The sequence below is a fragment of the Comamonas fluminis genome (assembly GCF_019186805.1).
In the GTDB taxonomy this organism is placed as follows: Bacteria; Pseudomonadota; Gammaproteobacteria; order Burkholderiales; family Burkholderiaceae_C; genus Comamonas; species Comamonas fluminis.
Map to the genome: position 1 here is coordinate 3,787,743 of NZ_CP066783.1, position 54,828 is coordinate 3,842,570.

The 54,828-nt window shown below is 61.5% G+C and carries 59 protein-coding genes (2 of these 59 running past the window's edge); 33 read left to right on the forward strand and 26 right to left on the reverse strand.

The window, feature by feature from the left end; translation table 11 throughout:
• The 3 genes from JDW18_RS17460 to JDW18_RS17470 all read right to left on the reverse strand — a co-directional run.
• A protein-coding gene (locus JDW18_RS17460; RefSeq protein WP_218243966.1) for a bifunctional 2',3'-cyclic-nucleotide 2'-phosphodiesterase/3'-nucleotidase crosses the window boundary here: on the reverse strand, positions 1–767 show its 5' portion. It extends 1,309 nt beyond the left edge of the window; 767 of the gene's 2,076 nt are visible here — the first part of the coding sequence; the start codon lies at positions 765–767; the stop codon falls past the left edge of the window.
• A 135-nt stretch (positions 768–902) separates the two neighbouring features.
• Positions 903–1,307, reverse strand: a complete 405-nt coding sequence (locus JDW18_RS17465; protein ID WP_218240730.1) for a group II truncated hemoglobin — start codon at positions 1,305–1,307, stop codon at positions 903–905.
• Positions 1,308–1,457: 150 nt separating this feature from the next.
• The gene (locus JDW18_RS17470) at positions 1,458–3,995 is read right to left on the reverse strand and encodes an ABC transporter permease (protein WP_218240732.1); all 2,538 of its coding nucleotides are present in this window, start codon (positions 3,993–3,995) and stop codon (positions 1,458–1,460) included.
• A gap of 89 nt (positions 3,996–4,084) precedes the next feature.
• On the opposite strand from JDW18_RS17470, the gene JDW18_RS17475 reads away from it, so the two are divergent.
• The 4 genes from JDW18_RS17475 to JDW18_RS17490 all read left to right on the forward strand — a co-directional run bounded on the left by JDW18_RS17475 (position 4,085) and on the right by JDW18_RS17490 (position 6,436).
• Entirely contained in the window at positions 4,085–5,158 is a 1,074-nt protein-coding gene (locus tag JDW18_RS17475) for an adenosine deaminase family protein (protein ID WP_218240734.1), read from the forward strand.
• A gap of 63 nt (positions 5,159–5,221) precedes the next feature.
• Positions 5,222–5,626 (forward strand): hypothetical protein, encoded by a 405-nt coding sequence (locus JDW18_RS17480; protein ID WP_218240736.1) that lies wholly within the window; start codon positions 5,222–5,224, stop codon positions 5,624–5,626.
• Positions 5,623–6,114 (forward strand): low molecular weight protein-tyrosine-phosphatase, encoded by a 492-nt coding sequence (locus JDW18_RS17485; protein WP_218240738.1) that lies wholly within the window; start codon positions 5,623–5,625, stop codon positions 6,112–6,114. The genes JDW18_RS17480 and JDW18_RS17485 overlap by 4 nt, the downstream gene beginning before the upstream one ends.
• 13 nt (positions 6,115–6,127) lie before the next feature.
• On the forward strand, positions 6,128–6,436 hold the full coding sequence (locus JDW18_RS17490; RefSeq protein WP_218240739.1) for a hypothetical protein: 309 nt from the start codon (positions 6,128–6,130) through the stop codon (positions 6,434–6,436).
• Between the two features lie 9 nt (positions 6,437–6,445).
• Here JDW18_RS17490 and JDW18_RS17495 read toward each other — a convergent pair whose 3' ends face one another.
• The 6 genes from JDW18_RS17495 to apbC all read right to left on the reverse strand — a co-directional run bounded on the left by JDW18_RS17495 (position 6,446) and on the right by apbC (position 14,933).
• Complete coding sequence (locus tag JDW18_RS17495) at positions 6,446–7,375, reverse strand: DMT family transporter (RefSeq protein WP_218240740.1); 930 nt, start codon at positions 7,373–7,375, stop codon at positions 6,446–6,448.
• A 68-nt stretch (positions 7,376–7,443) separates the two neighbouring features.
• Positions 7,444–7,683, reverse strand: a complete 240-nt coding sequence (locus JDW18_RS17500; RefSeq protein ID WP_218240741.1) for a formate dehydrogenase subunit delta — start codon at positions 7,681–7,683, stop codon at positions 7,444–7,446.
• Entirely contained in the window at positions 7,683–10,595 is a 2,913-nt protein-coding gene (gene fdhF, locus JDW18_RS17505) for a formate dehydrogenase subunit alpha (RefSeq protein WP_218240743.1), read from the reverse strand. Before fdhF ends, JDW18_RS17500 begins: the two co-directional genes overlap by 1 nt.
• 10 nt (positions 10,596–10,605) lie before the next feature.
• Complete coding sequence (locus JDW18_RS17510) at positions 10,606–12,753, reverse strand: formate dehydrogenase subunit gamma (protein ID WP_218240745.1); 2,148 nt, start codon at positions 12,751–12,753, stop codon at positions 10,606–10,608.
• Between the two features lie 114 nt (positions 12,754–12,867).
• Entirely contained in the window at positions 12,868–13,842 is a 975-nt protein-coding gene (locus tag JDW18_RS17515) for a LysR family transcriptional regulator (protein WP_218240747.1), read from the reverse strand.
• Positions 13,842–14,933, reverse strand: coding sequence for an iron-sulfur cluster carrier protein ApbC (apbC, locus tag JDW18_RS17520; protein ID WP_218240748.1), 1,092 nt, complete (start codon positions 14,931–14,933; stop codon positions 13,842–13,844). Before apbC ends, JDW18_RS17515 begins: the two co-directional genes overlap by 1 nt.
• Before the next feature lie 125 nt (positions 14,934–15,058).
• Between apbC and JDW18_RS17525 the strand changes: the two genes are divergently transcribed.
• The 11 genes from JDW18_RS17525 (at position 15,059) to soxZ (ending at position 27,380) form a co-directional block, all read left to right on the forward strand.
• Positions 15,059–15,628, forward strand: a complete 570-nt coding sequence (locus JDW18_RS17525) for a restriction endonuclease (RefSeq protein ID WP_218240750.1) — start codon at positions 15,059–15,061, stop codon at positions 15,626–15,628.
• A gap of 91 nt (positions 15,629–15,719) precedes the next feature.
• Complete coding sequence (locus JDW18_RS17530; RefSeq protein WP_218240753.1) at positions 15,720–16,991, forward strand: patatin-like phospholipase family protein; 1,272 nt, start codon at positions 15,720–15,722, stop codon at positions 16,989–16,991.
• Positions 16,992–17,040: 49 nt separating this feature from the next.
• The gene (locus JDW18_RS17535; RefSeq protein ID WP_246610039.1) at positions 17,041–18,804 is read left to right on the forward strand and encodes a diguanylate cyclase domain-containing protein; all 1,764 of its coding nucleotides are present in this window, start codon (positions 17,041–17,043) and stop codon (positions 18,802–18,804) included.
• Positions 18,805–19,042: 238 nt separating this feature from the next.
• Positions 19,043–21,190 (forward strand): methionine--tRNA ligase, encoded by a 2,148-nt coding sequence (gene metG, locus JDW18_RS17540; protein WP_218240755.1) that lies wholly within the window; start codon positions 19,043–19,045, stop codon positions 21,188–21,190.
• 149 nt (positions 21,191–21,339) lie between these two features.
• Positions 21,340–21,639 (forward strand): hypothetical protein, encoded by a 300-nt coding sequence (locus tag JDW18_RS17545; protein WP_246610041.1) that lies wholly within the window; start codon positions 21,340–21,342, stop codon positions 21,637–21,639.
• A gap of 329 nt (positions 21,640–21,968) precedes the next feature.
• The gene (locus JDW18_RS17550) at positions 21,969–22,322 is read left to right on the forward strand and encodes a c-type cytochrome (RefSeq protein ID WP_218240757.1); all 354 of its coding nucleotides are present in this window, start codon (positions 21,969–21,971) and stop codon (positions 22,320–22,322) included.
• Complete coding sequence (locus JDW18_RS17555; RefSeq protein WP_218240759.1) at positions 22,323–23,600, forward strand: NAD(P)/FAD-dependent oxidoreductase; 1,278 nt, start codon at positions 22,323–22,325, stop codon at positions 23,598–23,600. It abuts the gene before it with no gap.
• A 182-nt stretch (positions 23,601–23,782) separates the two neighbouring features.
• Complete coding sequence (locus tag JDW18_RS17560; RefSeq protein ID WP_218240761.1) at positions 23,783–24,823, forward strand: YeeE/YedE thiosulfate transporter family protein; 1,041 nt, start codon at positions 23,783–23,785, stop codon at positions 24,821–24,823.
• 205 nt (positions 24,824–25,028) lie between these two features.
• Positions 25,029–26,366, forward strand: a complete 1,338-nt coding sequence (locus tag JDW18_RS17565) for an FAD-dependent oxidoreductase (RefSeq protein WP_218240762.1) — start codon at positions 25,029–25,031, stop codon at positions 26,364–26,366.
• A 172-nt stretch (positions 26,367–26,538) separates the two neighbouring features.
• On the forward strand, positions 26,539–27,039 hold the full coding sequence (locus tag JDW18_RS17570; RefSeq protein ID WP_218240764.1) for a thiosulfate oxidation carrier protein SoxY: 501 nt from the start codon (positions 26,539–26,541) through the stop codon (positions 27,037–27,039).
• 11 nt (positions 27,040–27,050) lie between these two features.
• Entirely contained in the window at positions 27,051–27,380 is a 330-nt protein-coding gene (gene soxZ, locus JDW18_RS17575; protein ID WP_218240766.1) for a thiosulfate oxidation carrier complex protein SoxZ, read from the forward strand.
• A gap of 77 nt (positions 27,381–27,457) precedes the next feature.
• On the opposite strand, the gene JDW18_RS17580 is transcribed toward soxZ, so the two are convergent.
• Both JDW18_RS17580 and JDW18_RS17585 read right to left on the reverse strand, forming a co-directional pair.
• A complete protein-coding gene (locus tag JDW18_RS17580) occupies positions 27,458–28,126 on the reverse strand; it encodes a YitT family protein (RefSeq protein WP_218240768.1) in 669 nt (222 codons plus the stop codon).
• A 315-nt stretch (positions 28,127–28,441) separates the two neighbouring features.
• Entirely contained in the window at positions 28,442–28,948 is a 507-nt protein-coding gene (locus tag JDW18_RS17585; protein ID WP_218240770.1) for an outer membrane protein assembly factor BamE, read from the reverse strand.
• A gap of 210 nt (positions 28,949–29,158) precedes the next feature.
• Here JDW18_RS17585 and JDW18_RS17590 point away from each other — a divergent pair, with 210 nt between their 5' ends.
• The 4 genes from JDW18_RS17590 to JDW18_RS17605 all read left to right on the forward strand — a co-directional run bounded on the left by JDW18_RS17590 (position 29,159) and on the right by JDW18_RS17605 (position 31,562).
• A complete protein-coding gene (locus JDW18_RS17590) occupies positions 29,159–29,365 on the forward strand; it encodes a DUF3460 family protein (protein ID WP_218240772.1) in 207 nt (68 codons plus the stop codon).
• Positions 29,366–29,436: 71 nt separating this feature from the next.
• The gene (locus tag JDW18_RS17595; RefSeq protein WP_218240774.1) at positions 29,437–30,294 is read left to right on the forward strand and encodes a segregation and condensation protein A; all 858 of its coding nucleotides are present in this window, start codon (positions 29,437–29,439) and stop codon (positions 30,292–30,294) included.
• A gap of 125 nt (positions 30,295–30,419) precedes the next feature.
• Complete coding sequence (queE, locus tag JDW18_RS17600) at positions 30,420–31,058, forward strand: 7-carboxy-7-deazaguanine synthase (RefSeq protein WP_218240776.1); 639 nt, start codon at positions 30,420–30,422, stop codon at positions 31,056–31,058.
• A gap of 138 nt (positions 31,059–31,196) precedes the next feature.
• Entirely contained in the window at positions 31,197–31,562 is a 366-nt protein-coding gene (locus JDW18_RS17605; protein WP_218240778.1) for a 6-pyruvoyl trahydropterin synthase family protein, read from the forward strand.
• A 131-nt stretch (positions 31,563–31,693) separates the two neighbouring features.
• Here the strand turns inward: JDW18_RS17605 and JDW18_RS17610 are convergent, their stop codons facing one another.
• The gene (locus JDW18_RS17610) at positions 31,694–32,725 is read right to left on the reverse strand and encodes a porin (protein WP_218240780.1); all 1,032 of its coding nucleotides are present in this window, start codon (positions 32,723–32,725) and stop codon (positions 31,694–31,696) included.
• Between the two features lie 382 nt (positions 32,726–33,107).
• Here JDW18_RS17610 and panD point away from each other — a divergent pair, with 382 nt between their 5' ends.
• The 4 genes from panD to JDW18_RS17630 all read left to right on the forward strand — a co-directional run bounded on the left by panD (position 33,108) and on the right by JDW18_RS17630 (position 35,943).
• The gene (panD, locus tag JDW18_RS17615) at positions 33,108–33,488 is read left to right on the forward strand and encodes an aspartate 1-decarboxylase (RefSeq protein ID WP_218240782.1); all 381 of its coding nucleotides are present in this window, start codon (positions 33,108–33,110) and stop codon (positions 33,486–33,488) included.
• Positions 33,489–33,520: 32 nt separating this feature from the next.
• Positions 33,521–33,886 (forward strand): 5-carboxymethyl-2-hydroxymuconate Delta-isomerase, encoded by a 366-nt coding sequence (locus JDW18_RS17620; protein ID WP_218240784.1) that lies wholly within the window; start codon positions 33,521–33,523, stop codon positions 33,884–33,886.
• Between the two features lie 104 nt (positions 33,887–33,990).
• Entirely contained in the window at positions 33,991–35,199 is a 1,209-nt protein-coding gene (locus JDW18_RS17625; protein WP_246610043.1) for a CynX/NimT family MFS transporter, read from the forward strand.
• 66 nt (positions 35,200–35,265) lie between these two features.
• Positions 35,266–35,943, forward strand: coding sequence for a tRNA-uridine aminocarboxypropyltransferase (locus JDW18_RS17630; protein WP_218243970.1), 678 nt, complete (start codon positions 35,266–35,268; stop codon positions 35,941–35,943).
• Positions 35,944–36,012: 69 nt separating this feature from the next.
• On the opposite strand, the gene yiaA is transcribed toward JDW18_RS17630, so the two are convergent.
• From yiaA to JDW18_RS17660, 7 genes are all read right to left on the reverse strand, one after another.
• Entirely contained in the window at positions 36,013–36,522 is a 510-nt protein-coding gene (gene yiaA, locus JDW18_RS17635) for an inner membrane protein YiaA (RefSeq protein WP_218240787.1), read from the reverse strand.
• A gap of 106 nt (positions 36,523–36,628) precedes the next feature.
• Entirely contained in the window at positions 36,629–37,009 is a 381-nt protein-coding gene (locus tag JDW18_RS17640) for a hypothetical protein (protein ID WP_218240788.1), read from the reverse strand.
• A 5-nt stretch (positions 37,010–37,014) separates the two neighbouring features.
• Positions 37,015–37,587, reverse strand: a complete 573-nt coding sequence (locus JDW18_RS17645; RefSeq protein WP_218240790.1) for a DUF4274 domain-containing protein — start codon at positions 37,585–37,587, stop codon at positions 37,015–37,017.
• Positions 37,588–37,613: 26 nt separating this feature from the next.
• Complete coding sequence (locus tag JDW18_RS22695; protein WP_246610045.1) at positions 37,614–38,243, reverse strand: aminotransferase class IV; 630 nt, start codon at positions 38,241–38,243, stop codon at positions 37,614–37,616.
• A gap of 6 nt (positions 38,244–38,249) precedes the next feature.
• Positions 38,250–39,419: an aminodeoxychorismate synthase component I gene (pabB, locus tag JDW18_RS22700; RefSeq protein ID WP_246610047.1), complete on the reverse strand. Its 1,170-nt coding sequence runs from the start codon at positions 39,417–39,419 to the stop codon at positions 38,250–38,252.
• A 156-nt stretch (positions 39,420–39,575) separates the two neighbouring features.
• Positions 39,576–39,887: a DUF4148 domain-containing protein gene (locus JDW18_RS17655; RefSeq protein WP_218240792.1), complete on the reverse strand. Its 312-nt coding sequence runs from the start codon at positions 39,885–39,887 to the stop codon at positions 39,576–39,578.
• A 132-nt stretch (positions 39,888–40,019) separates the two neighbouring features.
• Positions 40,020–40,754, reverse strand: coding sequence for a Crp/Fnr family transcriptional regulator (locus JDW18_RS17660; RefSeq protein WP_246610049.1), 735 nt, complete (start codon positions 40,752–40,754; stop codon positions 40,020–40,022).
• A gap of 192 nt (positions 40,755–40,946) precedes the next feature.
• On the opposite strand from JDW18_RS17660, the gene panB reads away from it, so the two are divergent.
• From panB to panC, 3 genes are read left to right on the forward strand one after another with little or no spacing between them, the layout of a single operon-like run.
• Complete coding sequence (gene panB, locus JDW18_RS17665; protein WP_218240794.1) at positions 40,947–41,816, forward strand: 3-methyl-2-oxobutanoate hydroxymethyltransferase; 870 nt, start codon at positions 40,947–40,949, stop codon at positions 41,814–41,816.
• A 37-nt stretch (positions 41,817–41,853) separates the two neighbouring features.
• Positions 41,854–42,378 (forward strand): DUF2004 domain-containing protein, encoded by a 525-nt coding sequence (locus JDW18_RS17670; protein WP_218240796.1) that lies wholly within the window; start codon positions 41,854–41,856, stop codon positions 42,376–42,378.
• 11 nt (positions 42,379–42,389) lie between these two features.
• The gene (panC, locus tag JDW18_RS17675; RefSeq protein WP_218240799.1) at positions 42,390–43,238 is read left to right on the forward strand and encodes a pantoate--beta-alanine ligase; all 849 of its coding nucleotides are present in this window, start codon (positions 42,390–42,392) and stop codon (positions 43,236–43,238) included.
• Positions 43,239–43,264: 26 nt separating this feature from the next.
• Here panC and JDW18_RS17680 read toward each other — a convergent pair whose 3' ends face one another.
• Positions 43,265–43,756: a cupin domain-containing protein gene (locus tag JDW18_RS17680; protein ID WP_218240800.1), complete on the reverse strand. Its 492-nt coding sequence runs from the start codon at positions 43,754–43,756 to the stop codon at positions 43,265–43,267.
• Between the two features lie 210 nt (positions 43,757–43,966).
• The gene (locus tag JDW18_RS17685) at positions 43,967–44,347 is read right to left on the reverse strand and encodes a hypothetical protein (RefSeq protein ID WP_218240802.1); all 381 of its coding nucleotides are present in this window, start codon (positions 44,345–44,347) and stop codon (positions 43,967–43,969) included.
• A 184-nt stretch (positions 44,348–44,531) separates the two neighbouring features.
• On the opposite strand from JDW18_RS17685, the gene JDW18_RS17690 reads away from it, so the two are divergent.
• The 4 genes from JDW18_RS17690 to JDW18_RS17705 all read left to right on the forward strand — a co-directional run bounded on the left by JDW18_RS17690 (position 44,532) and on the right by JDW18_RS17705 (position 47,394).
• Positions 44,532–45,356 (forward strand): ABC transporter substrate-binding protein, encoded by an 825-nt coding sequence (locus JDW18_RS17690; RefSeq protein ID WP_218240803.1) that lies wholly within the window; start codon positions 44,532–44,534, stop codon positions 45,354–45,356.
• Between the two features lie 71 nt (positions 45,357–45,427).
• A complete protein-coding gene (locus JDW18_RS17695; protein ID WP_218240805.1) occupies positions 45,428–46,183 on the forward strand; it encodes an amino acid ABC transporter permease in 756 nt (251 codons plus the stop codon).
• Entirely contained in the window at positions 46,180–46,866 is a 687-nt protein-coding gene (locus JDW18_RS17700) for an amino acid ABC transporter permease (RefSeq protein ID WP_218240806.1), read from the forward strand. Before JDW18_RS17695 ends, JDW18_RS17700 begins: the two co-directional genes overlap by 4 nt.
• Positions 46,867–46,941: 75 nt before the next feature.
• Positions 46,942–47,394 carry a MaoC family dehydratase gene (locus tag JDW18_RS17705; protein WP_218240808.1) on the forward strand — a complete coding sequence of 151 codons (453 nt, stop codon included), beginning with the start codon at positions 46,942–46,944 and terminating at the stop codon, positions 47,392–47,394.
• Between the two features lie 33 nt (positions 47,395–47,427).
• Here JDW18_RS17705 and JDW18_RS17710 read toward each other — a convergent pair whose 3' ends face one another.
• A complete protein-coding gene (locus JDW18_RS17710; RefSeq protein WP_218240810.1) occupies positions 47,428–47,700 on the reverse strand; it encodes a WG repeat-containing protein in 273 nt (90 codons plus the stop codon).
• A 169-nt stretch (positions 47,701–47,869) separates the two neighbouring features.
• Here JDW18_RS17710 and JDW18_RS17715 point away from each other — a divergent pair, with 169 nt between their 5' ends.
• Positions 47,870–49,351 carry a SulP family inorganic anion transporter gene (locus JDW18_RS17715; protein WP_218240812.1) on the forward strand — a complete coding sequence of 494 codons (1,482 nt, stop codon included), beginning with the start codon at positions 47,870–47,872 and terminating at the stop codon, positions 49,349–49,351.
• Here JDW18_RS17715 and JDW18_RS17720 read toward each other — a convergent pair.
• Together JDW18_RS17720 and JDW18_RS17725 are read right to left on the reverse strand one after the other, a co-directional pair.
• Positions 49,341–49,745 carry a polyhydroxyalkanoate granule-associated phasin gene (locus tag JDW18_RS17720; protein WP_218240814.1) on the reverse strand — a complete coding sequence of 135 codons (405 nt, stop codon included), beginning with the start codon at positions 49,743–49,745 and terminating at the stop codon, positions 49,341–49,343. The genes JDW18_RS17715 and JDW18_RS17720 overlap by 11 nt on opposite strands.
• An 85-nt stretch (positions 49,746–49,830) precedes the next feature.
• On the reverse strand, positions 49,831–50,748 hold the full coding sequence (locus JDW18_RS17725) for a LysR family transcriptional regulator (RefSeq protein ID WP_218240816.1): 918 nt from the start codon (positions 50,746–50,748) through the stop codon (positions 49,831–49,833).
• Between the two features lie 147 nt (positions 50,749–50,895).
• Between JDW18_RS17725 and lysA the strand changes: the two genes are divergently transcribed.
• Positions 50,896–52,143, forward strand: coding sequence for a diaminopimelate decarboxylase (gene lysA, locus JDW18_RS17730; RefSeq protein ID WP_218240818.1), 1,248 nt, complete (start codon positions 50,896–50,898; stop codon positions 52,141–52,143).
• A gap of 265 nt (positions 52,144–52,408) precedes the next feature.
• The gene (locus tag JDW18_RS17735) at positions 52,409–53,299 is read left to right on the forward strand and encodes a DMT family transporter (protein WP_218240820.1); all 891 of its coding nucleotides are present in this window, start codon (positions 52,409–52,411) and stop codon (positions 53,297–53,299) included.
• A 114-nt stretch (positions 53,300–53,413) separates the two neighbouring features.
• Here the strand turns inward: JDW18_RS17735 and JDW18_RS17740 are convergent, their stop codons facing one another.
• Both JDW18_RS17740 and secB read right to left on the reverse strand, forming a co-directional pair.
• Positions 53,414–54,424, reverse strand: a complete 1,011-nt coding sequence (locus tag JDW18_RS17740) for an NAD(P)H-dependent glycerol-3-phosphate dehydrogenase (protein ID WP_218240822.1) — start codon at positions 54,422–54,424, stop codon at positions 53,414–53,416.
• A 123-nt stretch (positions 54,425–54,547) separates the two neighbouring features.
• Positions 54,548–54,828, reverse strand: partial view of a protein-export chaperone SecB gene (gene secB / locus JDW18_RS17745; protein ID WP_003066740.1) — the 3' portion only. It continues 181 nt past the right edge of the window; 281 of the gene's 462 nt are visible here — the last part of the coding sequence; its start codon lies beyond the right edge, outside the window; the stop codon is at positions 54,548–54,550.

Sequence of the window (54,828 nt, forward strand, 5' to 3'; positions counted from 1 at the left end):
CCGGCGGATTCCACCGAACCTTCGGTATAGACCTTGCCGTCAAGGTAGCGCTTGTCCCAGTTCATGATGCCCGGCGTGGTAAAGCCAATCACGCCAATCTTGATGGGCAGCTTGACCTCTTTGCCGTCGCTGCCCTTGGCCACCATGGTGCGCTCCAGCAGCACATAGGGCTGCACCAGCGGCTTCTTGGTCTTGCTGCTGTAGACGTTGGCCAGCACAGCGGGAAAGCCGTTGCCTGCGCATTTCTGGCTGGCGTCCACACCCTCCACATCCAGACCACCGCCCAGCACCTGATTGAGAAACGGCAGGCCGTAATTGAATTCGTGATTGCCCAGCGTTCCCGCATCAAAGCTCAGCGCGCCCATGGCCTTGTACATGGATAGCTGCTGCGTGCAGGGAATGGGCTTGACTTCGGCCTCGTAGTCGGCCAGCGCCGTGCCCTGAATGGTGTCACCGTTGTCCACCAGCAGCGTGTTGGCGAATTCCTTGCGCGCCTGGCGAATCAGCGTGGCTGTGCGCTCAAAGCCATAGGTCTTGTCTTCCGCCAGCTTGAAATAGTCAAAGCTGCGCACATTGAAGTGCAGGTCCGTCGTCTCCAGCACGGCCAGTGTGGCGGTTGCGGGCTGGCTGCTGGCCGTTGGAGGCGTGGGCGCTGACGTGCTGTCGTCACTGCCACCACAAGCGGCCAGCAAAGTGGCGCAACCCAGTGCGGTCAGCCAATATCGGCGTGCTTTGAAGGTGGAGCGGAAGTCGCCCGCGCGCAGCATTGCGGCGGGCACGGAATAGTCCTGCATGAGGAAATCCTGCTTGTTGAAGTGCAAGCAGTTTCCGCACAGTGATTGACAGAGCCATGAAGGAAATTTGACAGATCCAAGGCACGGCAGGTTCTGTCATGCGCCCTGTCACACACCCCGGTTGCGCATCCAGTCTGCCGTGTTCATGAAGCTGGCTTTGAGGCGGGTGCGCAAGGCCTCTGGCACGCCGGTTTCGCCCATGGCCTGATCCATGCAGGCCACCCACTGGTCACGCTCCTGAATGCCAATCGAAAACGGCATATGGCGCATGCGCAGGCGCGGGTGACCAAAGCGCTCCTGATAGTAGTCAGGGCCGCCCAGCCAGCCGCACAGAAACCAGAACAGCTTCTGGCGCGCATCTTCCAGCGTGCTGCCGTGGGCGGCGCGCAGTTCCTTGTAGCCTGGCTCCAGGTCCATCAGGTCATAAAAGCGCGCAACCAGTTGCTGAACTTTTTCTTCCCCGCCAATCCATTCGTAGGGCGTGTCAAACGGTGGCTTTTCTTCTATCTGCATGGTGCTTTGGGTTACGGATTGGGTTGCGGCGTAATGCGTGCATTGTCCTTGCCAGCGCTTCCCCTGCGCTGACGCAAGGCAATTTATGTATAAAAGCAGACCATAGCGCAAAGACATCCAGCGCTTACAGCTATGAATTTTGATTAGCCATCACTCCTGCGCCTGCCTCAGCGTCTGCATCACGGGTCGCCTCACCACCTCGCGCAGCGCCCACCATCCGGCCAGCCAGGCCAGCGCAGCGCCCGCCAGTGCGCCCACCAGCGGAGCCCACCACAGCACGCTCCACTCAAAATCAAACACCCAGCGCGCCAGTGCCCATCCCACGGCCAGGGCCACACAACTGGCCAGAAAGCCTGCCATCAGGCCCACGCCCGCCAGCTCGGCGCTTTGCACCTGCTGCAACAGGCCTGATCTTGCGCCCACGGCACGCATGATGGCGTACTCACGCGCCCGCTCCTCGCGCGTGCCGGTGACCGATGCGAACAACACCACCAGCCCCGCCACCAGCGTGAAGCCAAAGAGAAACTCCACCGCACGAATGACCTGATCCATCACCCGCTGCACCTGGGCCAGTGTGCTGCTCAGATCGACATTGGTAATGTTCGGAAACTGGTTGACCAGCGCATTGTCAAAGCCCGCTGTGCCCGGCGCGCGATAGGCGGCCAGATAGGTCACGGCCACGTTCTCCAGGTGCTTGACCGGGTAGATAACAAAGAAGTTGGCCCGCATCGAACTCCAGTCCACCTTGCGCAAGCTGGTAATACGTGCCTCGCTTTCCTGCCCGCCCACATCAAAGCGCACCCTGTCGCCCAGCTTCAGGCCCAGCGTCTTGGCAATGCCTTCTTCCATGCTGATGGCGCCTTCCTCGCCCGCTGTCCAGTGGCCACCCACAATCTGGTTGTGCTCGGGCATGGTCTCGGATGTGGAGATATTGAACTCTCTGTCCACCAGCCGCTTGGCACGGTCTTCGGCATAGTCATCGGGTGTGACATCTTTGCCATTGATGGCAATCAGGCGGCCACGAATCATGGGAAACCAGTCATAGCTTTGCACGCCCGCTTTCTTCAAGGCCGCCTGAAAGTCCTGCGCCTGATCGGGCTGAACGTTGATGACAAAGCGATCCGGCGCATTGGCAGGCGTGGCCTTGCGCCAGCTGGCAATCAAGTCGGTGCGCAGCAACACCAGCAGCACCAGCGCCAGCAGCCCCACGGCCAGCGAGCTGACCTGCACCACCGCATACACAGGCTTGGCCGACACCTGGCGCGTAGCCATCACCAGCCAGCGCGGGGCCGTTGCCTCATTCACCACCCGGCGCAGCAGCTTGACGGCCAGCCAGGCCAGGCCCGCAAACAGCAGCACCGCCACGGCAAAGCCACCCACGGCAATCAAGCCCAGCTTCACATCGCGGCTGGCCGCCATCAGCAAGGCCGCAAAGCCGGCCACACCCACGCCCAGCACCAGCCAGGAAGCGGGTCTGATAGTCCCCAGGTCGCGCCGCATCACGCGCAGCGGTGGCACTTGCGCCAGTTGCAGCACGGGCGGCAGGCCAAAGGCCAGCAGCAAAGTCATGCCCATGCCCACGCCAAACACCGCAGGCCAGATGCTGGCAGCAGGCAGCGCCGCATCCACCAGCCCGGCCAGCAGCCAGACAAAGACATGGTGCACACCCCAGCCCAGCAACACACCAGCCACACTGGCCGCCAGGCCGATACAGGCAAACTCCACCACATAGCTCATGGCAATGCGGCGCTGGCTTTGGCCCAGCACGCGCAGCATGGCCGATGCATCCAGGTGGCTGTTGGCAAACGCCCGCGCAGCCAGCGCCACGGCCACGGCAGATAGCAGTGCGGACAGCAGCGCCACCAGACTCAGAAATTTCTCGGCCCGGTCCAGCGTCTGGCGCATCTCGGGGCGGCCGCTTTCCAGCGACTCAATACGCACACCATGCAGGCTCTTGGCCTGCTCTTGTGCCCAGCTCAGATAGGCTTTGGCCGCCTGCTCGCCCGCACGCCCCATCTCAGCCACGGAAGCCACAGCCAGCCGATAGGTGATACGGCTCGCAGGCTGCACCAGCCGCGTTGCCGCCAGGTCATCGCTGTTGATCATCACGCGCGGCGCAAAGCTCATGAAGCCTGCGCCCCGGTCCGGCTCAATGGCGATGATGTGAGAGATATGAAAGCTGGCATCGCCCAGCAGCAGCCGGTCGCCCAGCTTCAGGCCCAGCGCCTCCAGCAGCGGCGCATCGACCCAGACATACCCGCTTTCTGGCGTGGCCCGCACTTCCAGATCAGGCTGACCTGGCCCCTGATTCAGATGCAGCACGCCGCGCAGCGGGTAACCCACCGCCACGCTTTTGAGGGCCACCAGACGGCTGGCACCGCCCTGCGCCTGATCGGCCCGCGCCATGGTCGGAAAGCTGGCCGTTGCCAAGGTCTGCAACTTCTGCGCGTGGGCATGCTCCGTAAAGATCGCTGGCGCGGGGTTGTCGCTGACCACCACCACATCACCGCCCAGCAGCTGGCGCGCATCGCGCTGCAGACCGCCCTGCAGACGGTCGGCAAAAAAGCCCACCGAGGTGAGGGCTGCCACGGCCAGCAGCACGGCCACAATAATCAGGCGCAGCTCTCCCGCGCGCAGGTCGCGCCACAGGTTGCGCAGTCCCAAAGTCCAGACAGATGATGCTTGCATGGCGTGAACGATAGCGCAGCCGCACAAGCCCACGTAGAACGCTGCCCACAGGAACACTGGGATGATGGCAAATCACTACCATCAGCGCCATGAATGCTGCGCCGACTGCCCCCACCCCTGAATTGACCGCCTTTGCCCACGCCATCCCCAAGATGGAGCTGCACTGCCACCTGCTGGGTACGGTACGCAAGAACACGTTTATCGAGCTGGCCGAACGATCCACGGCCGCACTGACGCGAGAAGAGATCGAAGCCTTCTACACACGCGGCGAAAAGCCTGTGGGTGTGCTGCGTGTGCTGCGCGCACTGGATCAATGGTTGCTGCAAACCCCGGCAGACCTGGAACGCATCACCTACGAATACCTGCAGGATGCCGCCGCCCACAACGTGCGCTATGCCGAATTTTTCTGGAACCCCACAGGCACGGTGCAATGCTCGGGCATGAGCTACGCGCAGGCCCAGCAGGCGATTCTTTCCGGTTCCGCCGCCGCGCAGAAGGACTGCGGCATACGCGGGCGACTGGTGCCATCGATTGACCGCGAAGCCCCGCCCGAAGCGGCTGTGCAGATGGTGCAATGGATGCTGGACAACCGCCATGAAGACGTGCCCGGCATCGGCATCGACTACCGCGAAAACGATCGCCCGCCCGAGCTGTTTCTGGAAGCCTATGCACTGGCGCGCAAAAACGGCCTCAAGACCACGGCCCACGCCAGCGAATTCGGCCTGCCCTGGAACAATCTGCAAACCGCCATCGAGCTGCTCAAGGTGGACCGTGTGGACCACGGCTACACCGTCATCGACAACCCCGAACTGGCCCAGCGCTGTGCTGATCTGGGCATGGTGTTCACCGTGGTGCCTACCAACTCTTACTATCTGCGCACGCTGGCCCCTGAGCGCTGGGCGCTGGACCACCCCATTCGCCAAATGCCCTCCATGGGCCTGCGCGTGCACCCCAATACCGACGACCCCACGCTGCACCATGTCAACCCCACGGGAGCCTGGACCAAGATGGTCAGCGACTTTGGTTTTTCCATGGATGACCTCAAAGGCTTCATGCTCAACGGCATAGATGCCGCCTGGATTGACGACAGTGAAAAGCGCAGCCTGCGCCCGCAGTGGAGCGCGGAATTTGATGCGCTTCGCACAGCACACCATTTCGATTAAATCTGCCTGAAGCGCTTATTCAATCAGCGCTATCAGCTATCAAATTTGAAGAATCCAACTTCCATGCAAGAACCGTCCTCCTCCCCCGCAAGCACTTTGCAAGAGCTGCAAACGTCCCTCGAAAAGCTCAAAGAAACCGGCATCAAACTGGAAGCCACGCGCCAGCAATACGAGCAGAAAATGCAACGCTCCAGAAAATGGAACCTGTTTGCCGTAGTGCTTTCCGCAATGGTCTGCATCGTCGCCTGGGTCAACCACGCTTCGCCCTGGCTGCGCTGGGGCGTACTGCCCGTGGTGCTGTTTCTGGTGCTGTTCTTTGAAGCCATGCGCCGCCTGCTGGGCGTGACCATGCAAAGCAGCATTCGCCAGTTGAAGCTGCAAATCAGCGGGCTGGAAGCCAAGGTTGCCGAGGCACAAAACGCACCCACACCAGCCGCACCCGCACAAACACAGGAACCACAGCTATGAAACAGACGCAACCCTTTCGCGTGCTCATGGTCTGCACCGGCAATATCTGCCGCAGCCCCACCGCGCACGGCGTGCTGGAAAAGATGGTGGCTGATGCGGGGCTTGAGCATCGGGTGCAAGTGGACTCGGCCGGCACACACAGCTACCACGTGGGCGACCCACCTGACGCCCGCAGCCAGCAGCACGCGCTGCGCCGTGGCTACGATCTGAGCGCTCAGCGCGCACGCCAGCTGACGCGCCAGGACTTTGACGATTTCGATCTGATTCTGGTCATGGACAGCGCCAATGAAATCGCTGCACGCCGCATTGCCACTGCCGCCCAGCAGCAGCGCATGAAGCGCCTGACCGACTACTGCCAGCGCTTTGAAGACCGCGAAGTGCCAGACCCCTACTATGGCGGCGAGCGCGGGTTTGAACATGTGCTGGATCTGGTCGAAGACGCTTGCCAGAATCTGCTGCAAGCCCTTGCGCAAAATCATCAGACCTGAACGGAGCGACGCTATGCAGGTGGAGTGCAGCCATCACATCGACGCGGGCGAGCTGGATGCCGATGGCTACTACGATTACTACTACGAGTACGACATCTACCGCTTCACGCTGGGCGGCCTGAGCTTAGTCGTGCGCAGCTACAGCGACACCAGCACTCAGGCCAGCATACTGGGGCTAGAAGAGGCAGGAAAATCACGCGCGCTGCAGTTCAAGGACTTGCAGCGCCCCCTGGTGCAGCAGGCCAAGGCCCATCTGCAAGAACTGGGCAAGCAGGATGTACGCTGGTTCAATCCACGATATGCGCGCTATGACCCAGCCTGAGCCGCTCGCTCACGCCACTGCGCGACGGCCCCAGTTCATGACTGCCGTGCCCAGCACCGCCATTGCACCGCCAATCAGCATGGAGCTTTCAATGCTCTCGCCCAGCAGCAGTGCCGAAAGAATCACCCCAATCACCGGCACCAGCGTGATATAGCCGGAAGCGGCACCAACACCCAGCGCCTTCACACCGGCGAAGTACCAGGCGTAAGCCAGCGCCGTTGCACCCCAGGCCAGGAACAGCAATGCCCCCCAGGCCTTGGCAGAGCTGTGAAATGCTTGCGCAAAGCCCTGCGTTCCCTCCACACACAGGCTGCTAACCAGCAGCATCAGCGCGCCCAGTGTGGAGGTCACCGCGGTGGCAGACAGTGCATCCACACCATCCATCACCCAGCGCCCCAGCAAGGTGTAGCTGACCCAGCAGGCCACGCAGCCCAGAATCAACCATTCACCCACGCCCAGAGCGCCGTTAAAAACCTGCAGCGGATTGCCGTGCGAGATCACCACCACCGCGCCCATGGCGGCTACCGCCATGCCCAGCCCAATCACGCCGTTGATGCGCTCCTTGAAAATCCAGACGGCCAGCAGCAGGGTAAGAACAGGATTGAGCGTAATCAGCAGCGCAGCCTTGCCAGCCGGAATGTGCTGCAGCCCCATCAAGAACATGGCGGCATAGCCAAATACGCCTGTAGCACCCGCCAGCGCCATACCCATCCAGCGCTGGGCGCTCCACTTTTTGAGTGGACTAAAGCCCACGGTGCCATACATCCACGGCAGCAGCACTATGGCGGCCAGCAAAAAACGCAGGCTGGCGGCGGCCAGTGGCGGCATGTTCTGGGCAATCACTTTGCCTGCGGGCCAGGAAGCACCCCAGAGCAAAGCCATGCCAATCAGGCGCAGATGCGGCCCCAGCTGGGCAGCAGAAAATCGGGAAACTGTCATACAAAAACCAGAGACGCAAAGCGTGCGAAAAACCTGTCAAGCCTTGAACTATGACAGCTGCAAGCCTCTCATGCCACCACGCTGGCCAGCATTTTTTCATGGCGCAGCAACGCCTCTCGCACAATGGGCGAGAGGTGCTGAGCCTCCTCGGCCTGCGCCAGAGCAGTCAGCAAGTGCCCACGCATGCGCGGATCCCAGAACTTCTGAATATGCTCTGCAATGCCGTGCAGGGCCTCGTCACGGTCAGGCATGGCTTCAAAAAATTCGCCAATACGGTTGGCCATGCGGATCAGATTGCTCACGTCCATCACAGCTCTCCCGCCTCCAGCTGCGCCGCAGCCAGATGGCCGAGCTGCTGATCGTTGAAACGCCTGTAGCCTTGCTGCCAGCTTGAAGGCTGGGCCACCGGCATCACCTGCACAGCGGTCACCTTGTACTCGGGGCAGTTGGTGGCCCAGTCAGAACTGTCGGTGGTAATCACGTTCGCACCCGACTCCGGGAAATGGAAGGTGGTATAGACCACGCCGGGCTGAATGCGCTCAGTCACCATGGCGCGCAACACCGTGTGACCGGCGCGGCTTTCAATACCCACCCAGTCGCCATCACGCACGCCACGGTCTTCGGCATCCAGCGGGTGAATTTCCAGCCGGTCTTCACTGTGCCACTGGCTATTGGGCGTGCGGCGGGTCTGCGCACCCACGTTGTACTGCGAAAGAATGCGCCCCGTGGTCAGCAACAGCGGAAAACGCTGGGTGACTTTTTCATCGGTCGCCACATATTGCGTGATGATGAAGCGACCCTTGCCACGCACGAATTTTTCCTTGTGCATGATGCTGGTTCCGGCCTCGTCCGTGCTGTCATTGCAAGGCCATTGCACGCTGCCCAGGCGTTCGATCTTCTCGTAGCTCACGCCTGCAAAGCTTGGGGTCAGCGAAGCAATCTCGGCCATGATCTGCTCGGGGTGGGTGTAGTTCATGGGGTAACCCAGCGCATTGCTCAGCAGCTGCGTCACTTCCCAGTCGGCATAACCAGCCTGCGGCTGCATCAGCTGGGTGACACGCGAGATACGGCGCTCGGCGTTGGTGAAGGTGCCGTCCTTTTCCATGAAGGACGAACCCGGCAGAAACACATGGGCGAACTTGGCAGTTTCGTTAAGGAAGATGTCCTGCACCACCACGCACTGCATGGCCGACAGCGCGGCAGTCACATGCTGGGTGTTGGGGTCAGACTGCACAATGTCCTCGCCCTCGCAGTACAGACCCAGAAAGCTGCCGCCCAGCGCTGCTTCAAACATATTGGGAATGCGCAGACCCGGCTCTGGGCTGAGCCGCACGCCCCATGCGCCTTCAAACTCGGCACGCGTAATGCTGTCCGAGATATGGCGGTAGCCCGGCAGCTCATGCGGAAAGCTGCCCATGTCGCAGCTGCCCTGCACATTGTTCTGGCCGCGCAGCGGGTTCACGCCCACGCCTTCGCGGCCCACATTGCCCGTGGCCATGGCCAGATTGGCAATGCCCATGACCATGGTTGAGCCTTGCGCATGCTCGGTCACGCCGAGGCCATAGTAGATCGCGCCATTGACCTGGCGGCCCTGCATGCTGGCATCGCCCCGCGCATACAAACGCGCTGCGCCACGCACCAGCTCCGGCGCAACGCCCGTCACTTCAGCCGTCGCTTCTGGCGAGTTTTCGGGTCTGGCCGCAAACACCTTCCATTGCTCGAAAGACTTGGCATCACAGCGCTCATCAATGTACGCATCGGCCAGCAAGCCTTCGGTGACGATCACATGGGCCAGTGCCGTAATCATGGCCACATTGGTGCCGGGCTTGAGCTGCAGGTGATAGTCGGCCTTGATGTGCGGTGAGCTGACCAGATCAATCTCGCGCGGGTCAATCACTATCAGCCGGGCGCCGCCGCGCTTGGCACCCGCGCGCAGGCGCTTTTTCATGCGCGAGCCGAACACCGGGTGCGCTGCCGTGGGGTTGGCGCCTATCACCATGATCACATCGGACTGCTCCACCGACTTGAAAGTCTGGGTACCCGCCGAAGTGCCATAGGTCTGACCCAGGCCATAGCCCGTAGGCGAATGGCAAACACGCGCGCAGGTATCGACGTTGTTGTTGCCAAACGCTGCGCGAATCAGCTTTTGCACCAGATAGGTTTCTTCGTTGGTGCAGCGCGAGGACGTGATGCCACCAATAGCATCCTTGCCATGCTGGGCCTGAATGCGGCGGAACTCGCTGGCCGCATGACCAATGGCTTCCTCCCAGCTGACTTCACGCCAGGGATCAGTAATCTTGGCGCGGATCATGGGCTTGGTGATGCGATCCTTGTGCGTGGCATAGCCCCAGGCAAAGCGGCCCTTGACGCAGGCATGGCCTTCGTTGGCCTTGCCATCCTTCCACGGCACCATGCGCACAACCTGCTCGCCCTTCATCTCGGCCTTGAAGCCGCAGCCCACGCCGCAGTAGGCACAAGTGGTGATCTCGCTGTGCTCGCTCTGGCCCAGCTCGACCACGGCTTTTTCCTGCAAGGTGGCCGTGGGGCAGGCCTGCACGCAGGCACCACAGCTGACGCAATCGCTGGCCATGAAGTCATCGCCCTGCCCGGCCGTGATGCGCGACTCAAAGCCGCGGCCCGAAATCGTCAAGGCAAACGTGCCCTGAGTTTCCTCGCAGGCACGCACGCATCGGTTGCAGACAATGCACTTGCTGGGGTCGTAGTTGAAATAGGGGTTGGAGGTATCCACCTCGACCTTGGCCTCACCCTTGAAGTGATTGGCACCATCCATGCCGTAACGCACTTCGCGCAGACCGACCACACCAGCCATGTCCTGCAGCTCGCAGTCACCGTTGGATGAGCAGGTCAGGCAGTCCAGCGGGTGGTCGGAGATGTACAGTTCCATCACGCCTTTGCGCAATTCCTGCAGTTGCGGGCTCTGGGTCTTGACCTTCATGCCCGCTTCGGCAGGCGTGGTGCAGGACGCAGGAAAACCTTTGCGCCCTTCGATCTGCACCAGACACAGGCGGCAGGAGCCAAACGGCTCTAGCGAATCAGTGGCGCACAGCTTGGGCACTTTGATGCCGCCATCCACCGCTGCGCGCATCAGCGATGTGCCCTTGGGCACGGTGACTTCGCGGCCATCAATCTGCAGAGTGACCAGTTCTTCGGACAGGCTCAAAGGCGTGCCGTAATCCGTGTTTTTCAGATGTTCCAGCATGGCTCTCTCCTCAGACGGGGTTCACAGCCTGCACAGGCTCAATACCAAAATCAGCCGGATAGTGCTGCAGCGCCGAGCGCACGGGATATGGCGTCATGCCGCCCATGGCGCACAGGCTGCCATGCTGCATGGTGTCGCACAGGCTCTCCAGCAAGGCCACATTGGCGGCATGGGCCGCGCCTGTGTTGTGGGTGATGCGGTCAATGACTTCCACGCCGCGCGTGGAGCCTATGCGGCAAGGCGTGCACTTGCCGCAGGATTCGATGGCGCAGAACTCCATGGCGTAGCGCGCCAGCTGCGCCATATCGGCGCTGTCGTCATGCACCACCAGCCCGCCGTGGCCGACCACATTGCCTTTGGTTGCATAGGTTTCATAGTCCAGCGGATCATCCCAGTCAGCAGGTGCCACATAGCTGCCCAGCGGGCCACCGACCTGAATCGCCTTGACCGGGCGCCCGGTGATGGTGCCGCCGCCAAAGTCCTCGACCAGCTCACGCAGCGTCAGGCCGAAGGCTTTTTCGACCAGGCCACCGCGGGCGATGTTGCCTGCGATCTGGAACGGCAAAGTGCCCCGTGAGCGGCCCATGCCAAAGCCCTGATAGAAAGCAGCGCCCCTGGCCATGATGATGGGCACCGTGGCCAGCGTGATGACGTTGTTGATCACCGTGGGCTTGCCAAACAGGCCTTCAATCGCTGGCAGCGGCGGCTTGGCGCGCACAATGCCGCGCTTGCCTTCGATGCTCTCCAGCATGGCCGTTTCTTCACCGCAGACATAGCTGCCCGCGCCCTTGCGCACCTGCAGGTGGAAGGGCTTGCCCGACCCCGCCACATTGGCCCCCAGCCAGCCCGCAGCACTGGCGCGGGCAATGGCCTCGTTCAGCGTGGCAATGGCGTGCGGATACTCGCTGCGCACATAGATATAGCCCTGCGTGGCACCCACAGCCAGCGCGGCAATGGCCATGCCTTCGATCAGGCAGTACGGGTCGCCCTCCATCAGCAGGCGGTCGGCAAACGTGCCCGAATCACCTTCATCGGCGTTGCAGGCAATGTATTTTTGCGGGCACGGTCCCGTACCTTTCGCAGCAGCCACGGTCTTCCATTTGATGCCTGCAGGGAAAGCGGCACCACCGCGCCCGCGCAGGCCAGAGTCCAGCACCTGCTGCACCACAACCTCAGGCGCCAGGGCAGCGGCGACCTTCAAGCCTTGCCAGCCGCCATGGGCTTCGTAGTCCTGCAAGCTCAGTGGGTCAATCACGCCCACCCGCGCAAAGGTCAGGCGCTCTTGCTTGGCCAAATAAGGAATCTGCTCCGTCAGCCCATGACACAGCGCATGGGGCAGGCCTTGAAGCAGCCCCGCATCCAGCAGGCCAGCAACGTCTGCAGCATTGACCGGGCCATAGGCCACACGCCCCTGTGCTGTATCCACCTCCACCAGCGTTTCCAGCCACAGCAGGCCACGCGAGCCATTGCGCACGAGCTCGATCTTCAAGCCCCGCGCCGCCGCCTCCGCCTGCAACGCTGTTGCCACCGCATCCGCGCCCACTGCCAGCGCCGCGGCATCACGCGGAACATAGATGCGCACCGCTGCATTCGCTTTCATTTCAGTAGCTGAAAGCGCTTTATTTACCTTAACTCCAGACTGATTTGATTGCACATTTTTCAGCAACACATCCAGCTTGGATGGTGTCATCTGCGCATGAACTTCGCGCTCGTTCACCATGACTGCGGGGGACTGGGCACACAGGCCCAGACAGTAAACCGGCTCCAGCGTCACGCAGCCATCTGCCGTGGTTTGATGAGATTTGCAGCCCAGTGCCACTTCGGCATGGGCCAGCAACGCCTCGCTGCCACGCGACTGGCAGGACTCGGCGCGGCAGATCTGAATCAGGGTCTGGCCAATCGGCTGCTCACGAAAATGGGGGTAATGGCTGATGACGCCATGCACCTCCGCACGCGAGAGGTTCAGCGCCTGCGCAATCACAGGCACCGCCGCACGCGGGATAAAGCCCAGCGCGTGCTGCAAGTCATGCAATAACGGCAGCAGGCCGCCGGGTTCAAGGGCGAAGCGCTCCAGACAATGCTTGAGCGCATCCGTCTGGGCAGCAGTGAGTAAGGGCAGCGCCGCTTCGCGGCTCTGTGCAGATGGGGCGTGGGGCATGGGCGGCCTTTTCTTATTCGGGCGCAGGAACGCCCTTTGTCTCATGCCGCATTTCAGCCCTCAGCGCTTACCGGGTCAAATTCTTTCCATCAATGTGCTGATTCAATTTAAAAATCAACGCACGGCCCCGGCAAAGCGCGTGCATTGATCGCGCCATTCATCAGACTGCATCAGTTCTATGGCCGCCTGCTGCGCCCGCGTGCCCGCCTCCTGAGGCGGCGCCATAAAGGCAATGGAGGTCTGGGCCTGCGGTGAACGCAGCGGCCGCACAGACAAGCGGGCAGACTCTGACAAGGTCGCAACCAGCGCCCCCGGCAGCACGCTGTGCAAGCCTCCATCACTCACCGCCTGCATCAGACTGAGGACCGAATTGGTCTCCATGGCCGCCGTTACCGCGCAACCAGCCGCCGCAAAGCTCTCGTCCACAATCTGGCGGTTATGCATATCGGGGGTCAGCAAACACAGCGGCAGCCTGGCCGCCTGCGCCCAGGTCACGGGTTTATGGCTGGCAGAGGTTCCCGCCGGGCTGAGCAAAAAGTAATGCTCCTGATACTGGGGCCAGACCATGACACGCGTGGCACGGGCCGGGGTCATGTGTTCAGCACGTTCCGTGCGACATGTGCGCGCCGTCAGGGCCATGCGGTCGCCGTAACCCAGCGCCAGATCCAGCGAGAGATCTTCCAGCCCGCTTTCAATCTCCAGCGAACTCATGGACAGCACCATGGGCGTGATACCCGGATGCCGCGCCCGCAGCAGCGCAGCAAACCTTGTGAGCATGGGCATGGCCGTGGGTACGGCGGCCATGCGCAGCTTGCCGGTGAGTTTGCCTGCGCCCACGCTCAGGTCCTGGCGCAGCGCTTCTTCAGCCTTGAGCATGGACAGTGCCGTGGCCAGCACCTGCTCGCCCTCGGGTGTCAGACCTTCAAACACGCGGCCACGGCGCACGATGACCGCACCGAACTCATCCTCCAGCGCCTTGATCGCATTGGACAGTGCAGGCTGCGTGATATGGCAGGCCTGCGCCGCCCGTGCGAAATGGCGGTGCTCATTGAGCGCCACCAGATAACGCATGGAGGACAGCAGGTTCATCAGGTATTGCTGCTCACCGTAATCGTGGGGAACTTGCTGGAGAAGTCCTTGGCCTTGAGGGCCACCTTCACGGCCAGGTCGCGTGCCACCTTTTTGTAGACCTGCGCGGCTTCGCTCTCAGGCTCGGCCACCACAGTGGGCTTGCCGCTGTCGGCCTGCAGACGAATCTGCAGCGACAGGGGCAGTGCACCCAGATAGTCGATGTTTTGCTCGCCCGCCATCTTCTTGCCGCCATCGGCGCCAAAGATATGTTCCACATGGCCGCAGTTGGTGCAGACATGGGCGGCCATGTTTTCGACCAGACCCAGGATGGGCACGCCCACCTTTTCGAACATCTGAATGCCCTTTTTGGCGTCGATCAGAGCGATGTCCTGCGGCGTGGTCACCACCACGGCACCCGTCATGGGCACGCGCTGGGCCAGAGTCAGCTGAATGTCACCGGTTCCGGGGGGCATATCGACAAACAGATAGTCCAGATCCTTCCAGTTGGTCTGGCGCAGCATCTGCTCCAGCGCCTGCGTGGCCATGGGGCCGCGCCAGATCATGGCCTGGTCGTTGTTGACCAGCAGGCCAATGGACATAACTTGCACGCCATAGTTTTCCAGCGGCTCCATGGTCTTGCCGTCGTGGCTTTCGGGCTTGCCCGAAACACCCATCATCATGGGCTGGCTGGGGCCGTAGATATCGGCGTCCAGAATGCCGACGCGGGCACCTTCGGCAGCCAGCGCCAGCGCCAGATTGGCGGTGGTTGTGCTCTTGCCCACGCCGCCCTTGCCGGACGAGATGGCGATGATGTTCTTCACGCCGGGCAGCAGCTGCACGCCGCGCTGCACCGCATGCGAGGCCACCTTGGTGGTGATGTTGACCGAGACATTGCTCACACCTGCCACGCTCTTGGCGGCAGCAATGAACTGGCTGCGCAGGGCCGGGATCAGGCTTTGAGCGGGGTAGCCCATTTCCACGTCAAACGAGACGTCATCACCCGTGATCTGCAGATTGCGCAGAGCGCGAGTGCTCACAAAGTCCTTGCCAGTGTGGGGGTCCAGCACGCCGGACAGCGCGTTCAGCAGCGCTTGTTCTGTAACAGCCATTGGATTCAGTTTTCCAGAGGTTTCTTCGATGGCGGATAGTCTATCGAAGCCGTCCAACCCCTGTGCACAGGTGACAATGCGGCCCTTATTTCGAGATTTTTGAGAGACAGCCCGTGAAATTCAAGATGGCAGAAAACTCCCTGTTCGCAATCCTGATGCGCTCGCGCTGGTGGATCAGCTTTGCGATCTGTGCCGCCGTGGTGGCCATATCGCTGGCCGTATTCCCCAAGGACATTTCACCCTTTGCCGCTCTGGGCGCATTCCCCTTCTTCATTGTGGGCTGCATGGCTTTCTACAGGCAGATGCGCGCCCCAAGCCCTGCCAAACTGCAGGCGCTGCAGGAGCAGGCCAGCCAGCAAAGCTGGACAGATTTCAGCGCTCAGCTGCAAGCCGCCTGGCAGGCCGAAGGCTACGAGGTGCAGCGCCTGAACCAGAATGGCGCCGATCTGAAGCTGGCGCGCAACGGCCAAAGCTGCATCGTCAGCGCCCGCCGCTGGAAGGCCGCCGCCCATGGCCAGGAACCGCTGCGTGAGTTGCTGGCCGCCCGCGCCAAGCAGCAGGCCGATCAGGCCATTTACGTGGCCATGCAGCCCCTGAGCGAATCCACCGCCGCCTGGGCCCGGCAAAACGAGATCATCGTGCTGGACGCCAAAGGCATTGCCCTGCTGCTGAGCAAGGCCGCCAAACAAGCCTGAGAGGCTGCCAAACAGCTGCCTAACAGTTGCCAGACGGCTGCCATGCGCAGTGCCACAGCAATAACCTGCTGATACGGCACACTAGGCAGCCATGGCGGCCGAGCAATTTTCCCCCACCCTTCCCCCCAGCCTCACGGATATGGCCCAGCGCGATATCGTGGGGCCGGCATCCAGCATTGCACAGACCGGGCTGCTGCTCAGCGGCGGCGGCGCCAGGGCGGCCTACCAGATTGGCGTGCTGGAGGCGATTGCCGAGATTCGCCGCAGCTGCGGCCTTCAATCAGCGCCAAACCCCTTCCCTATCCTTACGGGCACTTCGGCAGGTGCTATCAATGCTGCAGCACTTGCCTGCCATTGCGATGATTTTGACCACGCGGTTCACCGCATGGCCCATGTCTGGCGCAATATGCGCACCGAGCAAATTTACAAGGCCGACTCACTGAGCATGCTGCGCAGCGGCACGCGCTGGGTCACGCTGCTCTCGCTGGGCTGGGCCATGGCCCGCTGGAGCCGCATGCGCCCCCGCTCGCTGCTGGACAACAGTCCGCTGGCCGCGCTGTTGAATGGCGAGCTGATGCCGTTCGAGCGCATTCCCGACCTCATCAAACGTGGCCACCTGCAGGCGCTGGCCATCACTGCGTCCAGCTACAGCAGCGGCCAGCACATCACTTTCTTTCAGAACCACGAAACCCTCAGCCCCTGGGTACGCGACCAGCGCAGGGCCGTGCAAACCACGCTGACGCATGAGCATCTGCTGGCCTCATCAGCCCTGCCCTTTATCTTTCCTGCCACGCCGCTGCCCATGGATGGGCATATCGAATACTTCGGTGACGGCTCCATGCGCCAGACCGCCCCGCTGGCCCCGCCCATTCATCTGGGGGCCAGCAAACTGCTGGTAGTGGGTGCAGGCAGGCGCCATGAGCCACCGCCCAGCCAGCCCCTGCCGGACGCCAGCTACCCCTCTCTGGCCCAGGTGGCGGGCCACGCCCTATCCAGCATCTTTCTGGACACGCTGGCGGTGGACATAGAACGCGCCGAGCGCATCAACCACACGCTGTCGCTGATCTCACCTGCCGAGCGGCTGCGCAGCCATCTGCGTCCGCTGGAGCTGCTGACCATCACCCCGTCGGAGCGCATTGACGACATCGCCACCCGCCACCTCGACCAGCTGCCGCGCTCGGTGCGCGTGCTGCTGGGCACGCTGGGCGTGCGCATGAACCAGGGCAAGGCCCAGGGCGATGGCGCGCTGGCCAGCTATCTGCTGTTCGAGCAAAGCTACACCCGCGAGCTGATGGCCCTGGGCCGCAAAGATGCACTGGCCCGCAGGGACGAGCTGTGCCGCTTTCTGGGCTGGCCGGTTTAGAACAAGGCGCAAATGGGGTATGGAGTGGAAGGCCGAGACATGAGACACTTTGTTTCAATTCAACCCTCTGCCCTCGACCACCGTGACACCTGCGCCTGCCACTGCCCGAGGCTCGAGCTCGCTCAAGCTCTCTCTCATTCTTCCCTTTGTAGCCCTCATTGCCTTGCTGACCTCGGCGCTGGGCATGCTCTGGTACTGGACGGGCAGCAAGACAGTCTCCTCCCTGTCCGAGCAGGTCATGGAAGAAAAGGCGCAGCGCATTGCGCAGATGGTGGAGCGGCATATTGAAAGCTCCAGCGCCGTGCTGGAGGCAGCTTTCCCCACCGGCATGCCCGTGGACAGCGATATTCAGGCCCATCTGCCCCAGCTAACTGCCAGGCTGTGGATGGCCACATCGCTGCACACCCAGCCCAATGACTACGTCTATTACGGCAATGTGGCCGGGCAAGGCATAGGGCTCAAGCGCCTGGAGCCGCAACGCGCCGAGCTGCGCCTGAAAACCCATGCCGACGACCGGCGCAGCTACTACAAGCTGACAGGCATACAAGCCAGGCCAGAGCTGGAATTCACCGAGAAAAACCTGTTCGACCCGCGCCAGCGCCCGTGGTTTCAACAAGCTAGGCAGGCCGAAAACTCGGTATGGACGCCGGTCTATATCGACTTCAACGCCGCAGACCTGGTGCTCACCCGCGCACGCCGCGTACTCTCGCCCACCGGAGAGTTCGCGGGCGTGGTGGCCACCGATGTCTCCCTCAAGGCCCTGAACGATTTTGTGGCCCGAATGCCCCTCAGCACCCATAGCCGCGCTTTCATCATCGAAGCCGACGGATCGCTGGTTGCCGCCACTGGCTTGCCCAATATCCGCACGCTGGCAGACGGCAAGATGGAACGCATGACCGCCGCCACCAGCGCCGACCCGCTGATTCAAGCCGTTTATGCAGAAATTCAGGGCGTCTTTCACTCCTCCGTGCCCAGCGATGCACCGCGCACCGCCCTGCTGGAAGATGCCCAGGGCAACCAGATTCGCATCGCCTACCGCCGCGTGGTGGACAGTGCGGGCCTGCAGTGGATGGCCGTGGTCGCCGTGCCGCACAAGGACATGCTGGCCGGCGTCTATCGCCATATGCTGCTGGTGGGCGGGCTGGGCCTGCTGGCCCTGGTCGTGGCAGTGCTGATCGGCACAAGTATCTTCGGCGCCGTGGCCAACGATATGCGATCGCTGACCCGCGCCGTGCGCCGCGTCGGTCAGGGTGAAATCGACACCCCTATCGAAGTGCAGCGCCGCGACGAGATTGACGAGCTGGCCCACAACTTTCACCGCATGCGCCACAGCCTGTTTACCGACCCGCTGACCGGCGCCAGCAACCGCAGCGCGCTGCAGCATATTCTGGCCACGATGACACGGGACACCACGACCCCGTTTGCCCTGCTGTTTGTGGACTTGAACCGTTTCAAGCCCCTGAATGACCGCTGGGGCCATGACAACGGCGACCTGGCGCTGGCCGAAGTTGCGCTGCGCCTGCGCAACCTGCTGCGCCCCGACGATGTGGTGGCCCGCCTGGGTGGCGACGAATTTGTCATCATCCTGCGCGGCGTGGCCGATGAAGCGCAGGTGCAGGCCGTGCGCCTGAAGATTGACTACGCCCTGCAGCAGCCGCTGACCTCTTTGCAAGGCATTCCCGAGGGCGAAATCGTCACCGTTGGTGCATCGGTAGGTCAGGCTCTTTACCCACGCGATGCGCAAGATGGCCAGAGCCTGCTGAAAATGGCAGACCAGGATATGTACAGCCACAAGGAGCCCTCCACCCGCTGAGGCCCAGGCCCGTGCATCAACAAACGCTACAAATAGAGAAGCTGCATGCGCATTGAATGGATGGATTTCATGGAATTTTTGATATGAAATCATTGAGCATCATGCGCAGCCAGCTATTTAATTCATAGCATCCATAGCCATCAAAGCCACTGCCAGAAATTGCGGCGCAAACCCCACTGCCGCAGGCTGACGCCAAGCCCTTCTAAAATGGCAGGTTCCCTGTGAAAGCTGTTTACTCATGACTGCACGCAAATTATTCGTCACCACCGCCCTGCCGTATGCCAACGGTAACTTCCACATCGGCCACATCATGGAATACATCCAGGCCGACACCTGGGTGCGTGCGCAACGAATGCAGGGCAATGCCGTCAACTTCGTGGGCGCCGATGACGCCCACGGCGCCCCCATCATGATTGCCGCCGAAAAAGCTGGCAAAACGCCCCAGCAGTTTGTGGCCGACATTGCCGCTGGCCGCAAGCAGTACCTCGACGGCTTTCACATCGCCTTCGACAACTGGAGCAACACCGACAGCCCGGAAAACCACGAGCTGTCCAAGCAGATTTATCTGGACCTGAAAAAGGCCGGATTCATTGAGACCCGCACCATCGAGCAGTTCTTCGACCCCGAGAAGAACATGTTCCTGCCCGACCGTTTCATCAAGGGCGAATGCCCGCGCTGCCACGCCAAGGACCAGTACGGCGACAACTGCGAAGTCTGCGGCGCCGTGTACGCGCCCACCGAGCTGATTAACCCGTTCTCGGCCCTGTCCGGTGCCAAGCCGGTGATGAAGACGTCCGAGCACTTCTTCTTCAAGCTGTCTGACCCACGCGCTGTCGAGTTCCTGACCGAGTGGACACAAGACGGCAAGCATGTGCAGCCCGAAGTGGCCGCCAAGATCAAGGAATGGTTTGGCGTGCGCACCAACCCCGACGGCTCGACCAGCGAAGGTCTGGACGACTGGGACATCAGCCGCGATGCGCCCTACTTCGGCATCGAGATTCCCGATGCGCCGGGCAAGTACTTCTACGTCTGGCTGGACGCGCCCGTGGGCTATCTGGCTTCGCTCAAGAACCTGCTCAACCAACGCGGCGAAGATTACGACGCCTATATGGCCGACCCCGATCTGGAGCAGTACCACTTCATCGGCAAGGACATCATCACCTTCCACACGCTGTTCTGGCCTGCGATGCTCAAGTTCAGCGGCCGCAAGACGCCCACCAGGATCTGCGTGCACGGTTTCATGACCGTCAACAACGGCGAAAAGATGAGCAAGAGCCGCGGCACGGGCCTGGACCCGCTCAAGTATCTGGCCCTCAAGATGAACCCCGAGTGGCTGCGCTACTACCTGGGCGCCAAGCTCAACGGCAAGAACGAAGACATCGACTTCAACCCCGAAGACTTCATGCTGCGCGTCAACTCCGACCTGATCGGCAAGTACGTGAACATCGCTTCGCGTGCCGCAGGTTTCATCAGCAAGCGCTTTGAAGGCAAGCTGGGTGTGGTGAGCGAAGACGGCCAGACCCTGCTGGCTGCACTGCGCGAGCAGCAGGCCGCCATCGTGGCCGCCTACGAAGGCCGCGACACGGCCCGCGCTGCCCGCGAAATCATGGCGCTGTGCGACAAGGTCAACAGCTATGTGGACGCCAACAAGCCCTGGGAACTGGCCAAGAAGGAAGGCATGGAGCAGCGCCTGCACGACGTGTGCACGACCTGCATCGAAGCCTTCCGCATCCTGACCATTTACTTGAAGCCCATCCTGCCCGGCGTGGCCGCCGAAGTGGCCAACTTCCTGATCGTGCCGCCCGAGAGCTTTGAAGACGTGGTCAAGCCCCTGGGCGACGGCTGGCAGATTGGCGAATACAAGCACCTGATGCAGCGCGTGGACCCCAAGCAACTGGAATCGCTGTTTGAAGCCCCCGCCGGTCAGGCAGCGCCCGCTGCAGAGCCCGCCAAGGCCGAGAAAAAAGCAGCCAAGAAGACCGAACCCGTGATTGACCCCAACGCCCCTGGTGGCGAGCCGCTGGCCGAGACCATTGGCATTGACGACTTCGTCAAGATCGATCTGCGCATTGCCAAAATTCTGGAATGCAAGGCCGTGGAAGGCTCGACCAAGCTGCTGCAGCTGACCCTGGACGTGGGCGAAAAAGATGAAGCCGGCCAGCCCAAGACCCGTAATGTGTTCAGCGGCATCAGCAGCATGTACCAGCCTGAACAACTGCAAGGCAAGCTGACGGTGATGGTGGCCAACCTGGCCCCGCGCAAGATGAAGTTCGGCCTGTCTGAGGGCATGGTGCTGGCCGCCAGCCACGCCGACGAGAAGGCCAACCCCGGCATTTATGTGCTGGAGCCCTTCCCTGGCGCCACCCCCGGCATGAGAATCCATTAATGCTCCCCCTGAGGCGCTGCGCGCCATCCCCCTCTCTCGCTTCGCAGGAGGGGGACGACACCTTCGCCGCGAGGCGGCTCTTGCTCGGTGCCTCCTCTCTGGGGTGTGCTCCATCACGCTTCTGCGGGCTATGGCTGACAGGAGCTTTTTTGTGTCTGTCACTGTCAGGCTGCGCCGTTGTGGCCGTCACCAGCACCGCCGTCAGCGTGACGGCTGGGGCGGTGGGTCTGGCTGCTGACGCCGCCATTGGCACGGCAAAAATCGTGGGCAAGGGTGTTGGCAAAGCCGCTGATGCACTGATGGACGACCCCAAACCTGACAACAGCGGCATCAATATTCGCTACCGCGAACCCGGTGCGGCAGGGCCTTCCCCTGCGCCAATGGCGTCCTCAGAGGCCATGACCACCCCGGTCGCTCCGCCTGCCCATCTGCAGCCTGATATTCAATAAATTAGGCCATAGCACTCATCCATAAAGCGCATGCAGCTATCTTTTTGATAGTTCATGCGCTTATTTTTTGTTCCAGCTTGGGCTATCAATGGCAAGCCAAGCACAAGTTGCGTGCATAACTAAATAACCAAAACGCTTCTTGTAACACTTGCGGGCTATTGGCATTTCCAGCGTCCAGTGCTTTCTAGAATCTGCTCTAGCCGCTCTCGCCAGCAATGCTGCGACCACAAAGAATGCACTGCATTCACCCCAACACAACAAAGGTCCCCAGCCCGGCAACGAGCTTTTAGCAATCCCATGCAACAACGCATGGGACCAAGGGAGGCCCCATGCAATCAACACCTTCGCGCAGCACTGCGCGCGCTCTGCTTTGCCTGGCTTTTGCCACGGCAGCATCTTTGTCAGCACAAGCCCGCACGGATTCCAGCGCTGACTCCAGCCTGCGTGTGCAGGATGTGGCTGTGCTTGCCGCCAGCTGCGCCAACTGCCACGGGCCGGATGGCCGATCGACCGGCGGTATTCCCACGCTGCGTGGCCTGCCCGAGGCCCATCTGCTGCAGCGCCTGCAGGCCTTCAAGGCTGGCACGGCGAAAGATGCCACCGTGATGACCCGTCTGGCCAAGGGCTACGACGATGAACAACTCAAAGCGCTGGCCCAGTGGTTCAGCAAGAAGGGCCGCTAAATGCAGATCAATCGTCGTCAAATTCTGAGCGGTGCAGCCGCTGGTGCGGCCAGCCTGGCTCTGCCTTCCATCGTCCGCGCCCAGGCCGCATCCGCCCATGTGGTGGTGATCGGCGGCGGCTTTGGTGGTGCCACTGCCGCGCGCTATCTGCGCCAGTTTGCGCCGCATATCCAGGTCACGCTGGTGGAGCCTGCCGAGCGCTTCTACACCTGCCCCTTCTCCAATCTGTACCTGGCGGGTCTGCGCAGCTGGGAAAGCATTGGCCACAACTACGACGGCCTGCGCAAAGCGGGCGTGAACGTAGTGCACGCCCGTGCCGACAATGTGCTGACCGATAGCCGCCGCGTGCTGCTATCCAACGGCCAGGCGCTGAGCTATGACAAGCTGGTGCTGTCGCCCGGTATCGACATGCGCTGGAATGCACTGGAAGGCTATGACGAAGCCGCATCGCAACTGGCGCCCCACGCCTGGAAGGCTGGCCCCCAGACCCAGCTTTTGAAGAAGCAACTGGAAGCCATGCCCGACGGCGGCAAGTTTGTGATGGTGATTCCCGCCAACCCCTTCCGCTGCCCGCCCGGCCCCTACGAGCGCGCAGCCATGGTGGCCCACTACCTCAAAGCACACAAACCCAAGAGCAAGATTTTGCTGCTGGACGACAAGGACGCTTTCTCCAAGCAAGGCCTGTTCATTCAGGGCTGGAAGGCGCTGTACGGCGACATGATCGAATGGGTCAAGCAGTCGGACGACGGCAAAGTCACCCGTGTGGATGCCAAAAACCTGGAAGTGGAAACCGCGTTCGGCACCAAACACAAGGCCGATGTGCTGAACGTCATTCCGCCCCAGAAGGCCGGCTATATCGCCGACCGCGCTGGCGTGACCGATGCCAGCGGCTGGGTGCCCGTCAAGCCCGAGAGCTTTGAATCCACCCGCGTCAAGCACGTGTATGTGCTGGGCGATGCCACCATTGCCGCGCCCATGCCCAAGTCGGGCTTTGCCGCCAATACGCAAGGCAAGGTGGCAGCCGCCGCCATTGCGGCGGAGCTGACCGGCCAGCCGCTGCCCACAGCCGCCTACGCCAACACCTGCTACAGCCTGATCGGCAACGACTACGGCATCTCGGTGGCCGGTGTGTACAAGGCCCAGGAAGGCAAGCTGATTGAGGTGGCCAACTCCGGCGGCGTCAGCCCGCTCGATGGCAATGCCGCTTTCCGTAAAGCCGAAGCTGACTATGGCAGCGCCTGGTACAAGGCGATCAGTGCCGACATCTGGGGTGGGTGACTTAGGCTCCCCCTGAGGCGCTGACGCACCTTCCCCCTCTCTCGAAGTGCTTTGCACTTCGGGAGGGGGACGCTGGCTTTGCTGCGGGGCGGCCCTTGCTCGCCAGCCCTCGCCCGGGTCATCGCCCATGCCAACGGACAGCTGTAATTGCAAGCAAACGGGCTACTGCTTAAAAGATCGATATGTTGTTGTGGACCATCTTTTTTCTGGGGGCGGCTTTTGGCGTGGTGGCGCGGCTGGGGCGGTTTTGTCTGTTGCGCGGGCTGCGCCAGCAGATGGGGCGGGATGCCGAAGTTGCTGCGGGCCAGGCGCCTGCGCTACAGGCCTTTGCCCTTGCGCTGGCGGTGGCCTTGCTAGCTTCGCAGGGCTTGCAGGCGCTGGGGTTGGTTGATCTTTCTCAGGCCGCTCTTGCACGTCCCTCGTTTTCGCTGCTGGGTGTGCTGATCGGTGGCCTTCTGTTTGGCGCAGGCATGGTGCTGGCCCGCGCCTGCGGGGCACGTTCGCTGGTGTTGCTGGCGGGCGGTAATCTGCGCTCTCTGGTGACCCTTGTTTTTCTGGCGCTGGGCGCGCAACTGGCCATGACGGGGGTGCTGACGCCGGTGCGCCTGTGGCTGCAGTCTCTGTCCATTGTTTCGCTGGATCACGCCACGCTGCCCGAGTATTTAAATGCATCCAACCCTTGGTCTATCTTGTGGTTGGCGCTATTAGTTTTGATAGCCTCTTTGCTGCTGATCGTCTATGCGCTGCTGCGCCCTGCCTTGCGCAAAAGCCCGCTGCAGTTGGTCTGCGCCGTGGCGGTTGGCCTGCTGGTTGCTGCAGGCTGGTGGGTCACGGCCCATATTGGCGTCGATGAGTTTGAACCTGCCAAACTCACCTCGCTGAGCTTTATCGGCCCTATTTCCGAAGCCATGCTTTACCTACAGCTTTCCACCGGGCGTGAAATCCCCCTGGGCCTGATGCTGAGCGGCGGTGTGCTGGCCGGAGCGTTGATCGCCGCCCTCCTCAGCGGCACGGCACGCTGGGAAGGGTTTGAATCCACCGGCCGTCTGGCCGCCAGCGCAGGCGGTGGCCTGCTGATGGGCTTTGGCGGCGTGCTGGCTGCGGGCTGCTCCATCGGCCAGGGGTTGAGCGGGCTTTCCACGCTGGCTGTGGCCAGCTTGCCTGCGGCGGCAGGCATTGTGCTGGGGGCTGTGCTCATGCTGGTATTGACCCCAAAGCGATAGCACAACCTTCGCTTGGGTATTCGACATCGGCCAAAAGCAGCCCACTTCTAAAATCGATGACCACTAGCTCTGCTTGTGCCGCGTGTCGGCTGAGAGGGTCTCACACAGCTTGCGTACTTCCGCTACGCAGCGCGCCCAAGCTTGCTTCCATCGGCCGAATCAGCGGCACCTGATCGCCCCCACTTTCATTACAGGAGCAATGCTCATGCAACGTCGCCATTTTCTCTGGACTCCTCCAGCCCTCGCCCTCGGAGCCGCAGCGGCCACCGGCTCGGCTTTGGCCGCACCTTCCATCATCAGCAGCCAGTCACCCATCCTGCCGCGCAAAGGCAAAGGTCCGCGCATCGTCATCTGCGGCGGCGGCTGGGGCGGCATGACGGCTGCGCGCTATCTGCGCGAGCTGATTCCCAATTCCGACGTGGTGCTGCTGGAGCGCAATGCGACCTTCTGGTCCGGCCCCATGAGCAACAAGTGGCTGGTCGATATCGTGGGCACCGATTTTGTGAACCGCGACATGCTGCACCCGGCCAACAAGTACGGCTACACGCTGCTGCAAACCGAAGTCACGGGCTTTGAGCGCGACAAAAAACTGGTGCGCACTGCCCATGGCGTGATCGAGTACGACTTCCTGATTCTGTCGGGCGGCATTCGCAACGACTACGAAGCCTGGTTTGGCAACGACCAGCGCGCCATTGACTACACGCGCACCCACTTTCCCAACGCCTATATCCCCAATCAGGAGATGCTCTCGCTCAAGAGCAAGGTCAAGAACTTCAAGGGCGGCACGCTGGTGATGACGCTGCCGCCGCCCCCGCACCGCTGCCCGCCTTCGCCTTACGAGCGAGCCTGCCTGATTGCCTGGCATATCAAGAAAAACAAGATTCCGGGCAAGATCGTCATCCTCGACCCCAAGCCCAAGATTGCCCCCATCGGCGTGGGCTACAAAGAAGCGTTCGAGGAGCTGTACGCAGACATCATCACCCATGTGCCCAATGCCGGCGTCAAGGAAGTGGACCCCTTCAACAAGCAGATCAAGACGGCTGCAGGCGACTTCAAGTTTGACGACGCCATCCTCATGCCACCGCACCAAGCGGCCGACATGGTGTGGAAGGCCGACCTGATTGGCAAGGACGCCACCACCGGCAAGCCCACGGGCTGGGCCGATATGCACAACCGCCTGTTCCACGCCAAGAGCGACGACCGCGTGTACTTTGTGGGCGATCTGATGGGCGCGATCTCGCCCCAGTTTGGCCACTACCCCAAAAGCGGCCACGTGGCCAACTTCATTGGCAAGATCGTGGCGCAGAACATTGCCGAGCGTGTGTCGGGCAAGGAAGTCATCGCCCGCCTGCCTGATAACCTGTGCTACATGATGGTCAACGGCGATCCGCAGGAGGAAATCTCGGTCAAGTTCGAGTACGAAGTGGACGCCAACGGCCAGGTCAACCAGACCCAGATCGACATGGATGTGCGCACCCATGATCTGGTCAAGGAAGATTTTGGCTGGATCAATAGCAAGTTCAAGGATTTTTTGGGGGTTTAACCACGCCCCCTGAGCCGCTGTCGCGGCTTCCCCCTCTCTCTTCAGGAGGGGGGACGACACCTTCAGCTAGGCGCCCCCGCCGCGAGGCGGCTCTTGCTCGGCGTCTCTGGCCTGGGGCGTGCCTGTTTTGAAGGCTCGTTTTGATGTTTTGTTTATTTGACTGAGAGTAGCAATGTTCAAGCACACCACCCGCAGAAGCCTGGTGCTGGGCGCAGCAGCCGCTGGGGCCGGTCTGGCCCTGCCGGCCTCTGCGTTCGCTCAGGCCAGCACGGCAGCCAAGACTCCGCTGGTCGGCCCGCTGGCCCCCAACCCCGCAGAGTTCAAGAAGACCATGGACCAATTCACGGGCGGCAAACCCACACAGGCCGAAGGTCTGCAGCTGGATGTGCCCGTGCTGGCCGACAACCCCAGCGCCGTGCCCATCAAGGTCAAGGTAACACTGCCCATCACCGAGCAGGACTGGTGCGAGGAAATCATCGTGCTGGCTGAACTCAACCCTTCGCCGCTGACCTGCCGCCTGCAGTTCACCGCCGCCGCAGGCACTGCCGAGGCCGCAGTGCGCATTCGCCTGTCCCAATCGCAGACAGTGCATGCCCTGGCCCGCATGAAAAGCGGCAAGGTGCTGGCAGCCAAGCAGGCGACAACAGTGGCCGCCAGCGGCTGTGGCATGTGAAAGGAATTTTGATGAGCAAACCACCCCGCATCTGGGTCAGCAATGCCACCCCGAAAAAAGGCGAAGTCGTGCGCGTGCGTGCACAAATGGAGCATGTGATGGAAAGCGGTCTGCGCACCGACCCGGCCACCGGCAAAGTGCGTCCGCGCAATATCGTCAACCGCTTTGAGGCACGGCTGGGCAGCGCCCTGCTGTTCACCTGGGAGCCCGGTATTTCGATTGCCCAGAACCCCTATATCGAGTTCACCTTTCTGGCCCGCGAAAGCGGCGAGCTGAACATGCTGTGGAAGGACGAACAGGGCCAGACGCTGAATGCGCAAAAGGCCATCACCGTCAGCTGATTGCCCCGCCAATGTAAAAAGCCCCGCCCGGTGACTGCCCGGCGGGGCTTTTTTAGGGTCAACAGAGGAACGCTGGCTCAATTACCCTGGTAGCGCCCGGGCCTGTGGCTGATCCACAGAAACACACTCATGATGACGGCGGCCAGCACCGAGTACGCCACCCGATCAAAAGGCACAACCCACAGCGCCAGCAGCACCACGGTGCAGTCAATCATCATCTGCACCTTGCCTGCGCGAATGCCATAGCGCTCCTGCAGGTACAGCGACACAATCGTCGCGCCGCCCAGGCTGGAGTGATGGCGCGCCAGAAACAAGCAGCCCGAGCCCATGAGCAAGCCACCGGCCACGGCCGCATACAGCGGGTTCAGATAGTCGATATGAATAAAGCGTGGCCCCACATCGGCCATGAAGGCCAGCATGGCCACCGAGACAAAGGTCTTGATCGTGAACTCTGGCCCCATGCGCTTCCAGGCGAACCAGTAAAACGGAATATTGATCACGAAAAAGATAGCGCCAAACGGCAGCCCCGTCACGTAATGCAGCAAAAACGCGATACCTGCTGTGCTGCCCGTCAGCAACCCGGCCTGGGCAAACAGCATCATGGTGATGGAGACAAACAGCGAGCCGGTAAAGAGCGCCTGCGCGTCTTCAAAGCGGCCATGGCGAAGCACGGGGGCGGCAGCGCTGGTCACGCTGGGCGAATGGGCCAGCGCGGGGCTTGCGGAGTTGGGTAGCGGTGAGGGCATGTCGGGTAAGACAGAAAGCTTGCGCCCTGAATCTCGGTAAAGACGGGGGACGAGTCGGCACGGGTAATGCCGGGATTACCCTGAATTTTAGGGAATCGGCTTTCACTTGTAAGGATTTTTTGCTGCGGCGCAACAAATTTTTCTTCGCCTCTGCACGGCCTTTGCCACCGCAAATTTCAAGCCTTTTCTGCCTCTGGCCATTGATAAAAAGGCGCTGCCAGCTATCAAATCAGAAGCAAGTTTTTAGCGGCGCATCAAAAAAGCCATGTTTGCGCTGGGCAGACATGGCTTCAATTCGAGAACGCAAAAACGGGCTCAGCCGCGCGGCTCGTCCGGCAGGCGTTCGCGGTTCAGGGTGCGCAGCACACGGCCATCGTTGCCGAAGGTGACGGTGAACTGCATGTCACGCGTGGGGGGGTCGATGTAGTTCCAGTCCCAATCCGTTTCCTGCTTGAGCTTGTACGTCATCATCTTGGCGGGCTTGCCCAGCATGCGGCGCACTTCGTTTTCGTCCATGCCCGGCACGATCTTGGCAAACACATGGGGGGCCAGCACCTGGCGCAAGGCGCTCATCTTGCCGTCGGTGCCGATGGTAATCATGTAGTTCTTGGCACCAGCAGGCTGGCGGTTGTACTCCAGCGTGTGGGAGCCATCGGCTTCCTGCCAGATGCGCTCAGGCTCGCCAAACTTGGCGCGCACATCAAATTCTGTGGAAAGACCTTCTTCCAGTTCCTTGATCTTTTGCTCGTCGCAGCCCACCAGCGCCAGGGCACCAATGGCTGCAGCCGCCAGAGCGGTTGTCACACGGGAAAAAATATTCATGGGCTTGCGTTATCGAAGTTCCAGACAGTGCCGCGATTCTGACAGCTTGCACCCGCCTTGCATCCATACGGGGCGGCGAATATGCAAACGCTTGTCAAAACCTGCAAAAACACCCTTTGCACCACAGACCCCAAACCGCTTTGAATAGCCCGCACCGGGCTACATGCCCATCACGGGCTAAAATCCATTGTTCTGAGAGGTTTTACACATATGTCTTTCTTCCGCCGCCCCGACTATCGTTCCGACACCACCAACTTCATCAACGACCTGAAGAAGCAAAAGCCCGAGCTGGAAAAGCAACAGTTTGCCGGTCGCGGCCTGCTGTGGGACAAGGACGTGAACCATGAAGTCTGGGAAGACCTGCGCGCTGGCCGTGTGGATCAGAAGCCCTACGTGTACCAGACCAACCACTCCTGAATCTTTTTGATGAAATCAGCCTCCAGCGCTTATCTATCAAGCGTTCCTAGCTCTGCATTGCATAGCAAACCATGAGCGAGGCTGATAGCAGCACCCATTTGCCGGGCCAGCACCCGGACGCCCCTGAAAGCTCACCCGCAGTGATCGATCAGGTGGCTTTGGCGCGTCTGTATGGCGAGCCGCTGTTTGCGCTGCCGCAGGATCTGTACATCCCGCCCGATGCGCTGGAAGTCTTTCTCGAAGCCTTTGAAGGCCCGCTGGACTTGCTGCTGTATCTGATTCGCAAGCAGAACTTCAACATCCTCGACATTCCCATGCTGGACGTCACACGCCAGTACATGACCTATGTGGACGAGGTGCGCAGCCGCAATCTGGAGCTGGCTGCCGAATATCTGCTGATGGCCGCCATGCTCATCGAGATCAAATCTCGCATGCTGCTGCCGCCCAAGAAGCAGGAAGACGGCGAGGAAGCCGAAGACCCGCGTGCCGAGCTGGTGCGCCGCCTGCTGGAATACGAGCAGATGAAGATGGCCGCCCAGCAGCTGGGCCAGTTGCCCACCTACGGCCGCGATTTTCTCAAGGCCACGGTCTATATCGAGCAAAGCCTGCAGCCACGCTTTCCCGATGTGGAAATCGGCGAGCTGCAAGCGGCCTGGCGCGATATTCTGAAGCGCGCCAAGCTGGTGCAAAGCCACAAGATCACACGCGAAGAGCTGTCGGTGCGCGAATACATGAGCCAGATCCTCAAGCAGCTGCAGGGCCAGCGCTTTGTGGAATTCGAGCGCATCTTCAACCCCGAAAAAGGCTCGACAGTGCTGGTGGTGACCTTTATCGCCATGCTGGAACTGGCCAAGGAAACACTGATCGAAATCACCCAGGCCGAAGCCTATGCGCCTATTTATGTGCGCCTGGCCTATACCCCTGTTTGAGCACGGCCCTCTGAGCGGCTGCGCCGCCTCCTCCCAGAGAGGACGACAGCATCGCTGCGCGGCGGAAGCCGCCCAGGTCTTGCTTGCTGCCTCTGGCCTGGGGCGTGCAAATTTTGGATCCCACAATGACATACAGCGTCAAAGAAATTTTCTACACCCTGCAGGGCGAAGGCGGCCAGGCCGGCACGCCTGCCGTGTTCTGCCGCTTTGCGGGCTGCAATCTGTGGACGGGGCGTGAGCAGGACCGGCCCAATGCCATCTGCCAGTTCTGCGATACCGATTTTGTGGGCACCGATGGCACGCTGGGCGGCAAATTCACCACCGCCGATGCGCTGGCCGAGCGCATTCTGAGCCAGTGGCCAGCCAGCGACAGCCAGCACCGCATGGTGGTGCTGACGGGCGGTGAGCCCCTGCTGCAGGTTGATAGCGCACTGATTGATGCCCTGCATGCACGCGGCTTTCGCATCTCCGTCGAAAGCAACGGCACAGTGGCCGCGCCAGAAGGCATCGACTGGCTGTGCATCAGCCCCAAGGCCGGTGCCGACTGGATTCAGCGCAGCGGCCAGGAAATCAAGCTGGTCTGGCCCCAGCCCGGCTTTGACCTGGCTGCCATCGAGGCCAGCACCCACTTTGCCAACTATTTTCTGCAGCCCATGGACAATGTCCGGCAAGCCAGCAATATTGCCGCCTGCATTGAGCAATGCATGCAGCGACCCCGCTGGCGCCTGAGCCTGCAGACCCATAAGCTCACTGGAATTAGATGACCCCCCTGAGTCGCTTCGCGCCTTCCCCCCAGAGGGACGACGGCCTTTGCTGCGGGGCGGCCCTTGCTGGCCGCCCGCCATGGGGTCCGTTCCCAGCTCAAAGGCCGAAGGTAATGCTCAGCGTCACCGATCACTGATATGCAGTTCACCGTTCACCAGCGTTTTTTCTTCGATGCCGCCCACACGCTGGAGCGCGCTATCGAAACCGAGAGCAGCCGCCGCATTCACGGCCACACCTACTACGCCGAAGTCAGCGTGACTGGCCCGCGCAATCCGGACAATGGCATGGTCATCGACCTTGGCCAGTTGCGTGCACGGCTGGAGCAACTACGCGAGCAGCTCGACCATCACTTTCTGGATGAGGTTCCAGGCCTGGGCAAGCCCACGCTGGAAAACCTGTGTCTCTTCATCGCCCAGGCGCTGAACGATCTCCAACCACCGCCGAGCCGCGTGCGTGTCTGGCGTGACAGCATTGGCGATGGCTGCGTGCTGGATCTGGCCTGAGCAAACTCCACGAAAAAGCCCCGCATTCGCGGGGCTGCTGGCTTGCAAGGGCTCAAAGGCTTCCCCACCCGAAGGCCTGACCTTGCAAATCGCGTTGATGTGAAAGCCGTGGGCTTTCACATCCATACCACTTAGAAGTTGTGGCGCATGCCGATTTCATAGCCGGTCATGCTCTTGCCCGCGTTGGGGGTAGGAGCCAGCGACGAGCCCAGCTTGCGCTTGGCGTTGTCGTCGTTGCTCATGCGAGCCACGGCAGCGTACAGTTCCGTGCGCTTGGACAGCTTGTAGCCATAGCCCAGCGCCAGACGCTGAGAGTCGGCGTTGTTGCTCTTCTTGTCCTTGTACCAGGTGTAGGCAGCGCGCAGCTCACCGGCGCCCAGCGGCACCTTCACGCCCACGCTGTACAGGTCCACGCGCTTGTTGTTGCCACGGTCAGAGGCCAGCAGCACCATGGGTGTGACCACGCCAAAGTTGTAGGAAGCGCCCAGGTTCATGGTCTTGTAATCCACACCTGCAGCGGCCGTGCCACCGCGTGCCACGCCATAAGCACCGGCCACATTCAGAGGACCGTTGGCATAGCCTAGGCGCAGGCCGGTAGAGCTTTGCAGGCTGCTGTCACCCGACTGCTCACCAAAGCTGTGGCTGATCTGGCCATAAACGCCGCCCATCTTGGGCAGCAGATAGCTGACCATATTGGAGTTGCGCTTGGGGTTGGAGCCTTCGGACGTTCCAGTGGCCGAGCTGCTGATCAGGTTGTGGCCGTTGATAGCGCCCATGCCGGTATCGCCAAACGCATGGAAGGTTTCCAGGTTCTGGTAGGCAGGCGTCTTGTCGCGGCCCAGGCGCACTTCACCGAAATTACCCAACAGGCTGACGGTGCTGCGGCGGTCGAACTTGAAGCCGGAAGCCGTGCCGTCGTCCACGCCGACGCTGCCTTCCAGCCAGAAGCCTGCCTTCAGGCCACCGCCCAGATCTTCCTCACCGCGAAAGCCCAGACGGCTGCTGGAATTGCCGCCGTTGGCCATGCCAGTCACGCTATTGCCCGAGCTGGAAATATGGGCCACAGAAGCATCAACTACACCAAACAGGGTAACGCTGGAGCTTTGTGCGGAGGCCGCTGCCGCAAAAGTCATGGCGGCCAGGGCGATCAATGTGTGTTTCATGTGTTCAATCGGAAATATCAAAATAGAAGGCCTTGATCAAGATCGACCGGCTCAGGCTGGTCGCCCTCCCTCTTCGGGAGCGCTGCCAAAGCCTGCTGCTGGTCAGCGCCCATCAATCAAGGACTGGGTCGATTACACAAACCGTCGATGACAGACCCATGAAAACCCGCATATTTGCAACAAAACAACAAATTGAGTTTCCGATTGTTCGCTTCGCCTATCCGGACTACGCAATCCGCAGGTTTTGCCACGTTGTGTATGGGCATCCACTGGGACAGCGGCCTCATCCCATTTAGACTTGAGCGCTTTGGCCCGAGAGCCTGCTCAGCCGAACAGGCCGGGACAAACACTGTTATCCATCCCCAGAACGAAGAGACACCACATGTTCCGCACCCTGCTGAAGTCCAAGATTCACCGCGTCAAGACCACCCAGTGCGAGCTGCACTACGAAGGCTCCTGCGCCATTGATGAAGACCTGCTGGACGCTGCCAATATTGCCGAAAACGAACAAGTCCATATCTGGAATATCGACAACGGCGAACGCTTTGTGACCTACGCTATCAAGGGCGAGCGTGGCAGCGGCATGATTTCCGTCAACGGCTCGGCCGCACGTCGCGCCAGCGTGGGCGATCTGCTCATCATTGCGGCTTTTGCCCAGGTTCACGAGAAAGACGTGGCCGAGCACCAGCCTCAGCTGGTTTTCGTCAACGAAAAGAACCAGCAAGTCGAGCTGCGCCACAAAGTGCCTACCCAGATGCTGTAAAACACCGCATCTGCTTTTAGCGAAAGAGCGTCATGCCTCATCTGCACATTGAATACACCGACAACCTGACCGGCCTGAACGAGCGCGAACTGATGCGCGAAATCAACGCCGTGGTCTGCGCCCACCCCACCGTGACCGACGAAGCCGATGTGAAATCGCGCATTGCGCGCCTGAGCATGGACAAGGTCTACATCGGCAACCAGCCCGATAACCATGGCTTTGCGCACGTGCATCTGCAACTGATGGCCGGACGCAGCACAGAAGCCAAAAAGCAGATGTCCGACGGCATCGCCGAAGTGCTGCGCCGCCTCGTGCCCCAGCCTGCCGGTCTGGATGTGCAGCTGAGCGTGGACGTGGCTGACATGGACAAGGCCACTTACTTCAAGGGCCGCCTGTAAGCGCATTCAGCCTTCACCGCCAACATGCCCGCTGCGCCCTCGGCCTGCGGGCATGTTTGTTTCAGGCGCTGCAGCGCCGCCCCATGGGCTAAAGTGCGGCGGCTATGACTGCGCCATCCCCAAACAACTCCAACAGCCCATCCACCCACTGGTTGCTGGCCCTGAGCCTGATTCTCATTGCCTGCAATCTGCGCCCCGTGTTTGGCAGCCTCTCCGTGGTGCTGCCCGAAATCATGCGAGACACCGGCCTGTCTTCCACCGGCGCCAGCATGCTGACCACGCTGCCCATTCTGTGCCTGGGCCTTTTTTCACTACCCACGCCCGCTTTGGCACGCCGCTTTGGGGCGGAACGCGTGCTGCTGATTGCTCTTATTTTGATAGCTTCAGGCACATTGCTGCGCGCCACTGGCAGCATTTTTGCCTTGTTTTTATCCGCGGTGCTGGCCGGTGCAGGTATTGCCATGGGCAATGTGCTGCTGCCCAGTCTTATCAAGCGCAGCTTTGCGCTGAAAGTGGCGCTGATGATGGGCCTGTACACGCTGGCCGTCTGTGGCGGTGCGTCTGCAGCGGCGGCCTTTACCGTGCCCATGCAGCTGCACTGGTTTGAGGGTGCCTGGCCCTATGCGCTGGCCGTGTGGGCGGCTCTGGGCGTACTGGCCATTCTGATCTGGGCACCGCAGGCTGCACATGCCAAACCGGTTGCCACCGATGCAGCCGCCCATGCTGGCACGCTGAAGCGCTCAGCACTGGCCTGGCAGGTCACCTTTTTCATGGGGCTGCAGTCTGCGCTGGCCTATATCGTCATGGGCTGGCTGGCCCCCATCCTGCGCGAGCGCGGTATCGACAGTGCCGAGGCGGGCTACCTGGTGGCCACATCCATCCTCATGCAGCTGGCCGCCAGCCTACTGACCCCGCCACTGGCCGCACGCCTGAAAGACCAGCGTGGCTTTACGCTGGCGCTCTCCGTCATGATTCTGGCCGCATTTCTGGGCTTGCTCTGGGGGCCGCTGGGCCTGCCCATGTGGGGCTGGGCCGTCCTTCTGGGTCTGGGCCAGGGCGGTGCATTTGCTCTGGCGCTGAGCCTGATCGTCATGCGCAGCGGCAGCGCGCAAGTCACCGCCCAGCTATCCGCCATGGCCCAAGGCTGGGGCTATGTGCTGGCCGCCTGGGGCCCGCTGCTGGTGGGCCTGCTGCACAGCCTGACGGGCAGCTACATGCCCACGGCCACACTGGTCATTGTGCTGAGCGCCGCGATGGCACTGGCCGGCTGGGGCGCCGGGCGCAATCTGCTGGTGCAGGTTGGCAAAGCTTGATTTCAAGAGAAATAGGCCTTCAGCCATTGATGAATAAGCGCAGCAAGCTATCAATTCATGAGTGATATTTCACAGAGCCCCACCCGCGCCCGCTGCCCCCATTGCCTGCGGGCGCTGCGCAGCTGCATCTGCGCGCTGGTGCAGCCAGTTCCGCACCAGGTGCAACTGCTCATCCTCATGCACCCGGACGAAGTGCATGAAGCCAAGGGCACAGGGCATTTGCTGCACCTGTGCCTGGCGCACAGCCAGACTCTGGTGGGCGAACAGCTGGACGAAGCCGCACTTCAGCAAGCCCTGCATGGCCCATGGCCCGGCGATACCAACACGAATACCGCAGCCGCCCCACGCCACACCCTGCTGCTCTACCCAGAGACCACTGCACAAGACGCCGCCCTGGGCCTGCAGGAGGCCGCCCCACTACCCCAGCCTTGGCCCTGCCCGCCGCAGCGGCTGAGACTGGTGGTGCTGGACGGCACCTGGCGCAAAAGCCGCAAGATGCTGTACTGCAACCCGGCGCTGCAAACCTTGCCCCGACTGGCTTTGCAGAATGTGCCGCCCTCGCAATACGCCATTCGCAAAGCGCATCTGCCGGGCCAGCTTTCGACCTTTGAGGCGACGGTTCTGGCACTGGCCCAGCTTGAACAATGGCCAGCAGACAGCCCGCAGCCACAATCGCTGCAGCAGGTGTTCGAGCGCTTTGTGGCCATGCAGATTCAGATGCGGCAGCAGCACTTTCCACGCTGAAATGAAAAGACCTGCCAGTTACCCGGCAGGTCCATGCAATTCGGTAGCGATGGCGTTGCGTCAGCGCGCTTAGCGGTTGTTGGCCATCAACTCCTGCACTTCGGCGGGCTTGGTTCCGTCCTGCGGCACCAGGGTCGGGCCCTTGTCACGCTTGCGTTCTGTGCGGGGGGCTTCGTCGCTGCCCAGGTTGTCGCGGGTGTTTTTCTGCACGGCAATGGCACCAAAGAGAGCCAGCGCAAAAGCCATGGCATAGAAGCCTTTTTCGCTCAGCTGCAGCGTGGCGTTGAACAGGCCCACACCCAGCAGACCCACTGCAATCAGCAGCGCCACCCAGCTGATGCCGTAGTAGATGGCGGTGACTGGAATGCCTTCCAGACGGTCGCGCACCGATTTCTGCAGCGAGATGGCGGCGTACAGGCCCAGCACCAGCACCGCAAAGTAGTAGCCCTTTTCGTTGAGCTGCATTCCCGCATTCCACAACCCCGCCATGAAGGCCACCACGCCCAGCAGCAAGGCGGCCCAGGAAGCACCGACGAAGGCAGCGGAAGGCTTGTTGCTTGAAACGGCTTGGTTGTTCATGTCTCGCTCCAGAAGTTTTGGTGAAGCGATAGTAGAAAACCTCTATCAAAATGTCACGTTTATTTCCTGTTCAGTATTGAAAAGTGATACTGACAGAGGCCTTGGTTCAGGCTGCAAAGGCGTAGCGCACCAGCGCAAAGCACAGAGCGAACAGATAACCATAGAAAAAGTGATTGATGCGCAGCAGCGGCTCCCCTTTGCGGGCACGCCATGCGCCCATGGCCACCATCAGCCCACCCACGGCAACAGGCGTCAGCACCAGATTGACCAGCCGTAGCGGGCCGTCTGGCGTCAGGTGATGGCCTATCAGCAGCAGGCTCAGGCCACCAAAGACCGCGCCAAAGATGGCGTAACCCAGCGATGCCAGCCAGGGGTTCGGGGGCTTGCGAAACGGCTCGACCACAGAGTGCAGCCCCAGCTCGACCACCGCCTCGCCAATGCCCTGCAGCAGAAATTCACCCAGAAGTTGAAGCAGCAATTCCAGCAAGAGCGTCAGTCCTCGGAGTCGCCGTCGTCCTCATCCATGGCAGCATTCAACGCCTCCTGCACATGGGGCGGCATGCCTTCCTCCCAGCCCTGCTCGTCCACATAGCTGTAGATATCAGGTTGCGCGCCTTCAACAGCGGCCAGCAGGGCTGCAGGAATTTGCCACTTGGCTTCGCTGCCCTTTACCGCTTCGCTGGTCCAGTCATAGCCAGGGTGCTTTTCATTGCCGGTGGGCGAGGCGAGATCGTTGGCAGGGTCCCAGCCAATGGTGGCTGGCGCCAGCTTGCCTTCTTCAAAGCGTTTGGCCAGCGCATGCACGCGTGACCAGCCTTTACGGTTGACGCTGGGCACCTTCTCTTCCGATGCGTAGTGCTGGTAGTAGCCCGGCTGCAGATACCAGTACAGCGCCTTGGCCACGGCAGGCTCCAGCCTGGGCTGCTTGATGATCCAGTCGGTCAGCGCGCTGCCGTTGTCGTAGTTCATGGTGGTCACCACGGCCAGCCACTGGGTCGGCGTTGCCGTGGAGAGGAACTCCGTCATGAGATCCACATAAAGCGCGTCAAAGTTTTCGTCATCCATGCTCGCTTCTCCTTGGCTTGAGAGTGTCAGCGTACCAGCTGTGCGTCCAGCCAACCGCGCAGGCTGTTGATGAAGGCCCAGCCGGTCACACGCTCAATATCGTCCACATGGACCCGCTGCTCTGTCAACTCTGATCTGGACAGGGCCAGCGCCCTTCCCACACCGGGCAACAGCCCGCACGACAGCGGCGGCGTGACCCAGCGACCATCGAGCTGCATGGCGATATTGCCACGCGTGCATTCGGTAATTTCACCGCTTTCGTTGTACAGCACCATGTCAAACACGGCATCGCTGCGAGGGCGGAAAACATCGTATTGCGCACGCACCGAAGTTTTGAAGCGCACCGCATCGCTTTGCGCCACCGCATTGGCAAGCGGCTGGCGTGCCAGCTGCAGCTGCACCGGCTGCGGCGTGGGCAGCAAAGGCTCTGCCGTGATGATGACAGCGCCACTGACCTGCAGGGCCAGGCGCACCCGCCAGTCGCCGCGCGCATGGCTTTGCGCCAGCCGCCCCATGTCGCTTTCCAGCTGCATCTGCATGAGCGGATAGCGAAAGTGCTGCGCCGTGATCTGCAATCTGGCCCAATGCAGCGGCCAGTTCTGCCAATGCCCGTTTTTCAGCGCCAGCGTTTCCAGAATTTCAAAGTTTGTATTCATACCCATTCACCTCGGTGACAGCGACTTTGCAAAAACCTGCTTGTGCTGCCACTCCTCCCATTCCCCATCCGCCTGAGCACTGGCCGTGATGCCACTGCCAATGCCGCAGCGCAGTTGCCCATCGTGCTGCACCACCGTGCGTATGGGCACATTGAATGTAGCGTGAATGCGCCCCGGCACAAGCCCCGGGCGAACCACGCCCAGCGCGCCGCAGTACACACCGCGTGGCCCGGGTTCCAGCGCATGAATCAGGCGCATGGCCTGGCGCTTGGGCGCGCCAGTGATGGAGCCACAGGGAAACAGGGCCGAAAACACATCCACCAGCCGCAGCCCTGCTCGCGTTTGTGCCACCACATCCGATGTCATTTGCCAGACGGCGGGCAGCGCCTGCAGCTGAAACAGCTGCGGCACCTTCACGCTGTGCGGCACGGCGATGCGTGAGAGGTCGTTGCGCAGCAGATCGACAATCATCACGTTCTCGGCTCGCTCTTTGGCAGAGCTGCGCAGGGTTTGAGCCGCTTGCGCATCAGCCTCTGGCGTCGCCCCTCGCGCTGCCGTGCCCTTCATGGGACGGGTCAGAATCTGTGAGCCATCCCAGTCAAAAAACAGCTCGGGCGAGACTGACATGACCTGCATGTCTGCGCTGTCGATCAGTGCGGCATAGCCGCCGGGCTGGGCGCTCTGCAGTCTGGCAAACCAGGCCTGAGCGCTTTCGCTGCCCGCGCCATTCGCAGCCGCCTGCAATGCAGTGGTGTAGTTGATCTGATAGCAGTCGCCAGCCGCTATGGCCTCATGAATGCGCGCCACACTGGTGTTGAATTGCTCACGCGTCAGCGGGCTTTGCCAGTGCACATCGCGCGGGGTGGACGGGTTTTCAGATGCGCAAGCCGCCAATGCCTGTGGCGGCTGATGGGCACCAAACCACGCCAGCGGCTGGCCGGGCTGCGCCGCATGCACCGCGCCGGCGTATGCGGGGTCGAACGCTGTTGCCGCCTCATATGCCAGCCAGCCCACGCACCACAGGCCTTGCTCGGCGGCCTGCTGCACGGCATTGAGCAGCGCAGGAACCTCGGCAGCGCTGTGCGCAGCCCAATGCTGCAGCGGCTGGCCAAATTCATGGCGCAAACGTGCAGATTCTGGCTGGTGCGGGTTGGAAAAATCGAGAATAGTTTTCAAGTCAAATAGCCTGCGAGCGCAGATTGGATATGCGCTAGATGCTATCAAACTTGCGTGATTTTGAATCGCCCACAAAAAAGCGCGCTGCGGGTTGCCCCATAGCGCGCATTCCACCAGTGGGCTGCCTCTGCCGGGCAGCTAAGAGAGAGAAGCTGTTTACTTCGCAGCCATACGGGCCGCAGCAGCGCCGTCGTACTTGGCCACGGCAGCCGCGTAAGCAGGGCTGGCCAGCAGGCGCTGGTATTCGGAATAGGCCTTGCGGTATTCGGCGGTTTGCTCGGCCTCCACGTAACCCGTGGGCGATGGCAGGTTGCCCAGACCGGAGCGCTGGAACATTTCCAGATCCGCCAGCACTTCGGCGCGGCTCTTGCTTGCGCCAACAGGGGCTTGGGGAAGGTCTTGGGCCATGGCAGCAGCAGCGCTGGCAGTCAAAACAACGGCGGCAAACAGGCGGGTAGCGGAGCGCATTTTCAGTCCTTTCAGTCGTGAGGCCCCTGCCTCACATCGGTATGGCTGAACTATGCGCCTGCAGGTCTGGGCAGGTCTGTGCGTTTTCTCACGCAAAAATGCATTTCACGATATGAAAATAAAACTTGGGATTTAACGTGCCTCTTCCAGCAGCACGCGCAACCCATCCACATGGCAGATGCGCAGATTGCGCCCTTCGCGCTGCAGCAGGCCCAGCCGTGTCAGGCGCGACATCTCTCTGGCCACCTCTTCGCGGCTGGTGCCCAGCATCAGGGCCAGATCGTTCTGGCGCGGCGCTGGGGACAGCAGGGCCTGGTCCTCGACCACACCGATGCGCTCGGCCTGCTCCAGCAACTGGGCATGCAAGCGCCCCCGCACCGACAGCGTGCCCATGTTCACCACACGCCGCGCCAGCATGGAGGACAGCTCCACCAGATGCTCAATCACCGCCCGGACGATCTGAATGTCACTGACAACAAGCGCTTCCAGCTCTTCTTTTGATAGCGATGCCACCAGGCTTGGCTCCTGCGCCTGCACCACCACATTGAGATGGCTGACCGCGCCCTCCTGGGCCATGGGGCCGAAAAAGCGCCCTGCGGCAATCATGCCCAGAATCAGCTCCCGCCCATTGGCCCCGTAGCTGCTGACGCTGAGCGTGCCGCTGCTGAGCATGTACAGCCGCTGGTCGCAATACGGCCCATGCAGCACCTGCCCGCTCTCCAGCCGGTGCCAGTGGCAACGCGCCGCCAGATCGGCCAGTTTTTCATCCGACAGCGAATCCAGCAGCTTCACATTGCGCAGGCCCTGCCAGGCCACGGCAGGCGCAGCAGGCAGTTCGGCGGCAACAGGCATGGCAACAGTGGTCATGGCAATCAGCAGTCAGGTCAACAATGACAATGCGGCAATCACTGGTCAGCATAGTGCCAGCCAGCGCGCAAAAGATGGTCTGTTTGCAGTTGTTGTGCAGCTGCAGCATCGCATAGACTCGCGAACAATTTGTTCAAAGCCTTGAAGGCTGCACGGCAAAGCACACAAGAAATCACATTCAGGAGACAGCACATGACCGCCACCGGAACCCCTTACGGCACCATTCCCCCCTCGTCGCCCCAGCCCCAGCGCCGCCCCATCAGCCTGCCGCGTCTGGCCCAGATGCGCGCTGCCGGTGAAAAAATCACCATGCTGACCGCCTACGACGCCACCTTTGCCGCCGTGGCCGATGCGGCGGGTGTGGAGTGCATTCTGGTGGGCGACTCTCTGGGCATGGTCTGCCAGGGCCTGCACAGCACCGTGGGCGTCACGCTGGCCGATATGGTCTATCACACGGCCAGCGTGACACGCGGCCTGCACCGCGCGCAGGCCACGGCCTGGGTGATTGCCGACATGCCCTTTGGCAGCTATGCCGAAAGCCCCGAACAAGCCATGCGCAATGCCTGCGAGCTGATGCAGGCCGGCGCGCACATGGTCAAGCTCGAAGGCGGCGGCTGGACGGCGCCCACCGTGCGCTTTCTGGTGGACCGGGGCGTGCCCGTCTGCGCCCACCTGGGCCTGACGCCGCAGACCGTTCACGCCCTGGGCGGTTACCGCGTGCAAGGCAAGGACGAGCAAGCCGCCGCCACCCTGCGCCAGCATGCGCTGGAGCTGCAGGATGCCGGTGCCAGCATGCTGGTGCTGGAGATGGTGCCCGCTGCCCTGTCTGCCCAGCTGACCGAAGAATTGAAAGACTGCCACACCATCGGCATTGGCGCGGGCAACGGCACGGCAGGCCAGGTTCTGGTACTGCACGACATGCTGGGCGTGAACCTGGGCAAGATGGCCAAATTCGTTCACAACTTCATGGCCGACGCAGGCAGCGTCAAGGGCGCCATGGAGGCCTATGTGCAAGCTGTCAAAAAGGGCAGCTTCCCCGATAACGCACTGCACGCCTGGTAAAAGGGCGGCAGCTCAGAACCCTCGAAAGGACTTCCCTTTGAACACCCTCACCCATCCCTATTTCGGTCCTCTGTCCACCACCGCGTTGCAGGACACGGATGTGATCTGGGAAGTCCCGCAGAACCTGAACGGTCAGTCCATCGAAACCTGGCTCTGGGCCGACCCGGCCACTTCGCTGGACGCCGCACTGCTGGATGACTTTGCCAGCACGCTGGGCCAGCTGACCCAGCTGGACCAGAACGCCCGCACGGCGCTGGTCAAGCATCTGCAGCAAGAACCTGACTTTATCGACCACCTGACCGAAGCCGCCAGCGAAGATGATGCCCAGGGCCTGCCCACTGTACAAACCCTGCTGAAGCAGGCAAAGGCCGCAGGCCAGGCTCAGATCACAGCTGCCGACTTTGTGGCCGCCATGCAGCTGCAAAACATCAGCCTCTGGTGCAGCCACGACGACGAGCCCGTGGTGCTTGACTACCGCCTTGATCCCGAAGGCAACGACCAGATTCTGGCCGTCAAGTGCGACGCACAGGGAAACATCACTGAAATTGCCTGGGAAAGCTGAAGACTTCAATCATGCGAATCGTTCACACCATCACCGATCTGCGCGCCGCACTGGCTGGCACGCAGCGCCCGGCCTTTGTGCCCACCATGGGCAATCTGCACGAAGGCCACCTCTCACTGGTGCGCCAGGCATGCGAGAAGTCCGATGTCACCGTGGCCAGCATCTTTGTGAACCGTCTGCAGTTTCTGCCACATGAAGATTTTGATAGCTACCCACGCACGTTTGAAGCCGACTGCGCCAAGTTGAACGCCGAAGGCTGCAGCATCGTTTTTGCCCCCAAAGAAAAAGACCTCTACCCCGAGCCACAGACCTTCAAAGTGCAGCCCGATGCAGCACTGGCCGATATTCTGGAAGGTGAATTCCGCCCCGGCTTCTTCACCGGCGTCTGCACCGTGGTCATGAAGCTGTTCCAGGCCGTGTTCGGCACCACCGGCGGCGGCACCGCCGTGTTCGGCCAGAAGGACTACCAGCAGCTGATGGTGATTCGCCGCATGGTGCAGCAGTTTGCGCTGCCCATCGACATCGTGGCGGCCAGCACCGCCCGAGCCGACAGTGGCCTGGCGCTGAGCTCGCGCAACGGCTACCTTAGCGACGAGCAGCGCGTGCAGGCCATGGCGCTGTCGCAAGCGCTCAAATCGCTGGCCGAAGCCGCACGCCAGGGCGGCGATCTGGCTCAGCTGGAAGCGCAGGCCATGGACGCCTTGCGCGCCAAGGGCTGGACACCCGACTACCTGACGGTGCGCCAGCGCAGCAATCTGCTGACACCAGCGGACGCCCGCAGTGGCGACTTGGTCGCTCTTGGCGCTGCGCGCCTGGGCGGCGCAGATGGCACGCGACTGATCGACAACCTGGAGTTTTAAACAAACACTCTGGCGTCTTGATACTTTCAGTGGTGCGCCGGATACCCAGGTTCGCGCACCGTGATCGTGGGCATCTTCGGCGGCAGGATGAAAGTGTCAATCATCACCACATCCTCCGTACCCAGGTTGGCCGCAGCCATCAGTGTGTGCGGAGGCATGTAATAACAGGTGCCTGCCGGCCATTTGGCTGGCGCGTGTCCTTCCATAAAGACGGTCACTTCGCCAGTCAGGGCGCAGGTCGTGCCGCCATGCTCATGAATGTGGATGGCAGCTCTTGTTCCGGCCTTGCGAATGCCTCGCTCAATCACGATACGCATGCCATCAGCACCAATGGTGTCCAGCATGGTGGACTCATCCACCATTCGCGCCATTTTCCCCGGTAACGTTGCCCCGTTCAGCATGTTGATGTCCAGCGCCCGAGACGGCGTGACCGATGACGTCGCGCACCCGGTCAGCATGGCGGCGAAGACGGTCAAAGCCACTGCACCACACCAACGCCCTGAATTCATTTTGCGCATCCCCAGAACTCCTGTTTGATCACATTGAGCACGCTCTGAATCATCAATTTCTGGCACTCAAGAGCGGCTTTTCACTCAGGAACTATAGAGAGCAGCATCCGAAAAAATATGTCAGTGGCGTCAGGCTGAAACAGGGTGATAGCCCTCTCAAAATCTGTCCTTTTCATGAATCCGCAAGGCGCCAGGACATATGTTTTCAAACCACATTTCCTAGCCGCACTGAAAAGACTCCACCGCGCCAGCGCCTTCTGGCGTGCGCAGCTGCAGCTGGTGGCCCTGCAGCCTCACCTGATGGCCGCTGGCAAAGTCCAGCTCCAGCACAAACGGCTGCTGCACCTCATACGACAGGGGCAGCGAGCGCAGCGTCTGGCCGCCCACCCGCACGCGCCCGCCTTCAAGCCTTCCAGAGGCCTGAAGTCCATTATCTGAAAGCGCATTCAGCTCACAAATCAAGAGCAACCGCATCCACTGCCCTTCGCCGCTACCGGTGCGCCCACCCTCCACCACGCGGGCGGCAGAAAAGCGCACCGTCAACACCTCTTCGCTGATTTGCAGCTGGGCGACTTCTGAATCTTCAAACACAAATTGCATGGGCCTGAGCATACGTGCTCGCATCCACCAGGCCCGCCCGAAGTGCAAAGTCGTTTTTCAAATATCGAAGCCGGTTTTCCTTCTTTCACTTCGTGCGTCGGATTTTCCACAATGGTTTTCCCGGATGCAGCCCCGCCCCTTTGCGGGCCTGCAGCCCCACCAAAACTGGAAAGATTTTTCATCGATGCAACTGAAGAAGTGGATCCCCGTTGTCGCTGCCGGGGCAGCCGTTCTGGCCTCTGGCTCGGTCTGGGCCGACCGTCTGGAAGACATCAAAAAAGCCGGTGTGCTGCGCGTGGCAGCTTTTGATGCCAACCCGCCTTTCGGCTTTATCGACCCCAAGACCCGCAAGATCGTCGGGCTGGATGCCGACTATGCCCAGGAGTTTGCCAAGCGCCTGGGTGTGAAGCTGCAACTGGTGCCCACCAACCCGGCCAACCGCGTGCCACTGCTGGTGTCCGGCAAGGTGGACTTGGTGCTTGCCAACTTCACCATCACCGAGGAACGCGCCAAGCAGGTGAACTTCAGCGTGCCGTATTTCTCATCCGGTACCCAGTTCATTGCGCCCAAGGGCAAGCTCAGCTCACCCGAGCAGCTCAACAGCCTGCGCATTGCCGTGGACAAGGGCACGACCAACGAGATCGTGCTGCGCGAGAAGTATCCGCAGGCCACGCTGGTGGCGTTTGACGACACACCATTCGCCTTCACCGCACTGCGCAACGGCAATGTGCAGGCGCTGTCTCAGGATGGCCCCAAGCTGGTGGGCCTGCTGGCCACCATCAAGGACGCCAAGGAACGCGACAAATGGGAAGTGCCCGCCTTCACCATCTCTAACGACTACATCGGCGTGGGCATTCCCAAGGGCGAAGTGGCGCTGACCGACTGGGTCAACACCACGCTCAAGGATCTGGAAGCGAAAGGCCAGGCCGCCAAGATCTATGACGGCTGGTTTGGCCCGCAAAGCGCCACCCCGCTGACGCGCAACTTCAAGATTGGCGACAAGAGCTGATACAGCTGTCCAGCGCGCCACAAGCCCGGGCCTGAGCATCACAAGTGCTTTTGCGCCCGGGCAACCACTTCATGACATTTCTCTCGCACTGGCCAGATTCACTGCTGGCCTTCAAATACTGGCAATGGCTGCTTGAAGGCTGCGCAGTCACGCTCTTCGCATCTTTGCTGGTCGTGATTTTCTCGACCTCGCTGGGCATGCTGTTTGCACTGGCCCGCAATGCCGCTGCCTGGCCGCTGCGCTGGGCTGCTGTGCTCTATTTATCGGCCTTTCGCAACACGCCCCTGCTGGTGCAGCTGTTCTTCTGGTATTTCGGCGTGCCCAGCCTGCTGCCCGCCGAATGGATCACTTGGCTGAACACCCCGCACCTGCTGGGGCCTGAGGCTTTGCCACTTCGCTGGCCTTCGTTTGAGTTTCTCTCGGCCTGCCTGGGCCTGGTGTTCTATTCCACAGCCTATGTGGGTGAAGAAATACGCGCAGGCATACAGCAAGTGCCGCGCAGCCAGGTGCAGGCCGCGCAAAGCCTGGGCATGAAACGCTGGCAGCTGCTGCGCTTTATCGTGCTGCCGCAGGCCCTGGCCCAGGTGCTGTCGCCGCTCTTTGGGCAGTACATGAATATCGTCAAGAACACCTCGCTGGGCATGGCCATTGGCATGGCCGAGCTGTCTTACCGCGCTCGGCAAGCCGAGGCCGAAACCTTCCAGTCTTTTCAGGTCTATGGCATCACCACCGCGCTCTACATCGCCCTCATCATTGCGCTGGAACTGCTGAGCCAGCACCTCCAGAAGCACCGCCAATGGGGCCAGCTGCAGCTGGGGCGGGCATGAATTTCTCTGCGCTGAGCGACGACTGGGTCTATCTGCTGCTGGGCACCTTCCCCGAAGGGCCACCCGGCGGCGCCCTGCTGACGCTGATACTGAGTGCCACTTCAGGCATTGCATCCGCCCTGCTGGGCCTGGTGCTTGGCATTGCGTTGGTGATGAGCCAAGGCTGGGCCAGCCAGTTGCTGCACGGCGTGCTGGGCTTTCTGCGTGCCATTCCCGTGCTGATGCTGATCTTCTGGATTTACTTTCTGCTGCCCATGGTGATGGGCATGGATGTGCCCGGCACCGTCTCCGTGGTCTGCGCCCTGGCCCTGATTGGCGGCGCCTATCTGGCGCATGGCGTAGCCGCTGGCATACGCGCCGTGCCGCAGGGTCAGTGGAATGCAGGCGCCGCCCTGGGCATGAGCCGCTGGCAAGTGCTGCGCTGGGTGGTACTGCCACAGGCGCTGTCGGCCATGCTGCCCTCCTTTGTGAACCAGTGGGTTACCCTCATCAAGGACAGCTCTCTGGCCTATATCGTGGGCGTGGGGGAACTTTCCTTTCTCTCCGCCCAGGTCAATGCGCGGCTGATGGTGCACCCTGCCGAGGTCTTTTTGCTCGTGGGCGGCATCTACTGGCTGCTGTGCTCAGCACTGAACCTGCTGGCCTGGGCTGTGGCGCCCAGACAGCAGCACCACCCGCTGTAGCGCACTGCCACCTAGGCTACAGCGCACTTTGAAGCCGCCATGCATACTGTGCAGCACCTCAACAAGGAGAGCCGCATGAGCGAGAAGCTGTATCTGGATGATCTGTACGTGGGCCAGAAATTTGTCAGTGGCGACTACGCACTGGATGAAGCGCAGATCATTGCCTATGCCAAGCAGTTCGACCCGCAGGTCTTTCACCTCGACCCCGAAGCCGCCAAGCACACTTTTTTTCAGGGCCTGGCCGCCAGCGGCTGGCATACCGCATCCATCAGCATGCGTCTGGTGACCGAGAGCATCCCTCTGGCTGATGGCGTCATCGGCGGCGGCATGGAAGAGCTGGCCTGGCCCCAGCCCACGCGCCCGGACGACGTGCTGCATGTGGAATCCGAGATTGTGGAAATCATCCCCTCCCAGTCCAAACCCAACCGCGCCATGGTGCGCGTGCTGTGCCACACCAAAAATCAGCGTGGCGAGGTGCTGCAGCGCTTTCGGCCCAAGATGGTTAGTTTCAAAAAACCGAATATTTAACTGATAGCGGGATAAAAATCCCGCTTAAAAAATTCACTTCCAATTTCCACGTTTATCAATAAATCCCCAATTTCCACCTAACTTTACTGATGCACGTCCCCCTTTAAAGTCTCTGGCATCCTCAAACTTAGGCGGAATAGCCCAATTTTGGCGCTCATCCAAATATCCCCACTTTCCATTCTTTGCCTGTACAGCTACTAAACCTTCACTGTAGTCCTTTGTATTCTTGTATTTAGGTCCAGTCGCCCCACAACCAGCAAGCGCAACGCCTACAATAACCGAAACAACAAAAAATCGCTTATTCATTCCCTCTCCTTTTTAATCTATTTATCTTATTTGATATTAATAATCAAAGCCAGTACTGACATAAAAAATAAATTTCCCTTTCAGCAAACCTCTTCGGATTTACGTACCATCGCAGGCCATCCCACTGCACTCTCAGCCCAACCAAGCAGTGTGGCCGTCCGTCTGCATCATGAATTTCCCCTCTCAGTTAAACCGCCTGCGCGCCGAATGGGCACCCAGCGTTCCCCGTGAACTGCTGGCTGGCGCCGTTGCCACTTTCGCGCTGATTCCCGAAGTCATCGCTTTTTCGTTTGTGGCGGGTGTCGATCCAGCCGTGGGGCTGTACGCCTCCTTCATCATCAGCATCGTGATTGCGGTGTTTGGCGCGCGGCCAGCCATGGTGTCGGCGGCGGCGGGTTCGGTGGCTCTGGTGGCAGCGCCGCTGGTGGCGTCGCACGGTTTGCAGTATTTGCTGGCGGCAGGTTTGCTGGCCGGGGCCATGCAGATTGTGTTTGGCCTGCTGAAGATGGGCATGCTGGTGCGCTTTGTCTCCAGCTCGGTGCGTACCGGCTTTCTGAACGCGCTGGCCGTGCTGATTTTTTCGGCCCAGCTGCCGCATTTGCGGGGTGCCAACGCAGCCACCTGGGCCATGCTGGCTCTGGGTCTGCTGCTGATCTATGCGCTGCCCTGGCTGGGCCAGCGGCTGCAGCTCAAGGCGCTGGTGGCCATTCCCTCGCCGCTGATCTGTGTGCTGGTGCTGACCGTGCTCAGCAGCGCACTGGGCCTGCCGCTCAAGACTGTGGCGGATCTGGGCCACCTGCCAGACAGCCTGCCGCTGTTTGCTCTGCCCGAGGTGCCCGCCAGCCTGCAGACGCTGCGCATCATCGCCCTGCCGGCTCTCGCCATTGCCATGGTGGGCCTGCTGGAATCGGTGCTGACAGCCGCTGTGGTGGACGATATGACGGGCACGCCCAGCAACAAGAACCACGAATGCACAGGCCTGGGCCTGGCCAATATGACCGCCAGCGTGTTTGGCGGCATTGCAGGCTGCGGCATGATCGGCCAGGCCGTGGGCAATGTGAAGTACGGCGGGCGCGGGCGCCTGTCCACGCTGTTTGCCGGGGTGTTCTTGCTGGTGCTGATGGTGGCGCTCAAGCCCTGGGTGTCTCAGGTACCGGTGATCGCCCTGGTCGCCATCATGGTGATGGTGTCTGTTTCCACGTTTGACTGGAAGTCGCTGGGCAACCTGCGCCGCCTGCCGCTGCTGTCCAGCGCGGTCATGCTGACCACGGTGGCCATCACCATCGGCACCCACAATCTGGCAGCGGGCGTGCTGACGGGCGTGGTGCTGTCAGGGCTGTTTTTCGCCATCAAGGTCTCGCGCATGCTGCAAGTGCGCTGCAGCGACGATGCCCAGACAGGCCAGCGCATCTGGCAGGTCAGCGGCCAGGTGTTCTTTGCTTCGGCAGACGCCCTGATCGAAGCCTTTGATGTGCGCGCCGCCGCAGGGCGCGATGTGCGCATCGATGTCAGCCGCGCACATTTCTGGGACATCACCGCCGTGGCGGCGCTGGACAAGGTGGTCGAGCGCCTGCGCCAGCATGGCTGCACGGTTGAAGTCTGGGGGCTGGACGACGACAGCCAGCGCCTGCAGCAACGGCTTAACGCGTAAGCGGCGTTCTGGCCAGCCGCCGGGCATTGGCCACGGCCTTGCGGCGCACGGGCTCCAGCGTCTGCGCCACGGCTTTCTCGCCTGCTTCAGCCAGTGGCAGCGGGCTCAGCATATGGCTGAACGCCCCCGCATAGTCGCCACGCAGGCAGGAGGAAAACCATTGCCTGTGCCACTGCATTTGCCAGCCCAGCACTGCCGTGTTCCAGGCCACGCAGCTCTGGGCAAAGGCCAGCTGCTTTTCCAGCACCATGCCGGTGAATTCCTTGCGGTCTCGTGCATCGGGCAGCGGGCCGGCCAGCGCCATGCGTGCAACGCGATGCGCTATCACCTGAGGAGCAGCCACCGCAATATCTACGGCCTTGCTGGCGGCACTGGCTTTGCGAAAACCGGGCATGGGAAACTCCTTTGGCATTGCGAATATTGCAGTGCAGCAAATAGTGCCTGCGCTTTATATCAGGCACAAGTGGCCAAGCGCTGACTTACTCCGTCGCCAGATGCTGACTTTGCTGCTGCAGCGCAGCCACCAGCCACTGCACCGCCATGTCGGACGGGCGGTGCAACGGCAGCAGCACATGCACCTGAAACGGAATGGAAAATGCCAGCGGCCGCACCACCAGTTGCGGCCCGGCGCAGGCTCTGGCCGTCAGCGGGTTGACGACGGCCACGCCCAGCCCGTGCTGCACCATGGCGCAGACCGCTACCGCGCTATGGGTTTCCAGCTGCAGACGGCGCTGCACACCGGCAGCGGCAAACACGGCATCGATCTGCTGGCGATAGGGGTCGTCTCGCGCCAGGCTGATAAAGGGCTGGTCTGCAAAGTCCTCAGCCTGCAGCACGGTCCTGGCCGCCAGCGGGTGCGTGGCGGGCAGTACGGCCACCTCATCCATGGCGGGCAGCGGCAGGCTGCGCGTGCCGGGCGGCGCATCGGCCTGCTCGGTCAGGCCCAGGTCAAAACGCTGGGCGGCCATCCACTCCTGCAGCAGCGGCCCTTCCTGCGTGGCTACGCTGACGGCCACCGGCCCATGCTCGGCATACAGCCGCGCCAGTGCACCGGGCAGCAGGGCGTGGCTGAGCGCTGGCAGGCACAGCGCGCTGATATGTGCGCCCTGCGGGCGGCCCAGCTCCTGGGCGCGGTCAATCACACGCTCCAGCCCCTGCCAGCTGCGCTGCACCTCATCCCACAGCAGCAGCGCACGCGCATTGGCACGCAGGCGGCCCTGCAAGCGCTCAAACAAGGCGTAGCCCAGCAACTGCTCCATGCGCGCCAGCTCGCGGCTGACGGTGGGTTGGGATGTGTATAGCAGCGCCGCCGCCCCGGTCACACTGCCCGCCGTCATCACGGCGCGAAAAACTTCGATATGGCGGTGGGTGATGCGGCTGGGCTGGCTTTCATTCATGCCTCAAAGCATATCCACAATGAATTAACTTCACAAAAACAAGCATTGGACTGAATGCACTCATCAAGGCACCATGCAAGGTAATACAGGCAAAAAATGCCTGTTGCCCAATACCAGCCTGCGCTGACAGCTACGAAAGTTTAGAAAATGGCCAACCCCTTCGCACCCGCACAACTCTGGCAACTGGCCGACGAATTCGGCACCCCACTGTGGGTCTATGACGCCGCCACCATCCGCGAGCGCATTGCCCAGCTCAAGGCGTTTGACACCGTGCGCTTTGCGCAAAAAGCCTGCTCCAACATTCACATCTTGAAGCTGATGCGCGAGCAAGGCGTGAAGGTGGATGCCGTCTCGCGCGGCGAAATCCTGCGTGCGCTGGCGGCGGGCTTCACCCCCGGCTTTGGCGAACCCAGCGACATCGTCTTCACCGCCGATGTGATGGATGAAGCGACTCTCGCCACCGTGGTCGAGCACAAGGTGCCCGTGAATGCCGGGTCGATTGACATGCTGCACCAGTTGGCCGCTGTCTCGAAGGGCCACCATGTGTGGCTGCGCATCAACCCCGGCTTTGGCCACGGCCACAGCAACAAGACCAACACCGGCGGCGAGCACAGCAAGCACGGCATCTGGCACACCGAGCTGGAAGCCGCACTGAAGGCCATCGTTGACGGCGGCCTGGTGCTGGCCGGTCTGCACATGCACATTGGCTCTGGCGTGGACTACGGCCACCTGCAGGAAGTCTGCGGCGCCATGGTCAAACTGGTGGAGCGCACCAAGGCAGCAGGCGTCGATCTGCACGCCATCAGCGCCGGTGGCGGTCTGTCGATTCCTTATAAGAAGGGCGACGCCACCATTGATACGAACCATTACCACGGTCTGTGGGATGCGGCACGCAAGCAAGCCGAAGCGGTGGTGGGCCACAAGCTGGGTCTGGAGCTGGAACCCGGCCGCTTCCTGGTCGCTGAATCCGGCGTGCTGCTGGGTACCGTGCGCGCCACCAAGAATGCGGGCAGCAACCACTTTGTGCTGGTCGACACCGGCTTCAACGAACTGATGCGCCCCAGCATGTACGGCAGCTACCACGGCATGGAAGTGCTGCGCCGCGACGGCCAGAGCCTGCCCGCGCAGGACAGCGTGGTGGCCGGCCCCCTGTGCGAATCGGGCGACGTGTTCACCCAGGGCGACGGCGGCGTGGTGCTGCCCCGCTCGCTGGCCGGTGCCAGCGTGGGCGACCTGCTGGTGATTCACGACACGGGCGCTTATGGCAGCTCCATGTCCAGCAACTACAACACACGTCCGCTGGCTGCTGAGGTGCTGGTTGATGGTGGCAAGACCCAACTGATTCGCCGCCGCCAGACGGTGGAAGAACTGCTGGCTCTTGAACTAGGCCTGTAACTTAAGCACCCCCTGAGGCGCTATCGCGCCTTCCCCCTCTCTCGCTTTGCTCCGCAATGCGGGAGGGGGACAGCAGCATCGCCGCGAGGCGGCTCTTGCTTGCTGCTCCTGACCGGGTGTGCGCCAGTTTTATACAGTGTGAGCATCACGCAGCGTTATGAGCATCAAATTTAATAGCAGCTAGCGCTTATTCATCAATGGCTTCAGGCCAAAATCACCTGAAATCTTTTCTCTGGGCACCGCGCTGCACCCGGTAATTTCTTCCATGTCACCGCACTCCACCACCTCCACCCAACGCCATACGCTGACCGGCATTGGTTTTACGGTGCTGGCCTGCGCCTGCTTTTCGATGCTGGACACCGGGGCCAAATACGCAGGGGCCTTGCTGCCACTGCTGATGGCACTGTGGCTGCGCTATGTGCTGCAGTCGGTGCTGACGGTAGGCTTTGGCGTGGGGCGGTATGGGCTGGATATTTTTCGCACACAGCGCCCGGGCTTTCAGTTTCTGCGCGCCATTCTGTTTTGTCTGAGCAATGCGTTTGCCATGCTCAGCCTGCGCTATCTGCCGCTGGCGGAGTTCACGGCCATCGTCGCGCTTACGCCACTGGCCCTGACGCTGCTGGCCGCGCTGTGGCTTCGCCAGCCGGTCAGCCCGCTGCGCTGGGTGCTGGTGGCGCTGGGCTTTGCAGGCACGCTGGTCATCATTCGCCCGGGTGGCGGGCAGTTCAGCGGCTGGGCGCTGGTCTGGCCTGCGCTACAGCTGGTGGCCAATACCGCCTATCAAATTCTGAGCAGCCGCATGGCAGGCAAGGAAAGGCCGCTGACCACGCAGATCTACACCAGCCTGCTGGCCCTGAGCCTGACCTGCATCACCCTGCCCTGGATCTGGCAGCTGCCGCACACCACGGCCCTGTGGCTGGCCGCACTGGCCATGGGCGTGGGCAGCGCCGTCGGGCATCTGATGCTGCTCAAGGCCTATGAAAAAGCCCAGCCAGCCACGATTACACCGTTTCTGTACAGCCAGATTCCCTGCGCCCTGCTGGCAGGCTGGCTGGTCTATGGTCATATCCCCGACCAGTGGGCCGTGCTGGGCATGGTGGTGATTGCGCTGTGCGGGGGCGCCAGCGCCTGGCTAAGCGTGCGCGAAGGCCGCTGAGTTCTTCAAACTATCAAAATCAATAGCTGCTACCGCCTGTATTTCTTTGGTTTCAGATAAATATTCTTCTGAAATCTATGAATAACAAGCGCTTGCAGCTATGTTTTTTGCTGATTACTCGCCGCGTGGGTCGCGTGCCATCAGGTGCTGCACGGCTTCGCTCACGGGCAGCTGGCCATCCAGCAAAGCCACCACGGTTTCGGTAATCGGCATTTCCACGCCTGCCTGGCGCGCACGGGCCAGCACGGTGCGGGCGCTGTACACGCCTTCGGCCACATGACCCAGCGATGTCACGGCCTGCTCCAGCGTCTTGCCTTGGGCCAGCAACAAACCCACCTTGCGGTTGCGCGAGAGGTCGCCCGTCGCGGTCAGCACCAGGTCGCCCAGACCCGACAGCCCCATAAAGGTTTCAGTGCGCGCGCCCAGTGCCACGCCCAGGCGCGTCATTTCCGCCAGACCGCGGGTGACCAGCGCGGCGCGGGCGTTCAGCCCCAGTTGCAGGCCGTCGCACAGACCGGTGGCAATGGCCAGAACGTTCTTGACTGCGCCGCCCACTTCCACACCCACGATGTCGTGGTTGGCATAAATGCGCATGGCTTCGCCGTGAAAAGCGCTGACCAGCAGCTCGCTGACGCCCTCATGCGCACTGGCTGCCACCAGCGCCGTGGGTTGCTGGCGTGCCACCTCGGCCGCAAAGCTGGGGCCGCTGAGCGCACCGCTTTGCAACCTGGGGGCCACCTGCTGGCAAACCTCATGCGCCATCAGGCCAAAACTGCCAGCGGGTGCACCGGCAGGCACCGCCTCAAAGCCCTTGCACAGCCAAACCACAGGGGCCGGGCAGTCCTTGAGCTGCATCAGCCACTGGCGCAGCGCCGCCATGGGCGTGCCCAGCACGATCAGATCGGCGGCAGCCACCTGCGCCATCACATCGCCGCTGACGACTTGCAGCGCTTCGGGAAAGGCAATGCCCGCCAGATAGCGATTGTTGGCCCTGTCAGCCTGCATGCGCTGGGCCTGCGCCTCATCACGCGCCCACAGGCGCACGCTGCGTTTGTCCGGATGGGTGGCCGCGCTGATGGCCATGGCCGTTCCCCAGGCGCCAGCGCCGATGACAAGAATGTTCATATGAAGTTTGATAGCAGGTTACGCACAGCCCATAAGCAAAAGAGGCCTCCAGGGCCTCTTTTTTGTGCCTTGCACCGATTCTTGCACAGCGCAGGAATCAGCCTTGGCAGCGAGCTTACTGCGTTACTGGGGCAGCTGGCCTTCAGCTTGTGCAGCGGCAGCGGCTTGCTGCTGCTCGTACATGGCCTGGAAGTTGATTTCGGCCAGGTGCACGGGAGGGAAACCAGCGCGGGTCACCACGTCTGCCACGTTGCCGCGCAGGTAGGGGTAGATGATCTGGGGGCAGGCAATGCCGATCACGCCACCCATCTGGTCTTCAGGCACGTTGCGGATTTCGAAGATGCCAGCTTGCTTGGCTTCCACCAGGAACACGGTCTTGTCCTGAATCTTGGTCTGCACGGTGG

Excerpts from the sequence above, each read along its gene's own strand:
- metG (WP_218240755.1), top strand. The coding sequence starts at position 19,043 with ATGACTGCACGCAAATTATTCGTCACCACCGCCCTGCCGTATGCCAAC.
- JDW18_RS17510 (WP_218240745.1), bottom strand. The coding sequence starts at position 12,753 with ATGCCCCACGCCCCATCTGCACAGAGCCGCGAAGCGGCGCTGCCCTTA.
- JDW18_RS17465 (WP_218240730.1), bottom strand. The coding sequence starts at position 1,307 with ATGCAGATAGAAGAAAAGCCACCGTTTGACACGCCCTACGAATGGATT.
- JDW18_RS17490 (WP_218240739.1), top strand. The coding sequence starts at position 6,128 with ATGCAGGTGGAGTGCAGCCATCACATCGACGCGGGCGAGCTGGATGCC.
- apbC (WP_218240748.1), bottom strand. The coding sequence starts at position 14,933 with ATGGCTGTTACAGAACAAGCGCTGCTGAACGCGCTGTCCGGCGTGCTG.
- JDW18_RS17705 (WP_218240808.1), top strand. The coding sequence starts at position 46,942 with ATGAGCGAGAAGCTGTATCTGGATGATCTGTACGTGGGCCAGAAATTT.
- JDW18_RS17710 (WP_218240810.1), bottom strand. The coding sequence starts at position 47,700 with ATGAATAAGCGATTTTTTGTTGTTTCGGTTATTGTAGGCGTTGCGCTT.
- JDW18_RS17645 (WP_218240790.1), bottom strand. The coding sequence starts at position 37,587 with ATGGATGACGAAAACTTTGACGCGCTTTATGTGGATCTCATGACGGAG.
- JDW18_RS17690 (WP_218240803.1), top strand. The coding sequence starts at position 44,532 with ATGCAACTGAAGAAGTGGATCCCCGTTGTCGCTGCCGGGGCAGCCGTT.
- JDW18_RS17695 (WP_218240805.1), top strand. The coding sequence starts at position 45,428 with ATGACATTTCTCTCGCACTGGCCAGATTCACTGCTGGCCTTCAAATAC.
- JDW18_RS17560 (WP_218240761.1), top strand. The coding sequence starts at position 23,783 with ATGTTGTTGTGGACCATCTTTTTTCTGGGGGCGGCTTTTGGCGTGGTG.
- JDW18_RS17495 (WP_218240740.1), bottom strand. The coding sequence starts at position 7,375 with ATGACAGTTTCCCGATTTTCTGCTGCCCAGCTGGGGCCGCATCTGCGC.
- JDW18_RS17685 (WP_218240802.1), bottom strand. The coding sequence starts at position 44,347 with ATGCAATTTGTGTTTGAAGATTCAGAAGTCGCCCAGCTGCAAATCAGC.
- JDW18_RS17700 (WP_218240806.1), top strand. The coding sequence starts at position 46,180 with ATGAATTTCTCTGCGCTGAGCGACGACTGGGTCTATCTGCTGCTGGGC.
- JDW18_RS17530 (WP_218240753.1), top strand. The coding sequence starts at position 15,720 with ATGGCGGCCGAGCAATTTTCCCCCACCCTTCCCCCCAGCCTCACGGAT.
- JDW18_RS17680 (WP_218240800.1), bottom strand. The coding sequence starts at position 43,756 with ATGCGCAAAATGAATTCAGGGCGTTGGTGTGGTGCAGTGGCTTTGACC.
- JDW18_RS17485 (WP_218240738.1), top strand. The coding sequence starts at position 5,623 with ATGAAACAGACGCAACCCTTTCGCGTGCTCATGGTCTGCACCGGCAAT.
- JDW18_RS17570 (WP_218240764.1), top strand. The coding sequence starts at position 26,539 with ATGTTCAAGCACACCACCCGCAGAAGCCTGGTGCTGGGCGCAGCAGCC.
- lysA (WP_218240818.1), top strand. The coding sequence starts at position 50,896 with ATGGCCAACCCCTTCGCACCCGCACAACTCTGGCAACTGGCCGACGAA.
- JDW18_RS17605 (WP_218240778.1), top strand. The coding sequence starts at position 31,197 with ATGCAGTTCACCGTTCACCAGCGTTTTTTCTTCGATGCCGCCCACACG.
- panD (WP_218240782.1), top strand. The coding sequence starts at position 33,108 with ATGTTCCGCACCCTGCTGAAGTCCAAGATTCACCGCGTCAAGACCACC.
- JDW18_RS17725 (WP_218240816.1), bottom strand. The coding sequence starts at position 50,748 with ATGAATGAAAGCCAGCCCAGCCGCATCACCCACCGCCATATCGAAGTT.
- JDW18_RS17660 (WP_246610049.1), bottom strand. The coding sequence starts at position 40,754 with ATGACCACTGTTGCCATGCCTGTTGCCGCCGAACTGCCTGCTGCGCCT.
- panB (WP_218240794.1), top strand. The coding sequence starts at position 40,947 with ATGACCGCCACCGGAACCCCTTACGGCACCATTCCCCCCTCGTCGCCC.
- soxZ (WP_218240766.1), top strand. The coding sequence starts at position 27,051 with ATGAGCAAACCACCCCGCATCTGGGTCAGCAATGCCACCCCGAAAAAA.
- fdhF (WP_218240743.1), bottom strand. The coding sequence starts at position 10,595 with ATGCTGGAACATCTGAAAAACACGGATTACGGCACGCCTTTGAGCCTG.
- JDW18_RS17525 (WP_218240750.1), top strand. The coding sequence starts at position 15,059 with ATGGCAGAAAACTCCCTGTTCGCAATCCTGATGCGCTCGCGCTGGTGG.
- JDW18_RS17480 (WP_218240736.1), top strand. The coding sequence starts at position 5,222 with ATGCAAGAACCGTCCTCCTCCCCCGCAAGCACTTTGCAAGAGCTGCAA.
- JDW18_RS17720 (WP_218240814.1), bottom strand. The coding sequence starts at position 49,745 with ATGCCCGGTTTTCGCAAAGCCAGTGCCGCCAGCAAGGCCGTAGATATT.
- JDW18_RS17620 (WP_218240784.1), top strand. The coding sequence starts at position 33,521 with ATGCCTCATCTGCACATTGAATACACCGACAACCTGACCGGCCTGAAC.
- JDW18_RS17590 (WP_218240772.1), top strand. The coding sequence starts at position 29,159 with ATGTCTTTCTTCCGCCGCCCCGACTATCGTTCCGACACCACCAACTTC.
- JDW18_RS17735 (WP_218240820.1), top strand. The coding sequence starts at position 52,409 with ATGTCACCGCACTCCACCACCTCCACCCAACGCCATACGCTGACCGGC.
- JDW18_RS17715 (WP_218240812.1), top strand. The coding sequence starts at position 47,870 with ATGAATTTCCCCTCTCAGTTAAACCGCCTGCGCGCCGAATGGGCACCC.
- JDW18_RS17625 (WP_246610043.1), top strand. The coding sequence starts at position 33,991 with ATGACTGCGCCATCCCCAAACAACTCCAACAGCCCATCCACCCACTGG.
- JDW18_RS17580 (WP_218240768.1), bottom strand. The coding sequence starts at position 28,126 with ATGCCCTCACCGCTACCCAACTCCGCAAGCCCCGCGCTGGCCCATTCG.
- JDW18_RS22695 (WP_246610045.1), bottom strand. The coding sequence starts at position 38,243 with ATGAATACAAACTTTGAAATTCTGGAAACGCTGGCGCTGAAAAACGGG.
- JDW18_RS17475 (WP_218240734.1), top strand. The coding sequence starts at position 4,085 with ATGAATGCTGCGCCGACTGCCCCCACCCCTGAATTGACCGCCTTTGCC.
- JDW18_RS17585 (WP_218240770.1), bottom strand. The coding sequence starts at position 28,948 with ATGAATATTTTTTCCCGTGTGACAACCGCTCTGGCGGCTGCAGCCATT.
- JDW18_RS17595 (WP_218240774.1), top strand. The coding sequence starts at position 29,437 with ATGAGCGAGGCTGATAGCAGCACCCATTTGCCGGGCCAGCACCCGGAC.
- yiaA (WP_218240787.1), bottom strand. The coding sequence starts at position 36,522 with ATGAACAACCAAGCCGTTTCAAGCAACAAGCCTTCCGCTGCCTTCGTC.
- JDW18_RS17740 (WP_218240822.1), bottom strand. The coding sequence starts at position 54,424 with ATGAACATTCTTGTCATCGGCGCTGGCGCCTGGGGAACGGCCATGGCC.
- JDW18_RS17515 (WP_218240747.1), bottom strand. The coding sequence starts at position 13,842 with ATGAACCTGCTGTCCTCCATGCGTTATCTGGTGGCGCTCAATGAGCAC.
- panC (WP_218240799.1), top strand. The coding sequence starts at position 42,390 with ATGCGAATCGTTCACACCATCACCGATCTGCGCGCCGCACTGGCTGGC.
- JDW18_RS17470 (WP_218240732.1), bottom strand. The coding sequence starts at position 3,995 with ATGCAAGCATCATCTGTCTGGACTTTGGGACTGCGCAACCTGTGGCGC.
- JDW18_RS17565 (WP_218240762.1), top strand. The coding sequence starts at position 25,029 with ATGCAACGTCGCCATTTTCTCTGGACTCCTCCAGCCCTCGCCCTCGGA.
- JDW18_RS17555 (WP_218240759.1), top strand. The coding sequence starts at position 22,323 with ATGCAGATCAATCGTCGTCAAATTCTGAGCGGTGCAGCCGCTGGTGCG.
- JDW18_RS17610 (WP_218240780.1), bottom strand. The coding sequence starts at position 32,725 with ATGAAACACACATTGATCGCCCTGGCCGCCATGACTTTTGCGGCAGCG.
- queE (WP_218240776.1), top strand. The coding sequence starts at position 30,420 with ATGACATACAGCGTCAAAGAAATTTTCTACACCCTGCAGGGCGAAGGC.
- JDW18_RS17500 (WP_218240741.1), bottom strand. The coding sequence starts at position 7,683 with ATGGACGTGAGCAATCTGATCCGCATGGCCAACCGTATTGGCGAATTT.
- JDW18_RS17655 (WP_218240792.1), bottom strand. The coding sequence starts at position 39,887 with ATGCGCTCCGCTACCCGCCTGTTTGCCGCCGTTGTTTTGACTGCCAGC.
- JDW18_RS17550 (WP_218240757.1), top strand. The coding sequence starts at position 21,969 with ATGCAATCAACACCTTCGCGCAGCACTGCGCGCGCTCTGCTTTGCCTG.